Source organism: Achromobacter dolens (genome assembly GCF_902859745.1).
Classification (GTDB): Bacteria; Pseudomonadota; Gammaproteobacteria; order Burkholderiales; family Burkholderiaceae_B; genus Achromobacter; species Achromobacter dolens.
This window is the reverse complement of record NZ_CADIJW010000036.1, coordinates 1-57,671: the sequence shown is the minus strand read 5'-3', so window position 1 is coordinate 57,671 and position 57,671 is coordinate 1. Positions and strand designations below refer to the sequence as shown.

At 66.8% G+C, this 57,671-nt stretch carries 50 protein-coding genes and 1 other RNA gene (1 of these 51 running past the window's edge); 37 read left to right on the top strand and 14 right to left on the bottom strand.

Going from position 1 to position 57,671, the window contains the following annotated elements; translation table 11 throughout:
• From HV783_RS21275 to HV783_RS21245, 7 genes are all read left to right on the top strand, one after another.
• Positions 1-345, top strand: partial view of a DUF4880 domain-containing protein gene (locus HV783_RS21275; RefSeq protein WP_175189827.1) — the end only. It extends 603 nt beyond the left edge of the window; only the last 345 of its 948 coding nucleotides appear in the window; its start codon lies off the left edge, out of view; the stop codon is at positions 343-345.
• Between the two features lie 90 nt (positions 346-435).
• Positions 436-2,937, top strand: a complete 2,502-nt coding sequence (locus HV783_RS21270) for a TonB-dependent siderophore receptor (protein WP_175189826.1) — start codon at positions 436-438, stop codon at positions 2,935-2,937.
• A gap of 148 nt (positions 2,938-3,085) precedes the next feature.
• Positions 3,086-3,718: a DUF4198 domain-containing protein gene (locus HV783_RS21265; protein WP_054501487.1), complete on the top strand. Its 633-nt coding sequence runs from the start codon at positions 3,086-3,088 to the stop codon at positions 3,716-3,718.
• Positions 3,719-3,741: 23 nt separating this feature from the next.
• On the top strand, positions 3,742-4,023 hold the full coding sequence (locus HV783_RS21260; RefSeq protein ID WP_006389389.1) for a DUF3649 domain-containing protein: 282 nt from the start codon (positions 3,742-3,744) through the stop codon (positions 4,021-4,023).
• Complete coding sequence (locus HV783_RS21255; protein ID WP_175189825.1) at positions 4,020-5,729, top strand: PepSY-associated TM helix domain-containing protein; 1,710 nt, start codon at positions 4,020-4,022, stop codon at positions 5,727-5,729. Before HV783_RS21260 ends, HV783_RS21255 begins: the two co-directional genes overlap by 4 nt.
• Positions 5,730-5,735: 6 nt before the next feature.
• Positions 5,736-6,059 carry a DUF3325 domain-containing protein gene (locus HV783_RS21250; RefSeq protein WP_054501485.1) on the top strand — a complete coding sequence of 108 codons (324 nt, stop codon included), beginning with the start codon at positions 5,736-5,738 and terminating at the stop codon, positions 6,057-6,059.
• Between the two features lie 64 nt (positions 6,060-6,123).
• Complete coding sequence (locus HV783_RS21245; RefSeq protein ID WP_054501484.1) at positions 6,124-7,476, top strand: tryptophan--tRNA ligase; 1,353 nt, start codon at positions 6,124-6,126, stop codon at positions 7,474-7,476.
• A 90-nt stretch (positions 7,477-7,566) separates the two neighbouring features.
• Here the strand turns inward: HV783_RS21245 and HV783_RS21240 are convergent, their stop codons facing one another.
• Together HV783_RS21240 and tex are read right to left on the bottom strand one after the other, a co-directional pair.
• Positions 7,567-8,070, bottom strand: a complete 504-nt coding sequence (locus HV783_RS21240) for a hypothetical protein (protein WP_054501483.1) — start codon at positions 8,068-8,070, stop codon at positions 7,567-7,569.
• Positions 8,071-8,394: 324 nt separating this feature from the next.
• The gene (gene tex / locus HV783_RS21235; protein ID WP_144654992.1) at positions 8,395-10,773 is read right to left on the bottom strand and encodes an RNA-binding transcriptional accessory protein Tex; all 2,379 of its coding nucleotides are present in this window, start codon (positions 10,771-10,773) and stop codon (positions 8,395-8,397) included.
• 228 nt (positions 10,774-11,001) lie between these two features.
• Here tex and yoaA point away from each other — a divergent pair, with 228 nt between their 5' ends.
• Complete coding sequence (yoaA, locus tag HV783_RS21230; protein ID WP_054501481.1) at positions 11,002-13,089, top strand: DNA repair helicase YoaA; 2,088 nt, start codon at positions 11,002-11,004, stop codon at positions 13,087-13,089.
• 121 nt (positions 13,090-13,210) lie between these two features.
• Here yoaA and HV783_RS21225 read toward each other — a convergent pair whose 3' ends face one another.
• Positions 13,211-13,999 (bottom strand): outer membrane protein assembly factor BamD, encoded by a 789-nt coding sequence (locus HV783_RS21225; RefSeq protein ID WP_054501480.1) that lies wholly within the window; start codon positions 13,997-13,999, stop codon positions 13,211-13,213.
• Between the two features lie 107 nt (positions 14,000-14,106).
• Between HV783_RS21225 and HV783_RS21220 the strand changes: the two genes are divergently transcribed.
• The 10 genes from HV783_RS21220 (at position 14,107) to HV783_RS21175 (ending at position 23,581) form a co-directional block, all read left to right on the top strand.
• Positions 14,107-15,105: an RluA family pseudouridine synthase gene (locus HV783_RS21220; RefSeq protein ID WP_054501479.1), complete on the top strand. Its 999-nt coding sequence runs from the start codon at positions 14,107-14,109 to the stop codon at positions 15,103-15,105.
• Positions 15,093-15,857, top strand: coding sequence for a peptidoglycan editing factor PgeF (gene pgeF / locus HV783_RS21215; protein ID WP_054501478.1), 765 nt, complete (start codon positions 15,093-15,095; stop codon positions 15,855-15,857). The genes HV783_RS21220 and pgeF overlap by 13 nt, the downstream gene beginning before the upstream one ends.
• Before the next feature lie 123 nt (positions 15,858-15,980).
• Positions 15,981-17,618 carry a class I poly(R)-hydroxyalkanoic acid synthase gene (phaC, locus tag HV783_RS21210; protein WP_054501477.1) on the top strand — a complete coding sequence of 546 codons (1,638 nt, stop codon included), beginning with the start codon at positions 15,981-15,983 and terminating at the stop codon, positions 17,616-17,618.
• Positions 17,619-17,709: 91 nt separating this feature from the next.
• Positions 17,710-18,447 (top strand): 3-ketoacyl-ACP reductase, encoded by a 738-nt coding sequence (locus HV783_RS21205; RefSeq protein WP_054501476.1) that lies wholly within the window; start codon positions 17,710-17,712, stop codon positions 18,445-18,447.
• Positions 18,448-18,566: 119 nt separating this feature from the next.
• On the top strand, positions 18,567-19,136 hold the full coding sequence (phaR, locus tag HV783_RS21200; protein ID WP_006393587.1) for a polyhydroxyalkanoate synthesis repressor PhaR: 570 nt from the start codon (positions 18,567-18,569) through the stop codon (positions 19,134-19,136).
• A gap of 222 nt (positions 19,137-19,358) precedes the next feature.
• A complete protein-coding gene (locus HV783_RS21195) occupies positions 19,359-19,895 on the top strand; it encodes an iron transporter (RefSeq protein ID WP_006393588.1) in 537 nt (178 codons plus the stop codon).
• Between the two features lie 53 nt (positions 19,896-19,948).
• Positions 19,949-20,251 (top strand): cupredoxin domain-containing protein, encoded by a 303-nt coding sequence (locus HV783_RS21190; RefSeq protein WP_054501940.1) that lies wholly within the window; start codon positions 19,949-19,951, stop codon positions 20,249-20,251.
• A 13-nt stretch (positions 20,252-20,264) separates the two neighbouring features.
• The gene (locus HV783_RS21185; protein ID WP_054501475.1) at positions 20,265-21,113 is read left to right on the top strand and encodes an FTR1 family iron permease; all 849 of its coding nucleotides are present in this window, start codon (positions 20,265-20,267) and stop codon (positions 21,111-21,113) included.
• Positions 21,114-21,161: 48 nt separating this feature from the next.
• Positions 21,162-22,559 (top strand): 4Fe-4S binding protein, encoded by a 1,398-nt coding sequence (locus tag HV783_RS21180; protein ID WP_144654994.1) that lies wholly within the window; start codon positions 21,162-21,164, stop codon positions 22,557-22,559.
• A gap of 149 nt (positions 22,560-22,708) precedes the next feature.
• Positions 22,709-23,581, top strand: a complete 873-nt coding sequence (locus HV783_RS21175) for a PhzF family phenazine biosynthesis protein (protein WP_054501473.1) — start codon at positions 22,709-22,711, stop codon at positions 23,579-23,581.
• A 179-nt stretch (positions 23,582-23,760) separates the two neighbouring features.
• Here the strand turns inward: HV783_RS21175 and HV783_RS21170 are convergent, their stop codons facing one another.
• From HV783_RS21170 to cphA (HV783_RS21150), 5 genes are all read right to left on the bottom strand, one after another.
• Complete coding sequence (locus HV783_RS21170) at positions 23,761-24,099, bottom strand: BON domain-containing protein (RefSeq protein WP_024068163.1); 339 nt, start codon at positions 24,097-24,099, stop codon at positions 23,761-23,763.
• An 81-nt stretch (positions 24,100-24,180) separates the two neighbouring features.
• Positions 24,181-24,345: a DUF1328 domain-containing protein gene (locus HV783_RS21165; RefSeq protein ID WP_006389411.1), complete on the bottom strand. Its 165-nt coding sequence runs from the start codon at positions 24,343-24,345 to the stop codon at positions 24,181-24,183.
• A gap of 25 nt (positions 24,346-24,370) precedes the next feature.
• Entirely contained in the window at positions 24,371-24,571 is a 201-nt protein-coding gene (locus tag HV783_RS21160; protein ID WP_006389412.1) for a CsbD family protein, read from the bottom strand.
• A 652-nt stretch (positions 24,572-25,223) separates the two neighbouring features.
• The gene (cphA, locus tag HV783_RS21155) at positions 25,224-27,794 is read right to left on the bottom strand and encodes a cyanophycin synthetase (RefSeq protein WP_054501472.1); all 2,571 of its coding nucleotides are present in this window, start codon (positions 27,792-27,794) and stop codon (positions 25,224-25,226) included.
• Positions 27,795-27,856: 62 nt separating this feature from the next.
• On the bottom strand, positions 27,857-30,472 hold the full coding sequence (cphA, locus tag HV783_RS21150; protein ID WP_175189824.1) for a cyanophycin synthetase: 2,616 nt from the start codon (positions 30,470-30,472) through the stop codon (positions 27,857-27,859).
• A gap of 260 nt (positions 30,473-30,732) precedes the next feature.
• Here cphA (HV783_RS21150) and HV783_RS21145 point away from each other — a divergent pair, with 260 nt between their 5' ends.
• Positions 30,733-33,018, top strand: a complete 2,286-nt coding sequence (locus HV783_RS21145; RefSeq protein ID WP_064527105.1) for a cyanophycin metabolism-associated ABC transporter — start codon at positions 30,733-30,735, stop codon at positions 33,016-33,018.
• A 14-nt stretch (positions 33,019-33,032) separates the two neighbouring features.
• Complete coding sequence (locus HV783_RS21140) at positions 33,033-33,503, top strand: cyanophycin metabolism-associated DUF1854 family protein (protein WP_049072299.1); 471 nt, start codon at positions 33,033-33,035, stop codon at positions 33,501-33,503.
• 4 nt (positions 33,504-33,507) lie between these two features.
• Here the strand turns inward: HV783_RS21140 and HV783_RS21135 are convergent, their stop codons facing one another.
• Positions 33,508-34,647, bottom strand: a complete 1,140-nt coding sequence (locus tag HV783_RS21135) for a GNAT family N-acetyltransferase (RefSeq protein WP_175189823.1) — start codon at positions 34,645-34,647, stop codon at positions 33,508-33,510.
• A gap of 106 nt (positions 34,648-34,753) precedes the next feature.
• Between HV783_RS21135 and HV783_RS21130 the strand changes: the two genes are divergently transcribed.
• The 3 genes from HV783_RS21130 (at position 34,754) to HV783_RS21120 (ending at position 37,423) form a co-directional block, all read left to right on the top strand.
• Complete coding sequence (locus HV783_RS21130) at positions 34,754-35,674, top strand: ferritin-like domain-containing protein (RefSeq protein ID WP_054501467.1); 921 nt, start codon at positions 34,754-34,756, stop codon at positions 35,672-35,674.
• Positions 35,671-36,900: a lytic murein transglycosylase gene (locus tag HV783_RS21125; protein WP_175189822.1), complete on the top strand. Its 1,230-nt coding sequence runs from the start codon at positions 35,671-35,673 to the stop codon at positions 36,898-36,900. Before HV783_RS21130 ends, HV783_RS21125 begins: the two co-directional genes overlap by 4 nt.
• 109 nt (positions 36,901-37,009) lie before the next feature.
• Positions 37,010-37,423, top strand: a complete 414-nt coding sequence (locus HV783_RS21120) for a YidB family protein (RefSeq protein WP_054501465.1) — start codon at positions 37,010-37,012, stop codon at positions 37,421-37,423.
• Between the two features lie 123 nt (positions 37,424-37,546).
• Here the strand turns inward: HV783_RS21120 and ssrA are convergent.
• From ssrA to ompA, 5 genes are all read right to left on the bottom strand, one after another.
• Positions 37,547-37,935, bottom strand: a transfer-messenger RNA (tmRNA) gene (ssrA, locus tag HV783_RS21115).
• A gap of 88 nt (positions 37,936-38,023) precedes the next feature.
• Positions 38,024-39,199 carry an MFS transporter gene (locus HV783_RS21110; protein WP_054501464.1) on the bottom strand — a complete coding sequence of 392 codons (1,176 nt, stop codon included), beginning with the start codon at positions 39,197-39,199 and terminating at the stop codon, positions 38,024-38,026.
• 381 nt (positions 39,200-39,580) lie between these two features.
• Positions 39,581-40,255 (bottom strand): HAD-IA family hydrolase, encoded by a 675-nt coding sequence (locus HV783_RS21105; protein ID WP_175189821.1) that lies wholly within the window; start codon positions 40,253-40,255, stop codon positions 39,581-39,583.
• Complete coding sequence (gene ubiG / locus HV783_RS21100) at positions 40,252-40,980, bottom strand: bifunctional 2-polyprenyl-6-hydroxyphenol methylase/3-demethylubiquinol 3-O-methyltransferase UbiG (RefSeq protein WP_175189820.1); 729 nt, start codon at positions 40,978-40,980, stop codon at positions 40,252-40,254. The genes HV783_RS21105 and ubiG overlap by 4 nt, the downstream gene beginning before the upstream one ends.
• Before the next feature lie 142 nt (positions 40,981-41,122).
• Entirely contained in the window at positions 41,123-41,716 is a 594-nt protein-coding gene (gene ompA, locus HV783_RS21095) for an outer membrane protein OmpA (RefSeq protein ID WP_054429492.1), read from the bottom strand.
• A gap of 413 nt (positions 41,717-42,129) precedes the next feature.
• Between ompA and gyrA the strand changes: the two genes are divergently transcribed.
• From gyrA to HV783_RS21025, 14 genes are all read left to right on the top strand, one after another.
• Positions 42,130-44,787: a DNA gyrase subunit A gene (gene gyrA / locus HV783_RS21090; protein ID WP_049072335.1), complete on the top strand. Its 2,658-nt coding sequence runs from the start codon at positions 42,130-42,132 to the stop codon at positions 44,785-44,787.
• Positions 44,787-45,917 carry a 3-phosphoserine/phosphohydroxythreonine transaminase gene (gene serC / locus HV783_RS21085; RefSeq protein WP_054501461.1) on the top strand — a complete coding sequence of 377 codons (1,131 nt, stop codon included), beginning with the start codon at positions 44,787-44,789 and terminating at the stop codon, positions 45,915-45,917. The genes gyrA and serC overlap by 1 nt, the downstream gene beginning before the upstream one ends.
• The gene (pheA, locus tag HV783_RS21080) at positions 45,910-46,995 is read left to right on the top strand and encodes a prephenate dehydratase (RefSeq protein ID WP_054501460.1); all 1,086 of its coding nucleotides are present in this window, start codon (positions 45,910-45,912) and stop codon (positions 46,993-46,995) included. The genes serC and pheA overlap by 8 nt, the downstream gene beginning before the upstream one ends.
• A 7-nt stretch (positions 46,996-47,002) precedes the next feature.
• Positions 47,003-48,124 (top strand): histidinol-phosphate transaminase, encoded by a 1,122-nt coding sequence (gene hisC, locus HV783_RS21075; RefSeq protein ID WP_175189819.1) that lies wholly within the window; start codon positions 47,003-47,005, stop codon positions 48,122-48,124.
• Positions 48,121-49,023 (top strand): prephenate dehydrogenase, encoded by a 903-nt coding sequence (locus tag HV783_RS21070; RefSeq protein ID WP_054501458.1) that lies wholly within the window; start codon positions 48,121-48,123, stop codon positions 49,021-49,023. The genes hisC and HV783_RS21070 overlap by 4 nt, the downstream gene beginning before the upstream one ends.
• Positions 49,024-49,028: 5 nt before the next feature.
• Positions 49,029-50,351: a 3-phosphoshikimate 1-carboxyvinyltransferase gene (gene aroA / locus HV783_RS21065; protein ID WP_175189818.1), complete on the top strand. Its 1,323-nt coding sequence runs from the start codon at positions 49,029-49,031 to the stop codon at positions 50,349-50,351.
• Positions 50,352-50,381: 30 nt separating this feature from the next.
• Entirely contained in the window at positions 50,382-51,071 is a 690-nt protein-coding gene (cmk, locus tag HV783_RS21060; protein ID WP_175189817.1) for a (d)CMP kinase, read from the top strand.
• A 174-nt stretch (positions 51,072-51,245) separates the two neighbouring features.
• Complete coding sequence (gene rpsA / locus HV783_RS21055; RefSeq protein WP_026382780.1) at positions 51,246-52,958, top strand: 30S ribosomal protein S1; 1,713 nt, start codon at positions 51,246-51,248, stop codon at positions 52,956-52,958.
• A gap of 3 nt (positions 52,959-52,961) precedes the next feature.
• On the top strand, positions 52,962-53,321 hold the full coding sequence (locus HV783_RS21050) for an integration host factor subunit beta (protein ID WP_006388263.1): 360 nt from the start codon (positions 52,962-52,964) through the stop codon (positions 53,319-53,321).
• 191 nt (positions 53,322-53,512) lie between these two features.
• Entirely contained in the window at positions 53,513-53,827 is a 315-nt protein-coding gene (locus tag HV783_RS21045; protein WP_144655001.1) for a lipopolysaccharide assembly protein LapA domain-containing protein, read from the top strand.
• A gap of 61 nt (positions 53,828-53,888) precedes the next feature.
• Positions 53,889-55,106, top strand: coding sequence for a lipopolysaccharide assembly protein LapB (lapB, locus tag HV783_RS21040; protein ID WP_054501455.1), 1,218 nt, complete (start codon positions 53,889-53,891; stop codon positions 55,104-55,106).
• Positions 55,103-56,044 (top strand): D-glycero-beta-D-manno-heptose-7-phosphate kinase, encoded by a 942-nt coding sequence (gene rfaE1, locus HV783_RS21035; protein WP_053085994.1) that lies wholly within the window; start codon positions 55,103-55,105, stop codon positions 56,042-56,044. Before lapB ends, rfaE1 begins: the two co-directional genes overlap by 4 nt.
• A complete protein-coding gene (gene rfaD, locus HV783_RS21030) occupies positions 56,041-57,030 on the top strand; it encodes an ADP-glyceromanno-heptose 6-epimerase (RefSeq protein ID WP_116792628.1) in 990 nt (329 codons plus the stop codon). Before rfaE1 ends, rfaD begins: the two co-directional genes overlap by 4 nt.
• A gap of 195 nt (positions 57,031-57,225) precedes the next feature.
• Positions 57,226-57,671, top strand: a 446-nt coding sequence (locus tag HV783_RS21025) for a ComEA family DNA-binding protein (RefSeq protein ID WP_175189816.1), incomplete at its 3' end; no start/stop codon positions are given.

Here is a 57,671-nt window from a genome sequence, read left to right as displayed (position 1 = left end):
TTGCTGCGCGATGGCGCGTCGACGCAGGCTGCCGAAGCGGGCGAACGCCTGAGCTACGACGACCTGGGCGGGGTCGAGCGGCAGGCGGCCGATCCGGATCGCCTGGCCTGGGTCGACGGTCTGGTGGTGGCCAAGGACTGGCGCCTGGACCATTTCGCCGACTACCTGGCGCGCCAGCGAGTCGGCGTGATCCGGGTGGACCCGGCGGTGGCGGGCCTGCGGCTGTCGGGCGTGTTCCCGCTGGACGACGCCGAGCGCGCGCTCCGGGCGCTGGAGCCGGCGCTGCCCATCGTGGTGACGCGCCACACACAGTACTGGCTGCAGGTCGGGCCACGCGCGGCCTGAGCGTTACAAATTTCCTGATCGATGCATTGCAGGTTTTTCTTCCTGGTACGGAAAGGCAGAGATAGAGACCTACGTACAAGGGAGTTTTTCGTGTCCGCTTCATCTTGCCCGCGCCTGGGCGCATCCTTGACCGCCGGCCGTCTGGCCGTGCTCGCCGCCACTTGCGCCGGCGCCTGGCTGGCCGCCGCGCCCGCCGCCTGGGCGCAAGCCTCGCCCGCCGCGGCCCAGGCGCCGCGCACCTATCAGATCGCCGCTGGCCCGCTGGGCGATGCGCTGACCCAATTCGCGCGCAGCGCGGGCGTGGTGCTGTCGTTCGATCCGGCGCAGGTGCGCGGCTTGCGGTCCGAAGGCCTGAACGGCGCCTATCCGGTGGGCGCCGGCTTCGCCCGCATCCTGGCTGGCAGTGGTCTGCAGGCGCGGGCCCAGGCCGGCAATTCCTGGACGCTGGTGGCGGCGCCCTCCGGCGACACGCTGACGTTGGCGCCGGTGACGGTGTCGGCCAATTCCCTGAGCGCCTTCGCGCCGACCGTGGGCTACGTGGCCGGCGCCAGCGTCAGCGCCACCAAGACCGACACTCCGCTGATCGAGACGCCGCAATCGGTGTCCGTGGTCACGCGCGAGCAGATCGCGGAGCAGGGCGCGCAGACGCTGAACCAGGTGTTGCGCTACACGCCCGGCGTGGCGACCGAAACGCGCGGCGCGACCGCCACGCGGCTGGACCAGTTCAGCGTGCGCGGCTTCTCCGCATCGACCTACCTGGACGGCCTGCGTGTGTTCGGCGGGCGCGATGCCTTGCCGCAGGTGGACGCCTATCGTCTGGAGCGGGTCGACGTGCTGAAAGGGCCGGCCTCGGTGATGTACGGGCAGGGCGGCCCCGGCGGCGTGGTCAACCAGGTCAGCAAGCGGCCGCTGGAAGAAGCGCTGCATGAAGTCGAGCTTCAGGTTGGCAACTACGATTACAGGCGCGCCAACTTCGACTTCGGCGGCCCGCTGGACGCAGAGGGCAAGTACCTGTACCGCCTGGTGGGATCGGGCTACATGTCAGACGGCCAGATCGACCACACCAAGGAGCGCCGCTACTTCGTCTCGCCGGCCTTCACCTGGAAGCCCAACGGCGACACCTCGCTCACCGTGCTGACGAACTTCCAACGCGATCCCGACATGGGGTCGTATGGCGCCGCGCCGCCGATGCGCACGCTGCTGTCAGCGCCGGACGGCATCCGCCTGTCGCCACGCTACTACGACGGCGACGCCAATTTCGAGAAGAGCGACCGCAAGAGCTATTCGCTCGGCTACGTGCTGGACCACCGCTTCAGCGATGCCCTGAAGGCGACGCAGAGCCTGCGCTGGACCCATTCCGACGCCAAATACCGCAGCATCTATGGCGCGTCCAGCCGCTTCTACGGCTACACCGACAGCCGTTACCTGTACCAGCAGCGTGCCGCGATCGCGACCGACGTCGAGGTCGGCGCGCTGACCATCGACAACAACCTGCAGGCGCGCTTCGATACCGGCGCCTTCGGCCACACGGTGCTGCTGGGCTTCGACTACCAGCATGTCAAGACCGACACGCTGTCCGGCTTTGGCAGCGCGCCCGCGCTGAACGTGATGAACCCGGACAACCACCAGGACATCCCGGTGCCGGCGTTCTCCACCGACGCCACCACCAAGCAGTACCAGACCGGCCTGTACTTCCAGGACCAGATCAAGATCGACCGCCTTTCGGTGCTGCTGGGCGGACGCTACGACTGGTCGCGCAACGTCGGCGAGAGCACCGCCATCGCCACCGGCCGCACCACGCCCTCGTCGTTGCGCGCGGAGGCCTTCACCGGCCGTTTCGGCGTGATCTACAACTTCGACAACGGCGTGGCGCCGTACTTCAGCTACTCCGAATCGTTCGAACCGCAGTCGGGCGCGGGCTGGAACAACGCGCCCTTCAAGCCGATCGAGGGCAACCAGTACGAGGTCGGCATCAAGTACCAGCCGCCGGGCAGCGCGACGTTGCTGTCGGTGGCCGCGTTCGACATCCGCCGCGAAAACATGCTGACCACCGATCCGGACCCGACGCATCTGTGCGGCACGTCCAACGCGCGCTGCCAGATCCAGTCCGGTGAATTGCGTACGCAGGGCATCGAGCTGGAAGCCAAGACCGAACCGCTGCGCGGGCTGACACTGATGGCGGGCTATTCGCTGCTCGATAACGCCTATTCCAAGGCCAATCCAAGCACCTCCGGGCTGAACCTGAAGGGCAAGGCGCCGGTGGGCGTGCCCTCGCAGCAGGCTTCGGCCTGGGCCCGCTACCAGTTGCAGGGCGGTGCGCTGGCCGGCCTGGGCGTGGGCGGCGGCGTGCGCTACATCGGGTCGTCGTACGGCGACGAGGCCAACACCATGAAGGTGCCGTCAGTCACGTTGTTCGACCTGATGCTGGACTACGACCTGGGCCGCGTGTCGCCGTCGCTCAAGGGCATGCAGGTGGCGCTGAACGTGCAGAACCTGTTCGACAAGGAATACATCGCTTCTTGCTCGGGCGATTCCTGGTGCTGGTACGGCTACCAGCGCTCGATCAAGGCCAGCCTGCGTTATCGCTGGTAGGCCGGACGGCCCGTTCGCGGCGTAGCCGTGGACGGGCAGGCACGCAAAGCCTCACATCGTAGTGAGAATGGTTATAATTCAGACCCTTGCCGAGAGAGAGCCGTCGCGGGGCGGTTCCAGATCGGCATTCACAACAGGAAGATCGACAATGAAATTCGCAAGGACTTTGGCAGCCATCGCGCTGCTGGGCAGCGCCGGCGCGGCGCAGGCGCACTTCGTCTGGCTCGAGCGGGCCGACCAGGGGGCGGCAAAGGCGTACTTCGGCGAATGGGCGGACGACCTGCGTGAAAAGCGCGACGGCCTGCTGGGCAAGGTCCTGGTGGCGCCGGTGGTGACCGGTGCCGATGGCAAGGCGCTCAAGGCGTCGGCCGAGGGCGCGGATTTCGTCGAGTTCGCCGCCAGCGGCAAGGGCGACGTGCGCCTGTCGCAGCCGATCCAGTTCAAGGACACGCTGATGCAGTACGGCGCCAAGGCCGGCCGCGAAGACACCCAGGGCAAGCTCGACCTGGAACTGGTGCCGGCCGCCGCGGGCAGCAACACCTTCGTGCTGCAGTTCAAGGGCAAGCCGCTGGCCAAGACCGAGGTCACCGTGTTCGGCCCGCCCAAGTGGGAAAAGCGCTTGCGCAGCGACGAGAACGGCCGCATCGAGATCACCACGCCGTGGCCGGGCCAGTACGTGCTGGAAGCCGCCCACGTCGAGGACAAGGCCGGCGAGGCCGATGGCAAGGCCTACGCCAGGATCCGCTACGTTTCCACCCTGACCTTCAACGTGACCAAGTGAAAGCTCCCGCAGCCGGCGCAGGCATGATGCGCTACCGTCTGGCCGTGGCCTCGCGGGCCCTGGCCGCCATCCTCGGCGGCTACGGCCTGGCCTCGGCGGCCGCGGCCTGCCTGGCCGTCTGGCTGCCCATGCAGCGCGCCGACGCCGTCGTCACGGCGCAGATGTCGGCCTTCGTGGTCTACACCTGTGGCGTCATCTGGGTGTTCGCCACCCGCAACGCCTGGCGCGCCTGGGCCGGCATCCTGTTGCCGGCGGCGCTGTTCGGCGGCCTGTTCCTGATCGGTCGCATGGTGGGTGGCGCATGAAACCCAGCACCGGAAAAGCGCAAGGCGAAGAGGGCCTGCGCCAATCCATGTCGTGGCTGCACACCTGGTCGGGCCTGATCTTCGGCTGGGTGCTGTTCGCGATGTTCCTGACCGGCACGCTGTCGTTCTTCCGTCCCGAGATCACCCGCTGGATGCAGCCCGAGATCCAGGCGCAGGCCGCGCCCACGCTCGAATCCGTGGCCATGGCGCAGCGCTACCTGGCCGAGCACGCGCCCGACGCCAAGCGCTGGTTCATCACGCCGCCAACCGATCGCGAACCGCTGATCCAGCTGCTGTACCAGGTGCCCAAGCCCAAGCCGGGCGAACGCGGCTTCGTGCGCGCCAAGCTTGATCCGCGGACCGGGCTGGCCGTCAGCGGGCGCGAAACGCGCGGCGGCGACTTCTTCTACCGCTTCCATTTCGAACTCGAGATGGCGTTCCCGTGGGGACGCTGGCTTGCCAGCATCGCCGGCATGTTCATGCTGGTGGCCATCATCAGCGGCATCATCACGCACAAGAAGATCTTCGCCGACTTCTTCACCTTCCGCCCCAAGAAGGGCGGCCAGCGGGCCTGGATGGACGGCCACAATGCGCTGTCGGTGCTGGGGTTGCCGTTTCACCTGATGATCACCTTCAGCGGCCTGGTGCTGTTCATGGCCATGCTGATGCCCGCCGGTATCATGGCGGTCTATGAAAACCCGCGGCAATATTCGGATGACGTGTTCGCGGCATTCAAGGTCACGCCGCCGCGCAACGAGGCGGCGCCCCTGACGGCGCTCGCACCGTTGGTGGAGCAGGCGCAGCAGCGCTGGCATGGCCGCGTGGGCCGCGTCACGGTCAACAATCCCGGCGATGCCGGCGCCACGGTCACCGTCACCCGCGATGCGGCCGATGGCGTGTCCTACGGCCGCCTGGCGCCCTACATGCGATTCGATGGCGTCAGCGGCGCCTACCAGGAAGGGCAGGACGAACTGAGCCCCACCGTGCGCACCGCCGGCGTGGTCGTCGGCCTGCACCTGGGCCTGTTCGCCGAGCCGCTGCTGCGCTGGTTCTATTTCCTGGTCAGCCTGGCGGGCACGGGCATGGTCGGTTCCGGCCTGGTGCTATGGATCGCCAAGCGCCGCCAGAAGGCGCGCCCCGGTGCGCGCGAGGCCTTCTCGCTGCGCCTGGTGGACGGTTTGAATGCCGGCACCATCGCCGGCCTGTTCATCGCGGTCGCCGCGTTCTTCTGGGCCAACCGGCTGTTGCCGGCCGAGCTCCCGGGTCGCCAGTTGTGGGAAGTGCGCGCGTTCTTCGCCGCCTGGGGCCTGTCGCTGGCATACGCGTTCCTGTTCCCGAAGCGCAAGTGGGTGGATCTGCTGAGACTGGCCGCTGTTTCGCTGGCGCTGGTGCCGGTGGTCAATGCCTTGACCACTTCGCGTCACCTTGGCGTGTCGCTGGCGGCGGGCGACTGGGTCATGGCGGGATTCGACCTGACCTGCCTGGCGGGCGCGTTGCTGCTGGGCTGGATAGCGCGCAAGGCTGCCCGGGCGCGCAAGGCGCCGGCCAGGGGCGCTGCCAAGACGCCCGTCCGTGCTCGCGCCGCCACGGCCGCTGAAGCGTCCGCGCCCGCCGCGGCGCAAGTGCAGGCCCGGACCCGTCCCGCCGAGTCATCCGTCCCGACGCCGCCGCATTCCCCTTCCGAAGCCGCCTATGAATCGAGGTGATACGCCATGACGCTCGCCGCCTTCTGCCTGGCCTATGCGGGGTTCTCCGCCCTGTGCCTGGGCATGGACCGTCACTACGAAGACCTGTTCGACCGCGCTTTGCCACGCCGCCATCGCGTGCCGTTGCGGGTCTTCGGCTGGCTGGCGCTGGCCCTGTCGCTGTGCGCCTCGGCCGCAGTCTGGGGCTGGAGCTATGGCACGGTCGAATGGATCGGCATCCTCAGCATCGCCGGCCTGCTGCTGATCTGGTTCCTGACCTTCCGGCCGCGCGCCGCGCTGACGGCCGGCGGGGTGTGCGCGCTGGCCGCGCCGCTGCTGGCCGTCCTGTAACCACGGCGTCGCCCGCGCGGCACGTTACACTGGGCGTTTCACCAAGCAAACGCCTGCATCGTCCATGAACACCCGCGTCCTTACTGGCATCACCACCTCCGGTACCCCCCACCTCGGCAACTACGCTGGCGCGATCCGCCCGGCGGTCCAGGCGAGCACGCAACCGGGCGTCGACGCGTTTTTCTTCCTGGCCGATTACCACGCCCTGATCAAGTGCGACGACCCGGCCCGCGTGGCCCGTTCGCGGCTTGAAATCGCCGCCACCTGGCTGGCGGTCGGGCTCGATCCCGAGCGCGTGACCTTCTACCGCCAGTCGGACATCCCGGAGATCCCCGAGCTGAGCTGGCTGCTGACCTGCGTCACGGCCAAGGGCCTGATGAACCGCGCGCACGCCTACAAGGCCTCGGTCGACCAGAACGTGGCCAAGGGTGTGGATCCCGATGACGGCGTGACCATGGGCCTGTTCTCGTATCCGGTGCTGATGGCGGCGGACATCGTCATGTTCAACGCCAACAAGGTGCCGGTGGGCCGCGACCAGATCCAGCACCTGGAAATGGCGCGCGACATCGCCCAGCGCTTCAACCACCTGTACGGCCGCGAATACTTCACGCTGCCCGAGGTCGCCATCGAAGAGGACGTGGCCACGTTGCCGGGCCTGGACGGCCGCAAGATGTCCAAGAGCTACAACAACACCATTCCGCTGTTCGAGGGCGGCGCCAAGGCGCTGCGCGCCTCGATCATGCGCATCGTCACCGACTCGCGCGAACCGGGCGAACCCAAGGACGCCGAAGGCTCGCACCTGTACACCATCTACCGCGCCTTCGCCACGCACGAACAGGCCGCGGCCTTCCGCAAGCAACTCGAGGAAGGCCTGGGCTGGGGCGAGGCCAAGCAGGCGCTCTACGATCACCTGGAGAACCTGCTGGCGCCGATGCGCGAGCGTTACTTCGACCTGATGGCCAACCCCGGCCGCATCGAGGACGTGCTGCAGGCCGGCGCCGCCAAGGCGCGCAAGCTGGCGGTGCCGATGATGCGCGAGCTGCGCGAGGCCGTGGGCCTGCGCAACCTGAACGCGCAGGCGCCGGGCAAGGACGCGCCGGCCAGGAAGGAAAAAGGCAAGGGCGCGCGTTTCGTCAGTTTCCGTGACGAGGACGGCGGCTTCCGTTTCCGCTTCCTGGCCGCCGATGGCGAGGAGCTGCTGTTGTCGCAACGCTTTGCCGATCCGAAGCAAGCCGGCGCGCTGATGCGCCGCCTGCAGGCGGAGTCTCCCGAGGCTCTGTTGCAAGCCACGGCTGAGGGCCTGACTGCGGTACTGGACGGCGTCACCGTGGCGACGGCGCCGGCCGGCGCCGTCGGCGACGCCCAGGCGCAATTGGCGAAGACGCGCGACGCGTTGCGCTCGATGGCTCAGGAATAACGCCGCGCAGGCGGCAAGACAAGGGCGGCGCCATTGCGCCGCCCTTGTCGTTTTTGTTCTCCAGGAAAGGCTTGCCGCGCGTCGCCGCCGCTAGCGCGCGTTGGCGGAAACGATGCGGCCGTCGCGCACCTGGAATCGTTGCGCGCTGCCCTGGCCCGCGATTTCCAGCATGTCGCCTTCGGAATAGCCTGTCACGTTGGGGCAGTCGAGCCACTCGGGGTTGATGAACGGAAAATACTTGAGCGTGCCGCTGCCCTGGCTGACGAAATCGAACGTGGTGTTGGCCACGACTTCCGGATCCCATTGGCTGGCATCGAAGGTCAGCGCACAGCCGGCGCCGATGCGGTAGGTGATGCTGGCGCCCATGCTGGCGAATCCCAGCGCGCCCACGTGCAGTTGCGCGCCGTTGGCCAGCTCGATGACCCGGTTGCCCAGGCGTTCCAGCGTGATGTGTTTGAAGGTGACTTCGGCGCCATCCACGGTCAGGTGGGCATATTGGCCGAGAGTGACCTCGTTGTAGGCGCCGCTCGGGCTGGCTTCCTTCTTGGTGATGATTGCCGTTTCGTTGGCGGCAAGCGTAATTGTGTTGCGCATGGCGGGACGGATCTCCGGTGTCTCTGGTATGGCGCTGTTTTTCTTGTGCTTCGACCTGATAGACGTTTGCGCCGCAGCTCGCCTGATCATGGGTTTGCTTCCGCCGTGCGTGCCCGATCCGCCGGCTTATTATTTAGACACAATTCGATATTTTCTCTTATTTTTGTTGCGTCCGGCTTGAGACAACGCAAGGAGGGGCGGACTTTGAGGGAAAGTCCTTAGTTGAATGACAACCGTGAATGACAACCGGCGCATGTGCGCCGGTTGGTGAGACTTGGGCAGGCCGCCTGGCCGGCTCCTGCGGGGAGCGGCCAGGGGAGGGGCTCAACGCTTGAGCTTGGCGAATGCGTCGGCCATGGCGCTGTTCATTGCGCCGCTGCCGCCGGCGTTGCCGCGGCCGCCGTCGCCCTGCGGGCGGCGGCCGCCACGATCGCCGCCCTTGGGGGCGTCAGCGCCGCGCCGGGCGGGCACGGCGGCGTCGTTCATGCGCATGGTCAGGGCCACGCGCTTGCGCGCCACGTCCACTTCCAGCACCTTCACGCTGACGGTCTGGCCCACGCGCACCACGTCGCGCGGATCCTTCACGAACTTCTCGGCCAGCGCCGAGATGTGGACCAGCCCGTCCTGGTGCACGCCGATGTCGACGAACGCGCCGAAGTTGGCGACGTTGGTCACCACGCCTTCGAGCACCATGCCGGGGTACAGGTCGTTGAGCGTCTCGACGCCTTCCTTGAACTGGGCGGTCTTGAACTCGGGACGCGGATCGCGGCCGGGCTTTTCCAGTTCGGCGAAGATGTCGCGCACCGTCGGCAGCCCGAAGCGCTCGTCCGTGAAATCAGAGGGCGACACGCCCTTGAGCGCGTCGCGCTGGCCGATGATCTGCTTCACCTCGGCCTTGATCTTGGCCACGATGCGCTCGACCACCGGATACGCCTCCGGGTGCACCGACGAGGCATCCAGCGGATTGTCGCCGTTGGGAATGCGCAGGAAGCCCGCGGCCTGCTCGAAAGCCTTGTCGCCGAAGCGCGGCACCTTGCGCAGTTGTTCGCGGGTGGGGAAGGCGCCGTTCTCGTCGCGCCAGGCCACGATGTTCTTGGCCAGCAGCGAGTTCAGGCCCGACACGCGCGCCAGCAGCGCGGCGGAGGCCGTGTTGACGTCCACGCCGACCGCGTTCACGCAGTCCTCGACCACCGCGTCCAGCGAACGCGCCAGTTCGCGCTGGTTGACGTCGTGCTGGTATTGGCCGACGCCGATGGCCTTGGGATCGATCTTGACCAGCTCGGCCAGCGGATCCTGCAGGCGGCGCGCGATCGACACGGCACCGCGCAACGTCACGTCGAGATCAGGGAATTCCTGCGCGGCGGTTTCCGATGCCGAGTACACCGAGGCGCCGGCCTCGGATACCACCACACGCGTGACCTTCAGGTCGGGGAAGCGTTCCTGCATGTCGCCTACCAGCTTCTCGCTTTCGCGCGATGCCGTGCCGTTGCCGATCGCGATCAGGTCGACCTTGTGGCGCGCGACCAGCGCGGCCAGGGTGTTGATGGTGCCCTCGCGGTCGCGGCGCGGCTCGAACGGGTAGACAGTGGTGGTGTCGACCACCTTGCCGGTACGGTCGATCACGGCCACCTTGCAACCGGTGCGGATGCCAGGGTCCAGGCCCAGCACGGCCTTGGGGCCGGCCGGCGCGGCCAGCAGCAGGTCTTTCAGGTTGGCGGCGAACACGCGGATGGCCTCGGCCTCGGCGGTCTCGCGCAGGCGGCCGATCAGTTCGCTTTCGAAAGCCGTCACCAGCTTGACGCGCCAGGTCCAGCGGCAGACTTCGCCCAGCCAGCGCGCGCGCGGCGAGGCGTCGAGGGCGAACAGGCCATTGCCCAGCTTCAGGAAGCTGGCGATGCGCGCCACGCAGGGATGCGGGGTTTGCGCTTCGAGTTCTGCTTCCAGTCCCAGGCGGATTTCCAGCACGCCTTGCTGGCGGCCGCGCAACAGCGCCAGGATGCGATGGGACGGCAGCGTGCGCAGCGGCTCGTTGAAGTCGAACCAGTCGCGGAAGTTGGCGCCTTCGGTTTCCTTGCCGTCGACCATCTTGGAATACAGATAGCCGGTGGACCAGAGGTGCTCGCGCATGTCGGCCAGCAGGTCGGCGTTCTCGGCGTAGCGCTCGGCCAGGATGTCGCGGGCGCCGTCCAGCGCCGCCTTGGCGTCGTTGATCGAGGCTTCGGGATTCAGGTACTGCGCGGCCAGCGCGGCCGGGTCGCAGGCCGGGTCGGCCAGGATGGCGTCGGCCAGCGGCTCCAGGCCGGCCTCGCGGGCGATCTGGGCGCGCGTGCGGCGCTTGGGCTTGTACGGCGCGTACAAGTCTTCCAGGCGCTGCTTGGTGTCGGCGCTGGCGATTTCCTGCTGCAGTTCGGGCGTCAGCTTGCCTTGCTGCGAGATCGATTCGAGGATCGCGCCGCGGCGTTCTTCGAGTTCGCGCAGGTAGCCCAGGCGCACTTCCAGGTTGCGCAGGACGGTGTCATCCAGGCCGCCGGTGGCTTCCTTGCGGTAGCGCGCGATGAACGGCACGGTGGCGCCGTCGTCAAGCAGTTCCACCGCCGCGGCGATCTGGGAGGCGCGTGCGCCGAGCTCGGTGGCGAGCTGGGCAACGATGCGGGCATTGTCGACGCCGGCGGCGACGTTCGTGATAACGGAAGTTTCAGACATCTCGATACGACGGCAAAAAAGGAAAAACAAGGGGCGGATTGTGCCATAAGCCGTTGTTACAGAACGTGCCAGGGTGGACACATCCGTCCCCATGGGACGGGACGTTTGCGACGCGTTGGGCGGAAAAGCGCAGCGCCAGCGGGTATCATTTGGTCCTTTCCCACCCATTCTGGGTCTGGCGCCCCGACCGTCCACCGGCACGGTCGCCTTCGACGCCAGGCTGTATCCATGCTGGACCTGGACATCTCCGAATTCTTCGCCGAGGACGGCCCGCTCGCGTCGGCCTTGCCCGGCTACAAGCCGCGCCCTTCCCAAGTGGAACTGGCCCAGGCCATCGGCCAGGCCATCCAGGACCGCGCCACGCTGGTGGCCGAGGCCGGCACCGGCATCGGCAAGACCTGGGCGTATCTTGTACCCGCCTTCATCCAGGGCGGCAAGGTGCTGATTTCCACCGGTACCCGCACGCTGCAGGACCAACTGTTCACGCGCGACCTGCCGCGGGTACGGGCGGCGCTGGCGGCTCCGGTGACGGCCGCGCTGCTCAAGGGGCGCGGCAACTACGTCTGTCACTACCATCTTGATCGCCTGCAGGGCGACGAACGCGCCTTGAAGTCGCGCACCGAAATCCAGCAACTGCGCCAGATCCAGGTGTTCGCCGGCATTTCCAAGACCGGCGACCGCGGCGACCTGGCCCAGGTGCCCGAAGACGCCGACATCTGGCAGCGTGTCACCTCGACCCGCGAGAACTGCCTGGGCCAGGAATGCCCGCGCATCCGCGACTGTTTCGTGGTCAAGGCTCGCCGTCAGGCGCAGGAAGCCGACGTGGTGGTGGTCAACCACGCCCTGTTCATGGCCGACCTGGTGCTGCGCGAAGAGGGCGTCACCGACCTGCTGCCCGAGGCCGACACCGTCATCTTCGACGAAGCGCACCAGTTGCCCGACACGGCCACCCGCTTCCTTGGCAGCAGCGTGTCGACGCACCAGTTGCTGGATTTCGGCCGCGCGCTCGAAGCCGCCGGCCTGGCCTATGCGCGCGAAGCCACCAAATGGAGCGACGTCGCGCGGCACCTGGAAACCGCCACGCGCGAATTGCGCCTGGTCTGTGCGCCGCTCGAGCGTCTGCCGGGCCGCAAGGCCACGTTCGAGGCCATTCCCAACGCCGATGAGTTCGATGCCGCGTTCGCGGTGTTGCGCGAGGCGGTGGACATCGCCACCAACGCGCTGGGTTCGGTCGCCGAGCGCCATCCCGACCTGGTGGCCGCCGCCCGCAGCGGCGCTGAAATCGCCGTGCGCCTCAAGCGCTGGGCCACGCCGGGCCGCGACGGCGCCGGCTTCGACGACGAGGGCTGGGGCCGCGACGACCAGGCGCCGGCATCGGCCCCGCAACCGGCGCTGGGCGATGGCCTGTCCACGCCTGCCGCGATCCTCGAAGGCGCGGCCGCGGCGGTGGAATGGACCGGCCCGGCGGTGCGCTGGGTCGAGCATGGCCAACACCATGTGCGGCTGCATTCGGCGCCGCTGTCGGTGGCGCAGGCATTCTCCAAATACCGCAAGCCGGGCCAGGCCTGGATCATGACTTCGGCCACATTGTCGGTGAATGGCGAGTTCACGCACTTCACCGGCCAACTGGGCCTGGATCGCGCCCGCACCGGCAAGTGGGAATCGCCCTTCGATTATCCCGAGCAGGCGCTGCTGTTCGTGCCGCGCGGCATGCCCGAGCCGCAATCGCCGCAGTTCCTGGACCGCTTCGTGCAGACGCTGCTGCCGCTGCTGGAAGCCAGCCCGGGCGGCACGCTGGTGTTGTGCACCACGCTGCGCGCCGTGGACAAGGTCGCCAACCTGCTGGCCGACGCCTTCGACGACGCCGGCCACGACTGGCCGCTGCTCAAGCAGGGCGAGGGCACGCGCCGCGACCTGCTGGACCGTTTCTGCAAGCTGACGCACCCGGTGCTGGTGGGCAGCGCCAGCTTCTGGGAGGGCATCGACCTGCCGGGCGACGTGCTGACGCTGGTGGCGATCGACAAGCTGCCGTTCGCTCCACCGGACGATCCGGTGATCGAGGCGCGGCTGCGGGCCTGTCGCGCCCACGGCGGCAATCCGTTCTCGGAATACCAGTTGCCCGAGGCCGCGATCTCGCTCAAGCAGGGCGCTGGCCGCCTGATCCGCACGGAATCGGACTGGGGCGTACTGATGGTGGGCGATGCCCGCCTGGTCGAGAAGCCCTATGGCAAGCGCCTGTGGCGCGGCTTGCCGCCATTCGCGCGGACGCGCGAACTGGAAGAGGTGCTGGCTTTCTACCGCCGCAAGCAGGAATAGGGCGGGCTGGCCAGGCAGAAGCGGACCGTCCTGACTCGCACCGCGCGAATAGGACCCAAGGACGTCGCCGGACAAAAAAAAGCCCCTCGAGAGATCGAGGGGCTTCCCATACTGTCGGTGTTCAGTTGAACGGATTCCACCAGCTCTTGTCGGCCTTCAGGCCCTTGTCCTTGAACGAGCTGTTGGGAAAGTTCTTGTCGAGCACGCGCTGCGCGTCGTTTTTCAGTTCGGTCATGCCGAGCTTGTCGTAGGACTGCACCATCAGGTAGAGCGCTTCCTCGGTGGCGGGGGCGCCCTCGAAGTCGGTGATGACGGTCTGCGCGCGGTTGGCGGCGGCGATGTAGGCGCCGCGCTCGTAGTAGTAGCGGGCCACGTGTACTTCGTTCATGGCGATGGTGTTGACCAGCCAGGCCACCCGCTTGATGGCATCCGGGGTGTACTTGCTGTCCGGGTAGCGCTTGATCAGGTCATTGAACGCGTCATACGAGGCGCGCAGGCCCTTGGGGTCGCGTTCGGCCGGATCCTGGCCGGTGATGTTGCTCATGAAGGCGCTGGCCGGCGTGAAGTTGATCAGGCCCTTCAGGTACAGCGCGTAGTCGGTGCCGGGATGGTTGGGGTAGAGCTGCTGGAAGCGGTCGATCGCGGCCAGCGCCTGTTCGTTTTCGCCATCCTTCCAGTTGACGTAGGCCAGCTCGAGCAGGGCCTGCTGGGCGTAGACGCCGAAGGGATAGCGGCTCTCGATGGCGGTCAGGCGCTCGCGCGCTTCTTTCCAGCCGCCCGAGGAGATTTCGGCCTTGGCGTCGGCGTAGAGCTGCTCGGCGCTCCAGTTCGTGGTCTTGTCGTACTTGCTGTTGGTCGAACCGCAACCGGCGATCGCGATGACGGCAAATAGCGCGATAACCACGCGCAAAACCGACCCGCTTCGGGAGGCGGGGTTCAAGGGAGCTGCGGAGTGGTGAATCACGAGAATCGTATCCTTGGTGTTAGCATGGCAGGCTGATTATATGATTTGTCTCCATGTCCGATACAGCCATCAGCGCAGATCTCGTTTCCGACGATGAGCTCCTGAGCCTTTCCGGCGAAAACCCGCGCGGCGAACCGCAATTTGTAACGGTGCCCGCGGGCACCCGCGCCGACCGGCTGGACAAGGTGCTGGCCGGACTGTTGACGGACCATTCCCGCAGCCGGCTGCAGGGCTGGATCGAGGCCGGCAACGTCCACGTCAACGGCGCGCCCGGCAAGGTCCGCCAGACGGTGGGGCCGGGCGACGAAATCACGGTCTGGGCCCAGCCGGCTCCCGAGACGCTGGCTTTCGCCCCCGAACCCATCGATTTCCCCGTGGTCGATGAAAGCGCCGACTGGATCGTGGTGAACAAACCCGCCGGCCTAGTGGTGCACCCCGGCGCCGGCAACTGGAGCGGCACGCTGCTCAACGGCCTGCTGCATCGCTATCCCGAACTGGCGCAGGTGGCCCGCGCCGGTATCGTTCACCGGCTGGACAAGGACACTTCGGGGCTGATGGTGGTGGCGCGCAATGAAATCGCGCAGACCCATCTGGTGCGCCAGTTGCAGGCGCGCAGCATGGGGCGTGAATACGTCGCCCTGGCGCACGGCTGGCTGGTCCGCGCCGGCAAGGTGGACCGCCCGATCGGCCGCGACCCGCGCGTGCCGGTGCGCATGAGCGTCGAGCGGCCCGTGGCGCCGAAACCCGCCATCACCCACTATGCCCCCGCGCGGTGCGGCCAGGTCGATCCCGGCGGCCGCGTCACCGAGGTGGTGTGCCGCCTGGAAACCGGCCGCACCCACCAGATCCGGGTGCACCTTGCCAGCCTCGGGCATCCGCTGCTGGCGGATGCGATCTACGGCGGCAAGAACATCGCGGGCGCGCAGCGGCAGATGCTGCACGCCCGCGCCCTGCATTTCGATGATCCGGGCGGTCGCGGCGAGGTTCAGTTCGCCGCCCCCGTGCCGGCGGACATGACCCTGGTCCAGGAAGCGATCGCATGGAACGCGTGATTGAAGGCTTGCCCGTGGTGACCGGCCCGGCGTGGGCCGGCGTCAACTATTTCTGCACCACCCGCGCCGGCGGCGTGGGCGTGGCGCCGCACGACACCTTCAACCTGGGCCGCCGCGCCGGAGACGATCCCGATACCGTGGCCGAGAACCGCCGCCGCTTGCGCGCGGCGCTTCCGGCCGAGCCGCTGTGGCTGCGGCAGGTGCATGGCAGCGACGTGGTCGACGCCGACGCCGCCGACCTGCCCGACGAGCCGGCGCTGGACGCCAGCGTCACCGCGCGCCCGGGCCGCGTGCTGGCCGTAATGGTGGCGGACTGTCTGCCGGTGGTCATCGCCGACGCCGACGGCAGCGTCCTGGGCGCGGCCCACGCTGGCTGGCGCGGCCTGTCCGGCGGCGTATTGGAAAACACCCTGGCCGCCATGCGCGCCAAGGCCCCGGCCGCTACCGCCTGGCGCGCCTGGGTCGGCCCGGGCATCGGGCCGGAAGCCTTCGAGGTCGGTCGCGACGTGCTGGACGCCTTCCTGGCGGACGATCCCGCCACGGAAACCTACTTCCGGCCGCGTCCGGGCGTTTCGGGCAAATGGCTGGCCGACCTGGCCGGCCTGGCCGAATTCCGCCTGCGCCGGGCCGGCGTACAGGATGTCACGCTGAGCGGCCTGTGCACCGTGGCGGACGCCGGACGCTTCTTTTCCTACCGTCGCGACAGCGAGACCGGCAGGATGGCTTTGCTGGCCTGGCTCGACCCGGTCTGATCCAGCGCAAAGCGGCCGCGCCCGCGGGCGGCTAGGCTTGCTGGCCTCATTGAATACCCGCATTGACAGTGCTGAACCCGACATGCAACATCAATCGGGAAGTCTCGATAACAAGGTGTCGAAGTGAATGCCAATCTCTCCGCCTCAGGGCCCCTTCCGGTGAGCGTGGCTCCGGACGTCCTGGCCGATATCCAGGCTGAATTCTCGCGCGAATGGCAGCGCCTGTGCGACGACGCCCGTCGCGGCGCGCTGGCTCCGCCGGCCGACCGGCGTTTCGCTGGCCAGGCCTGGGCCGCCAATGGCCAGCACCTGCTGATGGCCCATACCTATCTGCTGTCGGCCCGCGCCATGTCGCGCATGGTCGATGCCGCGCAGGTCAGCGAGCCGATGCGCGACCGGCTGCGTTTTTCGATCATGCAGTGGGTAGACGCGCTGTCTCCCTCGAACTTCCTGGCCCTGAACCCCGACGCCCAGCAGTCCATCGTCGAAAGCGCCGGCCGCGCCCTGAACGAGGGCCTGGCCAATCTGCTGGGCGACGTCAAGAAAGGCCGCATCACCCAGACCGACGAGACGCAGTTCGAGATCGGCCGCAACGTGGCGGTGACGCCCGGCGAAGTGGTGTTCGAGAACCGGCTGTTCCAGCTGATCCAGTATGCCCCCGCCACGGCCACGGTGCACGAGGTGCCGCTGGTGATCGTGCCGCCGAACATCAACAAGTTCTACATCCTCGACCTGCAGCCCGATAACTCGTTCGTGCGCCATGCGGTCGAACGGGGTTTCACCGTTTTCCTGATCTCCTGGCGCAACCCGCTGGCCAGCGATACCGACGGCGTCGATCGCGCCACCTGGTCCGACTATCTCGACGACGCGGTGCTGCAGGCGCTGCGCGTGGCCAGCGACATCACGCGCCAGCCGCAGGTCAACGCCCTCGGTTTCTGCGTCGGCGGCACCATGCTGGCCTCGGCGCTGGCGTTGGCCGAGGCGCGCGGCGAACATCCCGTCGCGGCGTTGACGCTGCTGACCTCGCTGCTCGATTTCCATGACACCGGCATCCTGAGCGTGTTCGTCGACGAGACCCACGCCTTGCTGCGCGACCACCAATTGGGCGCCGGCGGACTGATGCCGGGCCGCGACCTGGCCACCACCTTTTCGTTCCTGCGGCCAAATGAGCTGGTCTGGAACTACGTGGTCGGCAACTATCTCAAGGGCCAGAAGCCGCCGGCCTTCGATCTGCTGTTCTGGAACGGCGACAGCACCAACCTGCCGGGGCCGTTCTTTTCCTGGTACTTCCGCAACACGTATCTCGAGAACAATCTCAAGGTGCCGGGCCGCGCCCAGGCGGCGGGGCTGCCACTGGACCTCACGCGACTGTCGATGCCGGCGTATATTTTCGGTTCGCGCGAAGATCACATCGTGCCGTGGGTCTCGGCCTATGCCTCGACCCAGGTGCTGCGCGGTCCGCAGCGTTTCGTGCTGGGCGCGTCGGGCCACATCGCCGGGGTGGTCAACCCGCCGGCCAAGAAGCGCCGCAGCTATTGGGTGGCCGAAGGCGCCGGCGCCGAGGGCCGCCCCCTGCCGGGCGATCCCAACGCCTGGCTGGCGCAGGCGCAGGAAAAACCAGGAAGCTGGTGGCCCGACTGGGCGGACTGGCTGGCCGGGCATTCCGGCAAGCAGGTCAAGGCTCGGGCAAAATCAGGTAACGCCAGATACCGGCCGATCGAGCCGGCGCCTGGCAGGTATGTGAAGGTCAGGGCCACCTGAAACCGCGCTTGCGGTGGGTCCCGGGCCAATAAGAAGTAGAAGAAGTAGAAGTCAATCAACGAGGCGTCCGTCGCACACAGGAGGAAGTCCAATGAGCGGAAAACTGGCTTACGTTACAGGCGGGATGGGCGGGATCGGCACCTCTATTTGCCAGCGCCTGGCCAAAGAGGGCTTTCGCGTCGTGGCAGGCTGCGGCCCGAGCCGCAATTACCAGCAATGGCTGGATGAGCAGGCGGCGCAGGGATATACCTTCCATGCTTCCGTCGGCAATGTGTCCGACTGGGATTCCACCGTCGCCGCCTTCGAGCGCGTCACGGCGGAACTTGGCCAGGTCGATGTGCTGGTCAACAACGCGGGCATCACCCGCGATGGCCTGTTCCGGAAAATGACCGCCGACGATTGGCGCGCGGTCATCGACACCAACCTGAACAGCCTCTTCAACGTGACCAAGCAGGTCATCGATGGCATGGTCGAGCGGCAGTGGGGGCGCATCATCAACATCAGCTCGGTGAACGGCCAGAAGGGCCAGTTCGGCCAGACCAACTACTCCACGGCCAAGGCCGGCATCCATGGCTTCACCATGGCGCTGGCCCAGGAAGTCGCGAGCAAGGGCGTCACCGTCAACACCATCTCGCCCGGCTACATCGGGACCGACATGGTGCGCGCCATCCGCCCCGACGTGCTCGAGAAGATCGTCGCCACCATCCCGGTGCGTCGCCTCGGCACGCCCGAAGAAATCGCCTCGATGACGGCATGGCTGGCTTCCGATGAATCCGGCTTTTCCACCGGCGCGGACTTCTCGCTCAACGGCGGCCTGCACATGGGCTGACGCATCGCGGGCTGCCCTCGGGCGGCCGTTCCAGGCCGCGGCGCTTCGGGGAGAAGGCGCCGCGGCATTACACTTCACCCTATTCGAAGTCTTAGAGATCGCCCGATCCGGGGACAACCATGACGCAAGCACAAACCGGCGCCAGCCTGCGCCTGATTAAAAAGTACCCCAACCGTCGCCTGTACGACACCCGGACCAGCACCTACATCACCTTGGCGGATGTCAAGCAACTGGTCCTGGCCAACGAAGAATTCCAGGTTGTCGACGCCAAGAGCGCCGAGGACCTCACCCGCAGCATCCTGCTGCAGATCATCCTCGAAGAGGAGAGCGGCGGCATGCCCATGTTCTCGTCGAACATGCTGTCGCAGATCATCCGTTTCTACGGCCACGCGATGCAGGGCATCATGGGTTCCTACCTGGAAAAGAACATCCAGGCCTTCATGGAAATCCAGCAGCGCATGGCCGAGCAGTCCAAGGGGCTGTACGGCAGCCAGTTCGGCCCCGAGGCCTGGACCCAGTTCATGAACGTGCAGACGCCGATGCTGCAGAACATGATGAACAACTACATCGACCAGAGCAAAAACCTGTTCGTCCAGATGCAGGACCAGATGCAAGACCAGACCCGGGCCATGTTCTCGAACTTCCCGTTCACGCCGGGCGGTTCGCAAGGCGGCGGCCGCAAGCCGTAGCGGATCCTCCGGACTCGCGGCCTGGCCGCGGTCGAGAAAACCAGCCAGCCGGCGGCGCGATTGCCCGCCGGCTTTCTTTTGGCTTGACGGCACGCAAGCATCCTCTTGTTTCGGACCATTCCGATTCAGGGTGATGTCAGATTTTTTCGTTACATTAATGCAAACGGTTCTTGTTTATGTTTTGAACACCGTCGTTTCAATCGAGCTTTGAGGATGACCCACATGATGAAGAAAGCCTTGGCGCTGGCCATTGTCGCTTTGAGCGTGTCCGCCGCCCAAGCGGCCGAATACCCCATCGGCAAGCCCGTTGAAAAAGGCGGCATGGAAATCGGCGCGGTCTACCTGCAGCCGATCGAAATGGACCCGCCGGGCATGATGCGTCCCGCCAAGGATTCCGACGTCCACCTGGAAGCCGATATCCACGCCACCGCCGGCAACCCCACCGGATTCCCGGAAGGCGAGTGGATGCCCTACCTGGTCGTGAACTACGAGATCCAGAAGGTCGGCAGCCAGAACGTGCAAAAGGGTGAGCTCATGCCCATGGTGGCCAACGATGGCCCGCACTACGGCGAGAACATCAAGCTCGAAGGCCCGGGCAAGTACAAGCTCAAGTACACCATCCTGCCGCCGACGGCCAACAAGATGAACCACTTCGGTCGTCACATCGACAAGGAAACCGGGGTGGGCGACTGGTTCAAGCCGATCGAACTCGAATACGACTTCGTCTACGCCGGCACCGGCAAGAAGGGCGGTTACTGATCGTGCGTCGCCTGTCTCGCGTCATCTGCGTGCTGCTGGTTGGCCTGGCTGGCATGGCCGGCATGGCGCCCGCGCAGGCGGACGAACTGCCTACCTTCACGTTGACGTTCAAGCCCAATGGCACCTTTGAGCCGGCCACGCTGGAAGTGCCGGCCGGCCGCTTCAAGATCGAACTGATCAACGAAAGCAACGAGCCGGTGGAATTCGAGAGCATTCCGCTGCGCAAGGAGAAGGTGCTCGGCCCCGGGGTCAAGTCGTTCGTGGTCATCACCATCTCGCGCCCCGGCGAGTATCCGTTCTTCGATGATTTTCACCAGGCGGTCAAAGGCACCCTGATCGTCAAGCCCAAGGAATAGGCGGCCGCACCACATGGAACAGGTTCTTTTCATCGTCTGGCGCGAAAGCGTCGAAGCCATGCTGGTGGTGGGCATTCTGTACACTTGGCTGCGCGCGACGCCGGAAGGCAAGCGCGGACTGAAGTATCTGTGGGGTGGCGTTGGCGCGGGGCTGGCCCTGGCAATCGCGCTGGCGCTGGTGCTGCTGGGCGTATCGTCGTGGCTCAGCGACGAAGGCCAGGAATGGTTCCAGGCAATCATGTCGCTGGCGGCCTGCGTGCTGGTGGTGCAGATGGTCGTGTGGATGAAGAAGCACGGTCGCACCCTCAAGAGCGAGCTCGAAAGCGGCGCCCGCTCCTCGGTGGCCCACGACAACTGGTGGGGCCTGTTCGTCCTGGTGGCCATCGCGGTGGCCCGCGAAGGCAGCGAAACCGTGGTGTTCCTGTACGGCACCGTTGCGGCGGGCGATGGCGGCAGCGACATGCTGATGCTGGCGCTGGCCGGGGTGGCCGGTTTCTTGGTGGCGCTGCTGACCTTCTGGCTGCTGCAACTGGGTGGCAAGCTCATCACCTGGCGTCGTTTTTTCCGCGTGACCGAAATCCTGTTGCTCTTGCTGGCCGGCTCGTTGCTGGTGGGCGGCCTGGATCACCTGATTTCGCTGGACGTGCTGCCGACCCTCGTCGACCCGGTCTGGGACAGCTCGTGGCTGTTGAGCGACAGCACCGGCGTTGGCAAGATTCTGGCTGATTTCGCGGGCTATCGCGCCTTGCCCGCCCTGATTTCGGTACTGTTGTGGGTTGCGTACTGGATCGTGGTGTGGACGTTGCTGCGCTGGGTGGGCGGCAAGTCCGCGCCGGTCGCGGTCACCCGCGCCGCCTCTTGAGCGCCGATTCCAACGTGTCTATCGGACTGAATTAATGAAGGTTTGACCATGGCAGCTGCACTCGGGAGGGCAACCTCCCGTATCGCCGACTTTCTTCGAGACCATGCCCCTCTGTTGCGCAAGCTGCAGTGGGGCATTGTTGCGATATACGCGTTCCTGCTGATCGTGCCGGCCATCATGCCGCTGCCGGACAATTCGGCCTCGGTATTCAACAACCTGACCATCGTGGCGCAGTTCGCCTTCTGGGGCGTGTGGTGGCCGTTCGTGCTGATCTCCATGCCGATCCTGGGACGCGCCTGGTGCGGCTGGTTCTGTCCGGAGGGCATGCTCACCGAATGGGCCAGCGAACGCGGCCAGGGGCATGCCATTCCCAAGTGGATGCGCTGGGGCGGCTGGCCCTTCGTGGCCTTCGCGCTCACCACCATCTACGGCCAATTGGTCAGCGTCTACCAGTATCCGCTGGCGGTGCTGGCGGTGCTGGGCGGTTCGACGGTGGCGGCGATGATCGTCGGTTGGCGCTATGGCCGCAGCAAACGGGTCTGGTGCAAGTACCTCTGTCCGGTCAACGGCGTCTTCAACCTGCTGGCGAAGCTGGCGCCGTGGCACTTCAAGGTCGACGAGGAAAAGTGGCGCCATCCGGTCATCCGGATCGAACCCATCAACTGTGCGCCGCTGGTGCCTTTGCGTCACATGAAGGGTGCCGGCGATTGCCACGTGTGCGGCCGGTGCAGCGGCTATCGCGGCGCCATTGCGCTGACGCCGCGCTCGCCCGAGGAAGAGGTCGTCAGCGTCACCGATGGCGAACCGTGGCAGACCGCGCTGCTGTGCTTCGGCCTGATGGGCATTGCCATGGGCGCCTTCCTCTGGAGCGCCAGCCCCTGGTACGTGAGCGCCAAGCAGTGGGCCGCGACCTGGCTGGTCGAGCATGACATCATGTGGCCGCTGATGGACAACGCGCCGTGGTTCATCCTGACCCACTATCCGGAAGTGAACGACAGCTTCTCCTGGCTCGACGGCGCCGGCATCATGATGTTCGTGGTGGGCGCGACGATCTGCATCGGCGGCGCCAGCTTCCTGTCGCTGTGGATCGCCGACCGGTTGGCGCCGGCGGCGCCAGCGGAGGGACAGCCCGCGGGCGGCTGGTTCCGCCCCGGATTGCACAAGTTGGCGCAGGGCCTGATTCCCTCGGCCGGCATCGGCGTGTTCCTGGGCTTGTCGGCCACCACCATCAACCTGCTCAAGCACGAGGGCGTGCGCGCCGCGTGGGCGGCGCCGGTGCGCTTTACGCTGCTGACGCTGGCCGTGCTGTGGACCCTGCGCCTGTTCGCGCGGTTGCTCAACCAGCGCCCGGTAAGCCTGGCGCGCAAGGGCGCGGCGTGGCTGGTGCTGGCCGCCGGCCTGGCGCCGTTCTGCTGGGCCTGGGTGCTGTTCTTCGCCATCTGGTGACAGTGGCAGGGATGCGATGCGGCCGTTGGGGGGCCGGTGCCGGGGGCCGGCGCGACATTATCCCGGCTGCGGGAGCGTCCCTTGGCCCGGCGTGGTGCGATAAAGTAGAGGGTCTATTTTCCTCCTCACGGCAACCTTCCCTCCAGCCCATGGCCACCTACGCATTCCGTCTTCTCAACGTCTTCGCCTCCAGCACCTTCACCGGCAATCCCCTCTGTGTATTCGAAGACGCGCGTGGCATGGACGACGCCACCATGCGCGAGCTGGCGGCGCAGTTCAATCTTTCCGAAACCACTTTCATCCTGCCGTCCGACGTGGCCGATGCGCGGGTGCGCATTTTCACACCTGGCTTCGAGATGGGTTTCGCGGGCCATCCGACCATCGGCACGTCGCAAGTGGTGCGCGACCTGCTCAAGCGCGGCGATGCGTTGACGCTGGAATTCAAGGCCGGTGTCGTGCCGGTCACCGCGCAGGGTGACGCCTGGACTTTCACGGCGCCTTGCCCGAATGGCGTGCGCACGGCGGCGCCGACGCTGCCGGCCGCTGATATTGCCGCACTGATGGGGCTGGACCTGGATGACCTGGCGGATGATCCCCTCTGGGTGGATACGGGCGCGGACCAGCTACTGGTGCCGCTCAAGAACGTCGACGCGTTGCGGCGCGCGAATCCGGATGCCTCGCGGCTGGATCGCTGGCAGGCCAACAGCCTGGGGCGCAAGGTCTGCTATCTGTTCGCCTTCGACCCGAATCGCCAGCAGGACGGGCGCGATGTCGTGGTGACGCGTTATTTCTACGCCAAGCCCGGCGGCGGGGTGCAGGAAGATGCCGGGACCGGATCGGCCTGCGCCAACCTGGGCGGCTGGCTGCGGCATCGGCAGCATGCGCTGCCCGCCAGTTTCCTGGTGGAGCAGGGCGACCAGATGGGCCGTCCTTGCCGGTTGCTGCTGGATGTGCAGGCCGATGGCCGCATCCAGGTGGGCGGCCGCGCGCTGGAGATCGGGCGCGGCACGGTGGACGTCTGAGTGTGCGCGCGGGTCCGGCATGACGGGGCTGTGCCTGTCAGGCGGGCCGGGGTGCTGCTGGCGGCAAAGCGGTCCGGTGCGGACTCTGGACTGTCGGCTTCCCGCGCGCAATGAAAAACGGCGCCTGTGTGTGAGCACAGGCGCCGTTTTTCATTGCATGGCCATCAAGGCCCGGCGGGTTACTTCTTGTTCTTGGCCGGGTCGACCTTGATGTTGTTCATCACCTGCTTCACGCCTTCGACGCCGCGGGCGACGGTGGCGGCGTGGTCGGCTTCGGCGGCGGTGCCGACGGTGCCGGTCAGCTTGGCCACGCCATCGGTGGTTTCAACGGCGATGTCCAGCGCGCTCAGTTGCTTGTCGGCCACAAAGGCGGCCTTGACCTTGGTGGTCACGGTCGCGTCGGAGGCGTATTCGCCCACGGATTGCTTGGGCTTGCCGTCATTGGCGGCAAAGGCCATGGAAGTGAAGACAGCGCCCGTACCCAGTGCGGCGGCGGCGATCAGCTTGCGAAATTCCATAGTTGTGCTCCTTGTGTATGTGGTTTTCAGCGCGTTCAGGACGCAACGGCTAAGCGAAAGTTCTTTGGGTGCGATGTTCTTCTATTTCTTGCGGAATGCGCCGCCCAGAATGGACAGCAGCGCCAATACCAGGAAGACAAAGAACAGGATCTTGGCGATGCCCGCGGCGCCGGCGGCGATGCCGCCGAAGCCCAGGACCGCCGCGATGATCGCAATGACGAAGAAAACTACGGCGTAGTGCAACATGTCGGCTTCTCCTGGAGGTACGGGATCAGGGGTTGCGATCAAAGAAATCGCGCACTTCCTTTTCCGCCTGTTCCTTGGTCTTGCCGTAGCGCTCCTGGATCAGGCCAGCGAGGCGTTCGGCGTTGCCTTCGGTGCGGGTCAGCTCGTCGTCGGTGAGTTCACCCCAGGCCGCCTTGGCCTTACCGGTCAGTTGCTTCCACTTGCCAGCGATGATGTCGTTGTTCATGGTGACCTCTCTTCGTTAGTGGCGAACGCAGCGGCTTATGGCCGATAAGCTCTGTATTCGCGGTTGAGTTGGGCACTGATCAGCTTGGATTCAAGGTACAGGGCGGCGACGAGGGCTGTCAAAGGGGCGCTGTGGGTAAATGTAACGGCCGGGGACGGGGCAAACCGTGCGTCTTATGACGGTCAGGTAGCGCAGGCGTACCAGAGCGGGAGTTACATCTGAGCAACCTATTGAGCCCTTTTGAGCGGGGCTGGTAACGGGACCTGTACGGCCGATTCGCATAAAAGCGGTGGCGCGTGATGCCTCGCGACGGGTCACCGACGCTGGCCCCATGCCCGCTGGATCGGTATAGTCGGGGCAGGCTCCGCGGCCGGTTCCGAGACCGGCGCGGTCTGGCGACATCACTCACGAGAGGGCACGCATGACCCGACGATTCCTTGGCACGATTCTGCTGGCGCTGGCCACGATGGCCGCGCTGGGATGCGCCCATGTGACGGACCACTATCAGGCCGCGGCGCCCGTCTCGGCGCCGCACGGCTAGGGCCAGGGCTACGATCGGGCGCCAGGTCCGGTGGGGCGGCGACCCGCCGCGGCCATCCAAAAGAAACGGGGCGCTTTCGCGCCCCGTCTTCATGCGATTTCCGGATCGGGATCAGCTTTCGCGGATGCGTTGGGCGATGTGTTCCAGCGCCTCTTCCACCTGGTCCACGAGGATCAGGCAAAGGTCGCCCGCCTGCAGGCGAGCTAGCGCCGTGTCGATCGCCAGGAACTCGCCGTGAATCTCCTCGATGTGGCGGGCGCGGCTGGCGTTGACCAGGCCTTGCTGCAGTAGGGCCAGCACTTCGCCGTCGGCGCGGCCGCGTTGGCATTGGTCCTGATACAGCAGCACGTCGTCGAAGGCTTCCCCGAGGATCTCGGTCTGCATGCGGATGTCTTCGTCACGGCGGTCGCCGGCGCCGCTGATGACCACCGCGCGGCGCTTGGCGGGCATTGCATCGACCGCGCGTACCAGCGCCTGGATCGCATCAGGGTTGTGGCCGTAGTCGGCAATCACGGTGGCGCCGCGATAGTCGAACACGTTGAAGCGGCCGGGCGCGGTCTGGGCGTCGTTGACAAAGGTGGCCAGGCCGCGGCGGATGATGCTCCAGTCTAGATTCAGCGCCCAGGCCGCGGCGATCGAGGCCATGGCGTTCTCGACCTGGAACACGATGGTGCCGTTGCGCGTGAGCGGGATCTCGGCCAGCGGGAAACGGGTTTCCTCGCTGCCCTGGGCCGCGACGATCGCGTCGCCGTCGCGGTACACCACGCGCAGGCCCTGGGCCCGGTGCGTCGACATGATCGGGTGGTTGCGGTCTTCGGCGAAGTAAGTAATGGAGCCGGGGCAACTGGAGGCCATCTCCGCCACGATGGGGTCGGCCGCGTTTAGCACGGCGGTGCCGCTCGGATGCACATGCTGCACGATCACGCGCTTGACCACGGCCAGGTCCTCGACGGTGCTGATGTACCCCAGGCCGAGGTGGTCGCCCATGCCGATGTTGGTGACGATCGCGACGTTGCAGCGATCGAAGGCGAGGCCCTCGCGCAGGATGCCGCCCCGCGCGGTTTCGAACACCGCGGCATCGACGTCCGGATGCATCAGCACGCTGCGGGCGCTGCGCGGGCCGCTGCAGTCGCCGGTGTCGATGCGCAGGTTGTCGACGTAGACGCCGTCGGAGTTGGTCATGCCGACGCGGTTGCCGGCCACGCCGAGGATATGGGCGGTCAGGCGCACCGTGGTGGTCTTGCCGTTGGTGCCGGCCACCGCCACCAGCGGGATGCGGCCATCCTCGCCATCGGCGAACATATTGGCGATGATGGCTTCGCCCACCGCGCGGCCCTTGCCGAACGAGGGATTCAGGTGCATGCGCAGGCCGGGCGCGGCGTTGACTTCGACCACGCCGCCGTTCTGCTCTTCGAGCGGGTAGTGCACGCTTTCGGCCACTACGTCGACGCCGCAGATGTCCAGGCCGATCATGCGCGCGGCCGAAACGGCGCGCGCCGCCATCTCCGGATGGACCTCGTCCGTGACGTCCGTTGCCGATCCGCCCGTGCTCAGGTTGGCGTTATTGCGCAGGAAGATCAGGGTGCCCGGCGCCGGCACGGAGTCGGCGTCGAAGCCCTGCTTTTTCAGCGTCGCGAGCGCGATGTCATCGAAGCGGATCTTGGTCAGCGAAGTGGCATGGCCATCGCCACGCAGCGGGTCGGCGTTGACTTGCTCGACCAGTTGGCGGATGGTGTGCACGCCGTCGCCGGTGACCTGCGGCGGATCGCGGCGCGAGGCCGCGACCAGCGCGCCGCCCACCACCAGCAGGCGGAAGTCGTGACCGGGGATGTAGCGTTCGACGATGACTTCGGAACTGATTTCCTCGGCCACTTCAAAAGCCTGGATCACGCGTTCACGCGTCTCGATATTGACCGCCACCCCGCGGCCCTGGCTGCCGTCGCGCGGCTTGACCACCACCGGGCCGCCCAGCTCCTGGGCCGCGGCCCAGGCGTCTTCGGCGGTGGTGACCGAGCGGCCCAGCGGCACAGGCACGCCGGCGGCGTCCAACAGCATCTTGGTCAGGTCCTTGTCCTGCGCGATCGATTCGGAGATGGCGCTGGTCAGGTCGGTCTCGGCGGCCTGGATGCGGCGCTGCTTGCTGCCCCAGCCAAACTGCACCATGCTGCCTTGCGTCAGGCGACGGTACGGAATGTTGCGGGCGGTGGCGGCGTTGACGATGGAGCCGGTACTGGGACCGAGGCGCACGTCCTCGTCCAGCTCGCGCAGGCGCTTGAGGGCGTCGGCCAGGTCGAACGGCGTGTCGTCCAGCGCGGCCTGCACCAGTTGCTGCGCCAGGTCCATGGCGAGGCGGCCGACTTCTTCCTCGCTGTATTCCACCACGACCTGGAACACGCCGGGTTCGGTGGTGGGCGAGGCGCGGCCGAACGTGACCGGGCAGCCGGCGTAGGCCTGCAGCGTCAGCGAGACGATCTGCAGCACGTGCGCGATCGAGACCGCGCCCTGGTGGCCTTCGGGGCGCAGCAGGCCAGTCTGCGGCAGGCGCGCGCGCAGGCGGGCTTCGAAGTCGGGCAGGTTGTCGATCGAGCATTCGGCGTCGGCGCACGACACGATGGCCTCGATCGCCGTGTTCTTGCTCCACAGGTTGGGGCCGCGCAGCGCTCGGATACGGGAAACTTCCATGGCAGGTATTCCTGTCTAGCTTGCGCGCGCCGCGGCGGGCCGCCGCGGCGCGCGCGATGATGTCAGTGTTGCTGGATCCAGCGGCGGACGAGATCGATGGTGGGGCCGGAGAAGGCTTCGTCGGATTGCAGCAGCACGAAGTCGCCCGCCGCAATGCCGGCGAGCTGGCTCTCGATGGCCCTGCCGTGATCCGGCTCGTCCAGGATCTGCTTGACGCGGCTGCCTTGCTCCAGCCCCTGGCGCAGCAGCGCGCGGGCCTGGCCGGCGGGGCGCTTGCTGGTGACAGTGGTGTCGTCATACAGCACCACGCGGTCGAACGCATCGCCCAGCAGCTTGCCTTGCTCGATCAGGTCCACGTCGCGGCGGTCGGCGCCAGCCGAATAGACGGCGGCGCGGGTGGTCGCTGGGAACTGGTCGATGGCCGTGATGAGGGGGCGCAACGCGGAGGCGTTGTGGACGTCGTCCACCACCACGGTGCTGCCGTTGCGCTCGAACAGGGTGAACTGCCAGGGCGCGTCGGCCTGGTCGATGTCGAAGGTCTCGATGCCGGCGCGGATGAGTTCGACCGGGATGTCCAGCGCCCACGCGGCGCCGACGGCTGCCAGCACGTTCTCGACCTGGAAGGCGACGCGGCCGCCATGGGTCAGCGGGATCGCGGCGACGTCGGCCAGGCGCTCTTCGTGCGCGCCTTGCGCCAGCACGATGGCGCCGTCGCGCACGAACACCGCGCGGCCCTCCTGTTGCAGGTGGGCGGTGATGGCGGGCAGGGCGGGATCGATGCCGAAGAAGATCACGGCGCCGTCGGACAGCTCCGCCATTTCCACCACGCGCGGATCGCGCGCGTTGAGCACGGCGGCGCCGGTCGGCAGCACCACGTCGACCTGGGTGCGGAACACATTGAACATGCGCTCCGTTTCGTTGATGTCGAAGTCGCCGAGATGGTCCGCGTCGTCGATGTTGGTGACCACGCCGACCTGGCAGCGGTCATACGCCAGGCCCTGGCCGAGGATCACGCCGCTGTCGTTCTCGATGACGGCGGCGTCGACGTTGCGGTTCATCAGCACGCGGGTGCCGGACGCGAAATCGGCGCGGTCGCCCTTTTGCACCAGGCGGCGGTCGAGGTACAGGCCTTCGCTGCAGGCCAGGCCGGTGCGCTTGCCCGACAGGTGCAAGAGGCGCGCGATCAGGCGCGCGACCACGGTCTTGCCGTTGGTGCCGGTGACGCCGACGATGGGAATGCGGCCGGCATCGCCTTCGGGGAACAGGTGCTCGACGATGGCGTGGCCGACCGGGCGCGGGGCGCCGTCGGCCGGCTTCAGATGCATCAGGAGACCCGGGCCGGCGTTGACTTCGACGATGGCGCCGCGCTGCTCGTCGAGCGGGCGCGAGATGTCCTCGGCCACCAGGTCGACGCCGGCGATGTCCAGGCCGACCACGCGGGCCGCCAGGGTCACGGTAGCGGCGACGCTGGGGTGCACGCGGTCGGTGACGTCGAAGGCGACGTTGCCGCTGCGCTGCACCAGCACGCGCTGGCCGTCGGCCGGCACGCTGTCTTCGGACAGGCCCTGGCGGGCGATTTCGAGGCGCGCGGCCGAATCCAGCCGCACCGGATTGAGCGGGTGGTTTTCGGTGCGGCCGCGGCGCGGGTCGGTGTTGATCTGGTTGTCGATGAGTTCGGTGATGGTGGATTTGCCGTCGCCGGTGACCCAGGCCGGCTCGCCGGCCGCGGCGGCCACCATGCGGTTGCCGACCACCAGCAGGCGGTGTTCGTTGCCGAGCACGAAGCGCTCGACGATGACGCCGCTGCCCTCGTCGACGGCGACGCGGTAGGCGGAAACCACTTCCTCGCGCGTGTTCAGGTTGGTGAACACGCCGCGGCCGTGGTTACCGTCATACGGCTTGACCACCACCGGCAGGCCGATGTCCTCGGCGGCCGACCAGGCGTCGTCCTCGCTGTCGACCAGGCGACCCTCCGGCACCGGCACGCCGCAGGTCGAGAGCAGTTCCTTGGTCAGGTCCTTGTCGCGCGAAATGCCTTCGGCGATGGCGCTGGTGCGGTCGGTCTCGGCCGTCCAGATACGGCGCTGGCGCGAGCCGTAGCCGAATTGCACCAGGTTGCCTTCGAACAGGCGGATGTAGGGGATGTCGCGGTCGTCGGCGGCATCGACGATGCAGGCGGTGCTGGGGCCCAGGCAGTGCTTGTCGACCAGCCGGCGCAGGCGCGCCACGGCGGCGTCGACGTCGAACGGACGGTCTTCGATGGCGGCCATGACCAGATCGCGGCCTTCGTTCAGGGCGGTGCGGGTGACCTGTTCCTGCCAGGCGCGCACGACGACCTTGTAGACGCCGCGGGTGGAGGTTTCACGGGCCTTGCCGAAGCCGCCGCGCAGGCCGGCCAGGTTCTGCAGCTCAAGGGTGACATGTTCGAGAATGTGGCCGGGCCAGGTGCCTTCCTTGACGCGGGACAGGAAGCCGCCCCGCACGCCCGGGCTGCAGCGGTGCTCGATCAGGGTCGGCAGCCACGCGGTCAGGCGCTCGTAGAAGCCGGGGATCGTGTTGGAGGGATAGTCCTCCAGTTCGCCGATATCCACCCACGCCTCGAGTACCGGACGGTACGTCCAAATGTTCGGGCCGCGCAAAGCCACGACATCGAGAAATTCAATGTCTTTCTTTTTCATGTTTTAATTTACTTGAGAAGCAGGTTGGCACGCGCGGACGCCCCTATGCAAGACCGCGAATTTATTGGGGTTGCGCCTTAAGAATAATGCCAACGAGTGGGGGATCCCAGATATTCCTAATTAGAAAAATCGGCTGATACTATACGACGCCTTCAAAGGCGTGAACTCGTTGTGTTGTAAGGAAGGGACACGTTGCCAACCCGGGGTTGGCATGCCGTCGCCGCCTTGTAGGGCAGAGTCCTGGCCCGGTATGCGTTCTAATGAAAAAAACACACCTGCTTTCCGGCCTAGCCGAAGCCTTTCCTGCCCGCTGGCGGGATGACATCCGCGCGGAACTGGCGCAGGATGAGACCCTGCTGGCCTGGCTTGAAATAGACCTGGACCAGCGGCTGAAGTTCCAGCCCGGCCTGGTCGCCGTCACCGATCGCCGCCTGATCGCCCGCAATGCGGCCGATACCGGCTGGGAATCCTGGGCGTACGGCCCTCAACTGTCCCTGAATCTTTCCGACCACGCTGGCGCGGCCGTGCTGGAACTGCACGACGACACCGCGCGCCTGGGCATCTGGCGCTTCACGCTGGCCTGCAATCCGGCCGCGCTGCGGCTGCTGGGCCAGTTCGAGGCCCAACAGGCAATCCGCCTGTCCGGCCAGCCACAAGCCGAGGCGGGCGAACGCCAGTGCACGATCTGCAACAACGCCATCCCGGCTGGGCAGGACGAGTGTCCGGTCTGCAACCAGGAGCAGGCGGCGCCCTCGACCACCTGGGCGCTGCTGCGCCTGTGGCGCTTCGCGCGGCCGTATCGCGGGCCCTTGCTGGCCGGTTTCCTGCTGACCCTGCTGGGCACCGCGGCGACCCTGGTGCCGCCGTACCTGACCATGCCGCTGATGGACGACGTGCTGATTCCGTTCCAGAACGGCGCGCCCATCGATTACAGCAAGGTCCGCCTGTACCTGGGCGGGCTGCTCGGTTCCGCCATCCTGGCGTGGGGCCTGGGCTGGGCGCGGACCTACATCCTGGCCTGGGTCAGCGAGCGCATTGGCGCCGACCTGCGTACCACCACCTATGAGCACCTGCAGCAGTTGTCGCTGGAGTATTTCGGCGGCAAGCGCACCGGCGACCTGATTTCCCGCATCGGCAGCGAGACCGACCGCATCTGCGTGTTCCTGTCGCTGCACCTGCTGGACTTCGCCAACGACATCCTGATGATCACCATGACCGCGGTGATCCTGGTGTCGATCAATCCGTGGCTGGCGCTGGTCACGCTGGTGCCGCTGCCGTTCATCATCTGGATGATCCACGCGGTTCGCGACCGCCTGCGCCATGGCTTCGAGAAGGTCGATCGCATCTGGTCGGAGATCACCAACGTGCTGGCCGATACCATTCCCGGCATCCGCGTGGTCAAGGCCTTTGCCCAGGAGAAGCGCGAAGTGGCGCGTTTCCGCGAGGCCAACAACCGCAACCTGGAAGTGAACGACCGGGTCAACACCACCTGGTCGCTGTTCTCGCCCACCGTCACGCTGCTGACCGAGGTCGGGCTGCTGGTGGTGTGGATCTTCGGCATCTGGCAGGTCTCGCAGAAGCAGATCACGGTGGGGGTGCTGGCGGCGTTCCTGGCGTACATCGGGCGCTTCTACACCCGCCTGGATTCGATGAGCCGTATCGTGTCCGTGACGCAGAAGGCGGCCGCCGGCGCCAAGCGCATCTTCGACATCCTGGATCACGTCTCGAGCGTGCCGGAACCGCAGAACCCGGCCAAGCTGCCGCAGGTCAACGGCCGCATCGAGTTGCGCGACGTCGGTTTCCGCTACGGCAACCGCCAGGTCATCCGCGGCCTGGACCTGAGCATCGCGCCCGGCGAGATGATCGGCCTGGTCGGGCACAGCGGCTCGGGCAAGAGCACCCTGATCAACCTGATCTGCCGCTTTTACGACGTTTCGGAAGGCGCGATCCTGGTGGACGGCGCCGACATCCGTTCGGTGCGGGTGGCCGACTACCGCCGCAACATCGGGCTGGTGCTGCAGGAGCCCTTCCTGTTCTTCGGCACCATCGCCGAGAACATCGCCTACGGCAAGCCGGACGCTACCCGCGACGAGATCGTGGCGGCGGCCCGCGCCGCCCATGCCCATGAATTCATCCTGCGCTTGCCGCATGGCTACGATTCGCTGGTCGGCGAGCGCGGCCAGGCGCTGTCCGGCGGCGAGCGCCAGCGCATCTCGATCGCGCGCGCGCTGCTGATCGACCCGCGCATCCTGATCCTGGACGAAGCGACCTCGTCGGTCGACACCACCACCGAGAAGGAAATCCAGAAGGCGCTCGACAACCTGGTGCGCGGCCGCACCACCATCGCCATCGCCCATCGCCTGAGCACCTTGCGCAAGGCTGATCGGCTGGTGGTGCTGGACCGTGGCCAGATCGTGGAGCAGGGCCCGCACGAGGAACTGATGGCGCGTGAAGGCGCCTACTACCGGCTGTATCAGGCGCAGGCGCGCCAGAACGAGGCCGATGCACAGTCCTCCGGCGGCGAAGACATGGCCGCCGTGGCCTGAGCGAGATAACCGTCATGACGCTTCCCGTTTTTCAACTGCGACGCAATGCGTTCGGGCGTTTGGTGTTCCAGGGCGCCGACGGCGTCGCGCACGAAGGCGTGATTCCGGTGCGGGCCTTTCCGATCAGCGAGGCCGATCGCGGGCTGTCGCTGGTGACCGGAGAAGGCCGCGAGCTGCTGTGGATCGAAAGGCTGGCCGACGTGCCCGCCGCCGAGCGCGCGCTGATCGAAGAGGAACTGGCCGGGCGTGAATTCATGCCCGAGATCCGCAAGCTCGCCAGCGTGTCGACCTTCGCCACGCCCAGCGTCTGGAAGGTGGAGACCGACCGCGGGGCCACCAGCTTCACGTTGCGGGGCGAGGAGGACATCCGCCGCTTGAGCCCGCAGACGCTGCTGATCGCCGACAGCCACGGCATCTTCTATCTGGTGCGCGACATCCTGTCGCTCGATAAGCACAGCCGCAAGCTGCTGGATCGCTTCCTCTGACCGCTCAGTCCGGGGCCGCGCGCTTGAACGGCGTGTGGGTCTCGAGCTCGCCCAGGTAGTCATCCACCGCGGCGGTTTCCTCATCCAGAAATTGCTGGATCGCAGCCGCGAAACGCGGGTCGGCGACCCAGTGCGCCGACCAGGTGGGCGTGGGCAGCAGCCCGCGCGCCATCTTGTGTTCCCCTTGCGCGCCGCCCTCGAATCGCGCCATGCCGTGGGCGATGCAGTAAGCGATGGCCTGCAGATAGCAGGTCTCGAAATGCAGCCCCGGCACGTATTCCGTCGCCCCCCAATAGCGCCCGTACAGCGTGTCGCCGCCCGCCAGGTTCAGGGCCGCCGCCACCGGCTGGCCGTCGCGCTCGGCCAGGATGAGCACGAAGGCGTTGGGCTGGTCACGGTAGGCGCGCAGGAAGAATTCGCGGCTCAGGTACGGCGGGTTGCCGTGGTTGAAGTAGGTATGGCAATAGCACTGATAGAAGAAGTCGAGGTCGGCGGCGTCGATCTGCGCGCCGCGTAGCCAGCGGAACGTCAGCCCGGCCTGCGCCACCTTTTTGCGGTCCTGGCGGATCTTCTTGCGCTTGTCGTGGCTCATCGTGGCCAGGAAGGCGTCGAAATCGGAGTAGCCAGGATTGGTCCAGTGGAACTGCACGCTTTCGCGCACCATGAAGCCGGCCTCGCGCAGGGCTCGCAGGTCCGCGGTGGCCGGAAACAGCAGGTGCAGCGACGACACCTGGATCTCTTCGGCAAAGGCGACCAGCCCGCGCACCAGCGTGTCGCGGTCTTCGTCGCTGCCGGCCAGCAGGCGCGGGCCCGAGACCGGGGTGAACGGCACGGCCGCCAGCAGCTTGGGGTAGTAGCGCAGGCCGTGACGCTCGAAGGCGTCGGCCCAGGCGTAGTCGAACACGTACTCGCCGCGCGAATGCGATTTCAGGTAGAGCGGCACCGCGCCCGCCAGCGCGTCGTCGCGCCACAGCATCAGATAATGGGGCGACCAACCGGTGCGCGGCGCGGCACAGCCGGAATCGTGCAGCGCGTGCAGGAACGCATGCCGCAGGAACGGCTGGTCCCCGGCCAACGCATCCCATTGGCGGGCGTCGATGCGCGACAGGTCGGTCTCGATGGTCAGGCGTAGCGGCGAATCCATGAACGAATGATAAAGTCTTCAGTGGCGCATGGCGCACGGCGCGGGATGACCGCGCATGGTTATTGTCTTGCGGGCGGCGTTGTTCCGTCCCGCACCGGAAATCTTCATGGACAGCAATTCGATCCTTCCCGTGAACGGGAGCGATCCGCACGAACCCGGCACGCCCTGTCTGCGTGCCCAGGCCCTGCAGGCGCTGGCCGCCACCGGCTGGGCCGACAAGCTGGCGCGGGTGCGCGCCATCGGCGAAGATGCCCCGCTCGATAGCGTGCGGCGCTACGCGACGCCGGATGGATTGCCCGGGCGGCCCGCCGCGCCGGTGCTGGTGGCGCCGTCCGAGGTGCCGCAGCGTTCCATGGCGACGCTGGAGGGCCGCGCGGCGCTGCTGCACGCGCTGGCGCACATCGAATTCAACGCTGTGAACCTGGCGCTGGACATCCTCTGGCGTTTCGCCGGCATGCCGGATGCGTTCTACCGCGACTGGCTGCGCGTGGCGCGCGAAGAGGCTGCGCATTTCGACCTGCTCAATCAGCGGCTTGCCGACCTGGGCCATGCCTATGGCGACTTTCCTGGCCACAACGGCTTGTGGGAGATGGCCGAACGCACTTGCGGCGACCTGCTGGCGCGCCTGGCGCTGGTGCCGCGCACGCTGGAGGCGCGCGGCCTGGATGCGTCGCCGCTGATCCGCAACAAGCTGGCCGGCGCCGGCGATGCGCGGAGCGCGGCCATCGTCGACATCATCCTGCGCGACGAGATCGGCCACGTAGCCATCGGCAACTATTGGTACAAGCGGCTGTGCGCCGAGCAGGGCAGGGAGCCGGTCGCCTGCTATGCCGAGCTGGCCAGCCGCTACAACGCGCCGCGGCTGCGTGGCCCTTTCAACATGGAAGCGCGCCGCGCGGCGGGTTTCGACGAGGCCGAACTGGCCGCCTTGCTCGACAAACGCGCCGTCATGGGCGAAGCCGAAGACAGCCAGCGCCGCCCCGACGGCGGCGCGGCCAACGCATCCGCAGGAGCGCTTTCTCGATGACCTTTCGTCGCGCCATTCCCCTGGCCGCCATGCTGGCGTTGTCCGCGCCCGCCGCGCACGCCGCCGACACCTTCGCCGCTTGCCTGGCCGGATTGCGCGCCCCCGCCGCAAAGGCGGGCGTGTCGGGCGCCACGTTCGACCGGCATACCGCCAGCCTGTCGCCCGACATGGCGGTGATCGGCCTGCTGGATGCGCAGCCGGAATTCAAGACGCCGATCTGGGACTACATGGCGGCGCTGGTCGACGACGAGCGCGTCGCCGACGGCAAGGCCGGCATCGAGCGCTGGCGTGCCGAACTGGACCGCGCCGCGGCGCGCTACGGCGTGGACCCGGCCACCATCGCGGCCGTATGGGGCGTGGAGAGCAATTATGGCCGCACCCTGGGCGGACGGCCGCTTCTGACCTCGTTGTCGACGCTGTCCTGCTTCGGGCGCCGCCAGGCGTACTTCCGCGGCGAGTTCTTCGCCGCGCTCAAGATCGTGCAGGACGAGCGTATCGACCCGGACAAGCTCAAGGGTTCCTGGGCGGGGGCGTTCGGCCAGACCCAGTTCATGCCGTCGACCTATCTGCGGTTGGCCGTCGACTTTGACGGCGACGGCCGCCGCGACCTCATCGACAGCGTGCCCGACGCGCTCGCCTCCACGGCCAACTTCCTCAAGCGCGCCGGCTGGAACAGCGGCCTGGACTGGGGCTACGAGGTGATCCTGCCCGCTGGCGCGAACATCGCCGGCGCGGGACGCAAGAACAAGCGTCCGCTGTCGTTCTGGCGCGGCCAGGGCCTGACCCGCGCTGACGGCAAGCCGTTGCCCGGGGGCGATACGCCCGTCGGGCTGCTGTTGCCGGCCGGACCGAAGGGGCCGGCGTTCCTGCTGACCCGTAATTTCGATGCGCTGTATTCCTACAACGCCGCCGAAAGCTATGCGCTGGCGATTGCGCACCTCTCCGACCGCCTGCGTGGCGGCGGCCCGCTGGCGCAGGCCTGGCCGACCGATGATCCGGGGCTGTCGCGCGCCGAGCGGCGGGAATTGCAGCGGCTGCTGATCGCCCGCGGCTATGAGCTGGGCGAACCCGATGGCATGATCGGCGAGCGCACCCGCGAAGCCCTGCGCGCGGCGCAGCGCGAACTCGGCCTGCCTGCCGACGGCCGCGCCGGTCAGAAGGCGCTGAAAGCCCTCAAGGCCTCCCAGGCTCCCCTGGCCTCGCCAGCCCCGCGCGGCGCGGGCTGAGGGCCGGAACGACAAGCTTTGCAAAGATCGCCGGTTGCCGGCCTTTGGATGACCACATCGGCGCCGCCACGGGCCTATACTGGATTTCCGATTTTCCTGGAGAACGGCGATGAGTCTATTGGATACCTTGGCCTCGATGGCCGGCGGCGGCCAGCAAGGAGGTTCCGCCTCGCTGCTGCCCGCCCTGATCGAACAACTGAGCAAATACCCGGGCGGACTTTCCGGCCTGATCGCCAGCTTCCAGCAGGGCGGCCTGGGCGAGATCGTCGCGTCCTGGATCGGCAAGGGCCAGAACTTGCCGGTCAGCGCCGACCAGCTCGGCCAGGTGCTGGACCCGGGCGTGGTCAACGAACTGGCCGCCAAGACCGGCCAGGACACCGGCTCGGTGCTGGGCTCGCTGTCGTCGCTGCTGCCGCAACTGATTGACAAGGCCACTCCCGAAGGCGCTGTGCAACCCGGCCAGTCGCTCAATCCCGCCGACCTGCTGGCGTCGCTGTCGGGGCTGTTCGGCAATCGCGGCTGAATCCCGGCATGAGCCTGAACGCGGTGCGCGGCAGCACGCGTTGTTGACTCCCGCCGGTGGCGGCCGCTGCAAAAAAAATGGCCGACCCGTGAAGGTCGGCCATTTGGCGCTATGGCGGAAATTTGGTGGAGCCGGGGGGAATTGAACCCCCGTCCGCAAGCCCTCCGCAACCAGTTCTACATGCGTAGTCGATCTATTTGGTTTTAACCCTGGACTTAGCCAACCGACAGGCCGGACCAGAGCGATTCACGTAATTTAAATTTGAACCGTGTGACCCCAGTTCAAACCGATTCCTTGTGAATGTCGCTGCTGCGGTTCGAGGGTTGCCCCCCTAGGAAGTTGCCTTCCTCCGCCTGACCCAAGGACAGATCAGTGCAGCGGCTCACCGCTTAAGCGGCGAGAGCGAAACGCTCGTCGTTGGCGTTTGTAGTGTTCCAGTGGTTTAACGAGCGTACTGGTGCTCGGCATGCCCTGAGTTGTTTCGCGACCCACGTCGAATCCGGATCGGCCCCAAGAACTTCTATTGTACTGGTAAACGCGATAGCCCGCTGCGTTTCCGCGACCGCCCGCCCGGACGTGGCGCGAATACCGCAATGTGGCCTAGGCGTTGGCGCAGGCTGCCTTGCCGGCAGGACGGGCGCGCGAGGCCGCCATGAGCACGAACGCCAGGGCGACGGATACCGCGACGATGACCGCAGCCGCCCAGCCGAGCGAGGCCAGGCCGTACTGGTCGATTACGTGGCCGCCGACCACGGCGCCCAGTCCGATGCCGATGTTGGCGCCCGAAATGTTGAGCGACGCGGCGAAGGCGGGCGCTTCCGGCGCCGACTTCATCAGGCGCACGTGGCAGACGATGAACAGCGCCGCCTGGGCGATGCCCCAGATCGTCAGCGCTACGGCCAGCAGGCCGTGCGATTGCATCACCGGCGCCACGAAGGCCAGGCCGACCGCCATCAGCGACGAGAACAGCGCGGTGGCGCCCAACGGGCTACGGTCGACCATGCGCCCGCCCAGGGTGTTGCCGATCAGGCCAACGGCGCCGAACGCCATCATGGTCCAGCCGACGATCTGGCCATTGAAGCCGGCCAGGCGCTCCAGCATGTCCGCCAGGTAGGTGTAGGCGGTGAACATGCCCGTGAACACCAGCAACGACAGCAGCACGTGGCCCACCACGATCGGGTTGCGCAGGATGCGCAGTTGCGTCACCAGTTTCACGTTTTCGGCGCGGATGCGGGTGCTGGGGAAGGCCAGCAGCAGCAGCAGGGCCTTGGCGAACGCCACCGCCGAGAGCACGCCGAAGGCCGCGCGCCAGCCGAAGGCGTCGGAGATCAGCACGCCGATGGGAATGCCGAACACCGTCGCCGCGACGATGCCGAACGCCACCATCGAGATGGCGCGGCCGGCGCGGGCGGGGCCCACCAGTTCCACCGCGGTGGCGCTGGCCAGCGACCAGAACACCGGCAATGCCAGCGCCGGCACGAAACGGGCGACGGCCATGACCCAGATGTTCGGCGCTGCCGCCGCCAGGGCGTTGGACAGGCCGAACAGCGCCAGCACGCTGATGAACAGTCGTTTGCGCTCGATGTTGGCCATCAGCGCGGTCAGCAGGGGGCCGGTGGCAGCCACCGTGAAGGCGAAAAGTGTCACCAGCAGACCGGCCTGGGAAACCGTGACATCCAGATCGCGGGCCAGGCTGGGCAACAGGCCGACGATCAGGAATTCGGTGGTCAGGATGGTGAAACCGGCGGCCGAAAGTAGCAGGATGGGTAAAAGCATGGGCAATTCCAGGTGCGCACGAAGCCGTGAGGCAACGCGCGGTGGACGGATGGATGGTCTAAAAGGTCTAGGTTGCGCGCCGGGGAGACGTCGGCGCGCGGGCGCATGAGGGTGGCAAACCGTCGATGCGTAACGAGAGTCGCCGTGCGGGCTTCGCCGCGCGGCGCCCGGCTTTGGCCGGGAAAGGCAATCGGGAGGCACCCGCATTGCCTTGCATTGAAGACACTTTAATTCACCGGCGGCCGGGGATAAACCCTTTTCAGTCGGATAAATTGTTCGGTCAGGCCAACTAATCCGGCCGTGCCGATGTCATCCTGGCCCGCATGCCGCCAGGCTGGGCGGCGATGCGGGACATGGGAGATCAGCGAGGATGACGGCGCCTTAACGCAGATCGCGCGGCAGCAGCGGCTCGATTGCCGCCCACAGCTCGGCCGGGGTGTTGGCGCAGGTCTCGGCTTCCCAGGTGCTGATGTTGTCTTCTTCGCCGACGTATCCATAGGCGGCGGCGACCGCCGGCATCCCGGCCGCGTGCGCCGCCTGGATGTCGCGCAGGTCGTCGCCGACGTAGACGCAGCGGTCGGTGGCGAAACCGGCCTCGCGCGCGGCATGCTGCAGCGGCAGGGGATGCGGCTTGGCGTGGGCGGTGGTGTCGCCGCAGACCAGCACGGCGCTGTCGCGGGTCAGGTTCAGGTGTTCGACGATCGGCAGGGTCAGGTAGGTAACCTTGTTGGTCACGATGCCCCAAGACAGGCCGCGCTGGCGGATATCGGCCAGCAGCGCCTCGATGCCCGGGAACAGCTTGCTGTAGACGGTGGAGCTGGCGGCGTAGTCTTCGAGGAATTGCAGGCGGGTCGGCTCGTATTCTTCATCGCCCGGCTTCAGCCCCAGCGCCACGCGCAGCAGGCCGCGCGCGCCCTGTGACGCGACCGGGCGCAGCGTTTCGTAGGGCAGGGGTTCCAGTCCCCGGCGGGTGCGCTGCTGGTTGGCGGCGGCGGCCAGGTCGGGGGCGGTGTCGGCCAGCGTGCCGTCGAAATCAAACAGGATCAGGGCACTCATTTGCGGGTAGCCATCAGGTAGTTGACCGAGGTGTCGGACGTCAGCGAATAGATCTGCGTGATCGGGTTGTATTCCATGCCGCGCATGCCCACCGGTTCCAGGCCGGCGCCGCGGGCGGCTGATGCCAGTTCGCTCGGCTTGATGAACATATCGTAGGTGTGGGTGCCGCGCGGCAGCAGGCGCAGCACGTATTCGGCGCCGATGATGGCGAACAGGAACGACTTCGGATTGCGGTTCAGGGTCGAGAAGAACACCCAGCCGCCCGGCCTGGTCAGCGTCGCGCAGGCGCGCACAATGGAGGCCGGGTCCGGCACGTGTTCCAGCATTTCCATGCAGGTGACCACGTCGAATTGGCCCGGCTGCTCGGCCGCCAGTTGTTCCACCGGCACCTTGCGGTACTCGACCTTCACGCCCGATTCGAGGCCGTGGAGCTTGGCGATCTTGAGCGATTTGTCGGCCAGGTCGATGCCGGTGACCTCGGCGCCCGCGCGGGCCATGGCTTCCGACAGGATGCCGCCGCCGCAGCCGACGTCCAGCACCGTCTTGCCCGCCAGGCTGCCCACGCTTTCCTGGATCCATTCCAGACGCAGGGGGTTGATGGCGTGCAGGGGCTTGAATTCGCTTTCGGGGTCCCACCAGCGGCTGGCCAGCGCGGCGAACTTGTCCAGTTCGGCCTGGTCTGCGTTGATGGTGGCTTGGGCGGAATCGTGGGTTTGGGTGCTCATGGGTGGTCCAGCATAAGACGGCTCTATATATAGAGGGTCGGCGGCGCCCGCGGGCGCCGGAGCGTTTGCACCGGATTGGTGCAAGCCGGGCGAAAAAAAGGGCCTCGCGATGCGAGGCCCTTTATTGTAGCTAGTCCGGCAATTACTTGCGGCTACCCACGATTTCGATTTCAACGCGACGGTTCTGGGCGCGGCCTTCCTTCGTCTTGTTGGAAGCGATCGGGTTCTTCTTACCCTTGCCTTCCGTGTAGATACGGTTCGGATCGATGCCCTTGCTGACCAGGTAGGCCTTGACCGAAGCGGCACGGCGCTCGGACAGCTTCTGGTTGTAGGCGTCCGTACCGATCGAGTCGGTGTGGCCGACGGCGATGATGGTTTCCAGCTCGATACCGCGAGCTTGCTGGGCGACTTGGTCCAGCAGTTGACGGCCTTCGGGCTTCAGGGTCGACTTGTCGAAGTCGAAGAACGTGTCAGCGTTGAACACGACCTTGGCCGCCATCGGGGCCGGCTTCGCCTTCTGTTGTGCAACCGGAACGCCGTCGCAGCCGGGGATGCCGGTGGCCGGGGTCCAGAACGCATCGCGCCAGCACAGTTCGTTCGTACCGTTCTTCCAAACGTTACCGAACGGATTGCGCCAGTTGTCCACCGTCTGGGGATAGGTCTGGGCCGAGGCTACACCCGAGGCCGTGACGGCGGCGAAGGCGAGCGCCAGAGCGAATTTGGAGGGTTTGTTCATGTTTCTCCTCGTTGAGCTTGAAGCTGGATAAGTGACTCGCAGCGAACCCCCGCCGCATATCAGGAAAACGGGGCCAGTATAGCAACGCCAAGAGCTGGTTCAAAGGAATAGCTACTGGGTTTCCTGCGTGCTGGAAACAATCTTAAGGCATTTGGGGGGCTTTGGCTTCCCTGGACAGCCGCATTGGTGCTGGATATGACGTTTTCCGCGCTCCATCCGTTTGCCATGTTGGTTTTTGACAACAGGCTCGCGGGACCTTGGCGAACGCACCGGTGCCGCTTGCCGCCGACATCCGGTTGCGGGGCCGCGCCGATGGCCGCTCGGGGCCCTTGGGGCCGCGATCCCAATCGAATGATAGAATTTCCTGTTTACCCGGCCCGGGTTCCTCCTTACACGATTCTGTCGTTATATATATGGATTCCTTTGCCAAGGAGACGCTTCCGGTATCGCTGGAAGAAGAGATGCGCCGCAGTTACCTCGATTACGCGATGAGCGTGATCGTCGGGCGGGCGCTACCGGATGTGCGGGACGGGCTCAAGCCCGTCCACCGGCGCGTGCTCTACGCGATGCACGAGCTCAACAACGACTGGAACCGCGCCTATAAGAAGTCCGCGCGTATCGTCGGGGACGTCATCGGTAAGTACCATCCCCACGGCGACCAGTCCGTCTACGACACCATCGTCCGCATGGCGCAGGATTTCTCCATGCGCTACATGCTGGTCGACGGCCAGGGCAACTTCGGTTCCATCGACGGCGACAACGCCGCGGCGATGCGTTACACCGAAATCCGCCTGGCCAAGATCGCCCACGAGCTGCTGGCGGACATCGACCAGGAAACGGTCGACTTCGGTCCCAACTACGATGGCAGCGAGCAAGAACCCCTGCTGCTGCCCTCGCGCCTGCCGAACCTGCTGGTCAACGGCAGCTCGGGCATCGCCGTCGGCATGGCCACCAACATTCCGCCCCACAACCTCCAGGAAGTGGTCGACGGTTGCCTTTACTGCCTGCGCAATCCGGCGTGCTCGGTCGATGAACTCATGGAGATCATCCCGGCGCCGGACTTCCCCACGGGCGGCGTCATCTATGGCATGTCCGGGGTGCGCGAAGGCTACCGCACCGGCCGCGGCCGCGTCATCATGCGCGCCAAGACCCACTTCGAGGACATGGAGAAGGGCAACCGCCAGGCCATCGTGGTCGACGCGATCCCTTACCAGGTCAACAAGAAGACGCTGCAGGAACGCATCGCCGAGCTGGTCAACGACAAGAAGATCGAAGGTATCTCCGACATCCGCGACGAGTCCGACAAGGACGGCATGCGCCTGGTGATCGAGCTCAAGCGCGGCGAAGTGCCCGAGGTAGTGCTGAACAACCTCTACAAGAACACGCAACTGCAGGACACCTTCGGGATGAACCTGGTGGCGCTGGTCGACGGCCAGCCCCGCCTGCTCAACCTGAAGCAGATGATCGACTACTTCCTGCAGCATCGCCGCGAAGTGGTCACCCGCCGCACCGTGTTCCAGTTGCGCAAGGCCCGCGAGCGCGGCCACGTGCTGGAAGGCCTGGCCGTGGCGCTGGCCAACATCGACGACTTCATCGCCATCATCAAGGCCGCCCCGACGCCTCCCGTCGCGCGCCAGGAACTGATGGCCAAGTCGTGGGATTCCTCGCTGGTGCGCGAAATGCTGTCGCGCGCCGACGGCGACACGCCGGGCGGCCGCGCGGCCTTCCGTCCGGACGACCTGGGCGCCGAGTTCGGCCTGCAGGGCGACGGCCTGTACCGCCTGAGCGACACCCAGGCCCAGGAAATCCTGAACATGCGCCTGCAGCGCCTGACCGGCCTGGAGCAGGACAAGATCGTCGGCGAATACAAGGACGTCATGTCCGCCATCGCCGACCTGCTGGACATCCTGGCCCGTCCCGAGCGCATCACCACCATCATCGGCGAGGAACTGCAGGCCATCAAGGCCGAGTTCTCCACCGGCGCCAAGGACACGCGCCGTTCGGAAATCGAGCTGAACGCGACCGAACTCGACACCGAAGACCTGATCACGCCCACCGACATGGTCGTGACGCTGTCGCACGGCGGCTACATCAAGAGCCAGCCGCTGTCCGAGTACCGCTCGCAGAAGCGCGGAGGCCGCGGCAAGCAGGCCACGGCGATGAAGGAAAACGACTGGATCGACCAGTTGTTCATCGCCAACACCCATGACTTCCTGCTGTGCTTCTCGAACCGCGGCCGGGTCTACTGGCTCAAGGTCTGGGAAGTGCCGCAAGGCACGCGCAACTCGCGCGGCAAGCCGATCGTCAACATGTTCCCGCTGGCCGAAGGCGAGAAGATCACGGTGGTGCTGCCGGTCAAGGAATTCAGCGAAGACCACTACGTCTTCATGGCGACCTCGCGCGGCACGGTCAAGAAGACCCCGCTGTCCGACTTCTCCAACCCGCGCAAGGCCGGCATCATCGCGGTCGACCTGGACGATGGCGACTACCTGATCGGCGCCGATCTCACTGACGGCAAGCACGACGTCATGCTGTTCTCGGACGCCGGCAAGGCCGTGCGCTTCGACGAGAACGACGTGCGCCCGATGGGCCGCAATGCCCGCGGCGTGCGCGGCATGATGCTCGAGGACACGCAGAACGTGATCGCGCTGCTGGTGGCCGGAGACGAAACGCAGAGCGTGCTGACGGCCACCGAAAACGGCTACGGCAAGCGCACCCCGATCACCGAATACACGCGCCACGGCCGTGGCACCAAGGGCATGATCGCCATCCAGACCAGCTCGCGCAACGGCAAGGTGGTCGGCGCCGTGCTGGTGATGCCTTCGGATGAAATCATGCTGATCACCACCGGCGGCGTGCTGGTGCGTACCCGCGTCGCGGAAATCCGCGAAATGGGCCGCGCCACGCAAGGCGTCACCCTCATCAACGTCGACGACGGCAGTTCGCTGTCCGGCGTGCGCCGCGTGGTCGAGAGCGACGCGGACGATGACAGCGAAGACCTGGACGATGGCCAGGAAGAGGGCAACGGCGACGCCGCTGCAACGGATTCGACGGAACCTACGGAGCAATAATGGCCCGCCCCTGGAACTTCTCGGCAGGCCCCTCGGCCTTGCCCGAGGTGGTGCTGCAGCAAGCCGCTGCGGAAATGCTGGACTGGCACGGCAGTGGCATGTCCGTGATGGAAATGAGCCATCGCGGCAAGCACTTCGTGCAGATCTGCGACGAAGCGGAAAGCGACCTGCGCGATCTGCTCGGCCTGTCTCCCGACTACGCGGTGATGTTCATGCAGGGCGGAGGTTCCGGGGAGAACGCCATCGTTCCTATGAATCTCATGGGACGGCGCGGCACGCCGGCGGCCGACTTCGTCGTGACCGGCCACTGGTCGTCGCGTTCCCACAAGGAAGCCGGCCGCTACGGTGACGCGCAGGTCGCGGCCACCAGCGGTCAGGCGATACAGTTGGACGGCCGCGAGCAGGCGCCGTTCACCTGGGTGCCGCCGGTCGACACCTGGAAGGTACGCAAGGATTCAGCGTACCTGCACCTGTGCAGCAACGAGACCATCGGCGGCGTCGAGTTCCTGGATTGGCCCGACACGGCCGCGCTCGGCGCGCCCGACGTGCCGCTGGTGATCGACGCTTCCTCGCATTTCCTGTCGCGTCCGATGGACGTCAGCCGCTGCGGCATGATGTACGCCGGCGCCCAGAAGAACGCCGGCCCGGCCGGCGTGACCATGGCCATCTGCCGCCGCGACCTGATCGGCCACGCGCTGCCGATCTGCCCGTCGGCGTTCGACTACGCCAACGTGGCCGCCGAGCATTCGCGCTACAACACGCCGCCGACCTTCGCGATCTACATCGCCGGGCTGGTGTTCAAGTGGGTCAAGGCCAATGGCGGCGTGGCCGGCATGGAAGCGGCCAACAAGGCCAAGGCCGAACTGCTGTACGGCTACCTTGATAGCACCAGCTTCTATCGCAATCCGATCCACGCCCCCGTGCGCTCGCGCATGAACGTGCCGTTCGTGCTGCGCGACGAATCGCTCAACGACGCCTTCCTGCAAGGCGCCGACGCGGCCGGCCTGACCCAGCTCAAGGGCCACAAGAGCGTGGGCGGCATGCGCGCCTCGATCTACAACGCCGTGCCGCTGGCCGCCGTGGCCGCGCTGGTCGAGTACCTGAAGGAATTCGAGCGCCGCTATGGATGACGATCTGCAGCGCAAGCTGCGCCCCTTGCGCGACCGCATCGACGCGCTCGATGCGCAAATCCTGGATTTGCTGTCGCAGCGCGCCCGCGCCGCGCAGGAGGTGGGCGAGGTCAAGCACGCCGCGCACGCCGACGGTCCGGTGCTGCGTCCCGAACGTGAAGCCGAAGTGATCCGGCGCCTGCAGCAACTCAATCCCGGTCCGTTTCCGGCGGCCGGCGTGGCCTCGGTCTGGACCGAGATCATTTCGGCCTGTCGCGGCCTGGAGCGCGGCATGACCGTCGCCTACCTCGGGCCGCAGGGCTCGTTTTCCGAGCAGGCCGCGCTGGAGCATTTTGGCCACGCCGTGCAGAAGCTTCCCTGCGTGTCGTTCGACGAAGTCTTCCGCGCCGTCGAGGCGGGGCAGGCCGACGTCGGCATGGTGCCGGTCGAGAACTCGACCGAGGGCGCGGTCAACCGCAGCCTGGACCTGCTGCTGAACACGCCGCTGCGCATCCTGGGCGAGCGTTCGCTGGTCATCCGCCATTGCCTGATGTCGCAGTCCGGCAACATGGACGGCATCAAGACGATTTCCGCGCATCCGCAGGCGCTGGCCCAGTGCCAGGGCTGGCTGACACGCAATTACCCGGACCTGGAACGCGTGGCCGCGGCCAGCAATTCCGAGGCCGCGCGCGTGGCCGCGTCCGACCCGACCATCGCCGCCATCGCCGGCGAGGTGGCGGCGCCGGCCTGGAACCTGCAGGTCGTCAGCGCCGGCATCCAGGACGATCCGCACAATCGCACGCGCTTCCTGGCCATCGGCAACATCGAGCCGCTGGTCAGCGGCAAGGACAAGACCAGCCTGATCCTGGCGGTGCCGAATCGCGCGGGCGCGGTCTACGAGATGCTGGCGCCGCTGGCGGCCAACGGCGTGTCGATGACGCGCTTCGAATCCCGCCCGGCCCGCACCGGCGAGTGGGAATACTATTTCTACGTCGATGTCCTGGGACATCGCAACGATCCGAATGTCGCGCTCGCCCTGGATACCCTGCGGGCGCAGGTTGCCTACCTGAAAGTGCTGGGTTCCTACCCGGCGCCGTGAGTCCTCCATGACCAACACTTCCAAGCCTCTCGCCGCTCCCGCGCACGTCAGCGCCATCGCGCCTTACCAGGCAGGCAAGCCCATCGAGGAACTGGCCCGCGAATTCGGGCTGGATCCGGCCGGGATCGTCAAGCTGGCCTCCAATGAGAACCCGCTGGGCATGCCGCAGTCGGCGCGCGCCGCCATGCTGGCCGCCGCCGAGTCGCTGGCGCGCTATCCGGACCCCAACGGCTTCGACCTGAAGGCCGCGCTGGCCGCGCGCTACGAAGTGCCGATGAACTGGATCACGCTGGGCAACGGCTCCAACGACATCCTGGAAATCGCCGCGCTGGCATTGCTGGAGCCGGGTACGTCGGCGGTCTACGCGCAGCATTCGTTCGCGGTCTATCGCCTGGCCACGCAGGCCCGCGGTGCGCGCCACATCGTGGTGCCGGCCAAGGACTACGGCCATGACCTGAACGCCATGTTCGACGCCATCGCCGACGACACGCGCCTCCTGTTCATCGCCAACCCCAACAACCCCACCGGCACCTTCGTACCGGGCGAGCTGGTGGCCGCGTTCCTGGAGCGCGTCCACGCCGCCCATGGCGACCGCGTCACGGTGGTGCTGGACGAGGCCTACAACGAATACCTCGAGCCGCAATTCCGTTTCGACAGCACCGCGCTGGTGCGCCGCTATCCCAACCTGATTGTCTCGCGCACCTTCTCCAAGGCCTACGGCCTGGCCGGCCTGCGCGTGGGCTTCGCGGTGGCGCAGCCGACCCTGACCGACCTGCTCAACCGCGTGCGCCAGCCGTTCAACGTCAACACGCTGGCGCAGGCCGCCGCCGTGGCTGCGCTGGGCGATGCCGCCTACCTGGAACAGGCGTACACGTCCAACAAGGCCGGCAAGGCGCAGTTGTGCGAAGCCTTCGACCGCCTCAAGCTGCGCTACGTGCCCAGCTACGGCAACTTCGTGCTGGTGCACGTGGGCGATGCGCCGCGCATCAATCTGGCGCTGCTCAAGCGCGGCGTGATCGTGCGCCCCGTGGCTGGCGACGGCCTGCCCGAGTGGCTGCGCGTGTCCATCGGCCTGCCGCAGGAAAACGCCCGCTTCATCGACGCGCTGACCGCCATCCTGTCCGAATGAACGGCGCTTCCTCCAAGCCGAATCAGGGGGCCGCTGGCCCCCTGATTCCTGTGTTGGCCGTCGTCGGCGTGGGCCTGATTGGCGGTTCCTTCGCCGCGGCCTTGCGCCGGGCGGGGCAGGTGGGACGGGTGCTGGGCGTGGGCCGCAATGCCGCGTCGCTGGCGCGCGCGGTGGAGCTGGGCCTGATCGACGAGGCTGTCAGCGCCGAAGAGGCCGCCGCCCGCGCCGACCTGGTGTTCCTGGCCACGCCCGTGGGCGGCCTGCAGGACATGCTGGCGCGCATGCTGCCGCACCTGCGTGACGCGACGCTGCTGACCGACGGCGGCAGCACCAAGGCCGAGGTGGTCGATGCCGCCCGCCTGGCGCTGGGCGCGCGCATCGGCCAGTTCGTGCCGGGCCATCCCATCGCCGGCGCCGAGCGCAGCGGCCCCGATGCCGCCGATGCCGGCCTGTACCAGGGGCGTTGCGTCATCCTGACGCCGCTGGCCGAGAATAGTGCCGCCGCCATCGCCCTGGTGCGCGATGCGTGGCTGGCTTGTGGCGCGCAAGTCATCGACATGGACGCCGGCGCGCACGATCGGGTGCTGGCGTCGGTCAGCCACCTGCCGCACCTGCTGTCGTCCGTGTACATGGAGCAGGTCGCCACCGCCGAGGACGCCGCCACGCGGCTGGCGCTGGCGGGCAGCGGCTTCCGCGACTTCACCCGCATCGCGGCGGGTTCGCCCGAGATGTGGCGCGATATCTTTCTATCCAACCGCGACGCCATGCTGGCGGAGCTGGCGGCCGTGCGCGCCGTGCTGGACCGCGCCGAGCGCGCGATCGATGGCGGCGACGGCGCGGCCTTGCTGGCATTGCTGGACACGGCGGCGCAGGCGCGCCGCAACTGGCGCAAGGAGTAATCGACATGGGCGCGTTGCCTTTCCTGGATCTGCCGCGCGTGCGGCGCGCGCAGGGCGTCATGGCCTTGCCCGGCTCCAAGAGCATTTCCAACCGCGTGTTGCTGCTGGCAGCCATCGCCGAGGGCGAGACCGCCATCACGGGGCTGCTGGATTCGGATGACACCCGCGTGATGCTGGCTGCCCTGCGGCAGTTGGGCGTGGCGGTGTCCGAGCTGGCCGAGGGCCGCGTCACCGTGCGCGGCGTGAGCCGCTTTCCGGTCGACAGCGCCGACCTGTTCATGGGCAACGCCGGCACCGCCATCCGGCCGCTGACGGCGGCCTTGGCGCTGATGGGCGGCGACTACCGCCTGTCCGGCGTGCCGCGCATGCACGAGCGTCCCATTGGCGACCTGGTCGATGCGCTCAAGGCGCTCGGCGCCCGCATCGACTTCCTGGGGCAGCCTGGCTACCCGCCGCTGCATATCGGCCGCGGCGAGATCGCGACGCCGGCCGTGACGCAGGTGCAAGGTTCGGTCTCCAGCCAGTTCCTGACCGCCTTGCTGATGGCCGCGCCGCTGCAGGCCGGCCAGAGCGGCCAGCCGGTGGTGATCGAGGTGCTGGGTGAACTGATCTCCAAGCCCTACATCGAGATCACCCTGAACCTCATGGCGCGTTTCGGCGTGACCGTGCAGCGCGACGGCTGGAGCCGCTTCACCATCGCCGGCGGCGCCCGCTACCGCAGCCCGGGCCGGATCGCGGTCGAGGGCGATGCCTCCACCGCGTCGTATTTCCTGGCGCTGGGCGCCATCGGCGGCGGTCCGCTGCGGGTGACCGGCGTGGGCGCCGACAGCATCCAGGGCGACGTCAAATTCGCCGACACGCTGGCGGCCATGGGCGCCAGCGTGACCTACGGCGACGGCTGGATCGAAGTGACCGGCGTGCGCGTGGCCGAGGGCGGTCGCCTGAAGGCCTTTGACACCGATTTCAACCTGATTCCCGACGCCGCCATGACGGCCGCCGCGCTGGCGCTGTACGCCGATGGCCCCTGCCGCCTGCGCAACATCGGCAGTTGGCGCGTCAAGGAGACCGACCGCATCCACGCCATGCAGACCGAGCTGGAAAAGCTGGGCGCACGGGTGGAATCGGGGCCGGATTGGCTGAGCGTGACGCCACCCGCCGAGGGGGGCTGGCGCGATGCGCACATCGGCACCTGGGACGACCACCGCATGGCGATGTGCTTTTCGCTGGCCGCGTTCGGCCCGGCGGCGGTGCGCATTCTGGATCCGGGTTGCGTCAGCAAGACGTTCCCGGGTTACTTTGATGTCTACGCCGGCCTGGTGTCGGCGTAGCGACCACGGGCTCCGGCCCATTTTCCCTACATGACTTCGACTGATCCGATCGTGACTTCCGCTGCTCCCGTCATCACCATCGACGGCCCGACCGCCTCGGGCAAGGGCACCGTCGCCCACCGCGTCGCCAAGGCGCTGGGCTGGGCGGTGCTCGACAGCGGCGCGCTCTACCGGCTGACCGCCCTGGCTGCGATCAACCGGGGCGTCGACGCGGCCGACGAGCCCGCCGTGGCCCGCGTGGCCGAGACGCTGGACGTTCGTTTCGACGGCCCTCATGTCTACCTGGAAGGCGCCGATGTCGGCCATGAGATCCGCCGCGAGGCTGTTGGCAATTTCGCTTCGCGCGTGGCCGCGTTCCCCGGCGTGCGGCAGGCACTGCTCGAGCGCCAGCGCGCCTTTCGCCTGCCTCCCGGGCTGGTGGCGGACGGCCGCGACATGGGCACGGTGGTGTTCCCTGATGCGTCCCTGAAGGTGTTCCTGGTGGCCGACGTGGTCGCACGGGCTGAGCGGCGGCGTAAGCAGTTGATCGAAAAGGGAATTTCTGCTAATCTAGATGGCCTTTTGCGGGACATGCGTGAGCGGGATGCCCGCGACACGCAACGCGCCACGGCGCCGCTTGCTCCCGCAGCGGATGCACACGTGCTGGATTCGTCGAATCTGACGATTGCGGAAACCGTGCAGGCAATACTGGATCTCTGGCAGGCCCGCCCGACCGACTGATCGGGCAGCCCCCCGCCAATCGTTTTTTTTATCGGCCCTGTCCTGGCCAGGCGACACCCCCACGGGACACCCCGCAAGGGCAAACCGGCAGGCAGGTATTTTGACTCCACTGTGGCGGGCAATCCGCTGCGGTGTGTTTTTAACGGCCATTTCGGCCCAATGGATTTCAACCCCATGTCTTCCGTTTCCACTACCGCCACCGGCGGCGAAAGCTTCGCCGACCTTTTCGCCCAGAGCCTCAAGAGCCAGGACATGAAGTCCGGCGAGGTCATCAGCGCCGAAGTCGTGCGCGTCGACCACAACTTCGTCGTCGTCAACGCCGGCCTGAAGTCCGAAGCGCTGATCCCCCTGGAAGAGTTCCTGAATGACCAGGGCGAGCTCGAAGTGCAACCCGGCGATTTCGTCTCGGTGGCCATCGATTCCCTGGAAAACGGCTACGGCGACACCATCCTGTCGCGTGACCGCGCCAAGCGCCTGTCGGCCTGGCTGCAACTGGAAAAGGCCCTGGAAAACGGCGAGCTGGTCACCGGCACCATCACCGGCAAGGTCAAGGGCGGCCTGACCGTCATGACCAACGGCATCCGCGCGTTCCTGCCGGGTTCGCTGGTGGACCTGCGTCCGGTCAAGGACACCACCCCGTACGAAGGCAAGACCCTCGAATTCAAGGTCATCAAGCTCGACCGCAAGCGCAACAACGTCGTGCTGTCGCGTCGCCAAGTGCTGGAAGCCAGCATGGGCGAAGAGCGCCAGAAGCTGCTCGAAACCCTGCACGAAGGTGCGGTGGTCAAGGGCGTGGTCAAGAACATCACCGACTACGGCGCGTTCGTGGACCTGGGCGGCATCGACGGCCTGCTGCACATCACCGACATGGCCTGGCGCCGTGTGCGTCACCCGTCCGAAGTCCTGCAAGTGGGTCAGGAAGTCGAAGCCAAGGTCCTCAAGTTCGACCAGGAAAAGAGCCGCGTCTCGCTGGGCGTCAAGCAACTGGGCGAAGATCCGTGGGTGGGCCTGGCTCGCCGCTACCCGCAAGGCACCCGCCTGTTCGGCAAGGTCACCAACCTGACCGACTACGGCGCGTTCGTTGAAGTCGAAGCCGGCATCGAAGGCCTGGTGCACGTCTCCGAAATGGACTGGACCAACAAGAACGTCGATCCGCGCAAGGTCGTGACCCTGGGCGAAGAAGTCGAAGTCATGGTCCTGGAAATCGACGAAGACCGTCGTCGCATCTCGCTGGGCATGAAGCAGTGCCGCCAGAACCCGTGGGAAGAGTTCGCCACCAACTTCAAGCGTGGTGACAAGGTCCGCGGCGCCATCAAGTCGATCACCGACTTCGGCGTGTTCGTCGGCCTGCCCGGCGGCATCGATGGCCTGGTTCACCTGTCCGACCTGTCGTGGACGGAAACCGGCGAAGAAGCCGTGCGCAACTTCAAGAAGGGCGACGAGATCGAAGCCGTGGTCCTGGGCATCGATACCGACAAGGAACGCATCTCGCTGGGCATCAAGCAGCTAGAAGGCGACCCCTTCAACAATTTCGTTGCCACGTTCGACAAGGGCGCCGTGGTTCCGGGCACCATCAAGTCGGTCGAAGCCAAGGGCGCCGTCGTGACGTTGTCCGTGGACGTCGAAGGCTACCTGCGCGCTTCCGAGATCTCCTCGGGCCGCGTCGAAGATGCCACCACCGTGCTGACCGCCGGCGAGAACATCGAAGCCATGATCGTCAACATCGACCGCAAGACGCGTTCGATCCAACTGTCGATCAAGGCCCGCGACAACGCCGAAACCGCCGAAACGATCCAGCGCATGTCCGACGCCAGCGCTTCGTCCGGCACCACCAACCTCGGCGCGCTGCTGAAGGCCAAGCTGGACCAACAGCGCAACGACGGTTAATTCGTGACCAAGTCGGAGCTGATCGCCGCCTTGGCGGCCCGCTATCCTCAGCTGGCCGCCCGCGACACCGATTACGCGGTCAAGACCGTGCTCGATGCGATGACCCAGGCCCTGGCCTCGGGCCAACGCATCGAAATCCGCGGTTTTGGCAGCTTCTCGCTGTCGCAGCGGTCTCCCCGCATCGGCCGCAACCCGAAATCCGGCGAACAAGTGCTGGTGCCTGGTAAACAGGTGCCGCATTTCAAGGCGGGCAAGGAATTGCGCGAGCGGGTGGACTTGGTCGGCGGCAACGACGAGGACGCTCAATCCTCTGGATCGAGCGAACCGATGCCGTCCATGGCTGGCTTGCACGCCATGCATTGACGGCACGGCCAGCAGGCCGCCTTCGGGCGGATCGGACCGCGAGCAAAGCCCCTTGAGCAATCAAGGGGCTTTGTTTTTGGGCTTCCCGCCAGCAGGCTTGGCGACCATCGAAGGCGCGCCTTTGATGGTCGATACACGAGGTGTGGAGGTCGCTTACAATTGACCCTCTCGAATTCTTAGGAGCATGCGTCATGCGCTACCTTGTCTGGGCCCTGCGATTGCTCGTGTTCGTGGCGGTATTGATGTTCGCGTTGAAGAACACCGATCCCGTCGCCGTGAAGTTCTATGCCGATTACGTGGTGCAGGACGTGCCGCTGATCGTCGTCATGCTGGTGGTGTTCGTGGTCGGCGCCCTGTTCGGCCTGCTGCTGACCGTGCCCGCCGCCATGCGCCGCCGCCGCGAGGCCATCCGCCTGCGCCGCGAACTCGACCGCGTGCAGGCCGCCGCGGCCGGCACCACGCCGGCCGTGCCGCCGGAAGCCGTCGCCCCGATGTCGCCGCTGTGACGGCGCCGCGCCATCCGCAGGCCTTTCTTTTCCGCATTGAATCTACGCAAGAGCCCGCATAGTGGATTTTGAACCTTGGTGGTTGATATTCGTGCCGGTGTTGTTCGCGCTGGGCTGGTTGGCCGCGCGCTTCGACATCCGGCAGATGCTGCGGGAGACCCGCAGCCTGCCCGATTCGTATTTCCGGGGCCTGAACTTCCTGCTCAATGAGCAGCCCGACCGCGCCATCGACGCGTTCGTCGAGGTGGCCAAGCTCGATCCCGAGACGACCGAACTGCACTTCGCGCTGGGCAGCCTGTTCCGCCGCCGCGGTGAAATGGAGCGCGCCATCCGCGTGCACCAGAGCCTGCTGAACCGTTCCGACCTGCCCGCCGCCGAGCGCGAGCACGCCCAGCATGAACTGGCGCAGGATTTCCTCAAGGCCGGCATGCTCGACCGCGCCGAAAGCGGCTTCGAGCAGCTCAAGGACACCCGCTATGCCTTGCCGGCGCTGCGCTCGCTGATCCGCATCTACGAATCCGAGCACGACTGGCCGCGCGCCATCGAGGCCGTCAAGACGCTGCATGGCCTGGTCGACGAGCCGGTGCCGCAGATCGTGCATTACTACTGCGAGCAGGCCGCGACCGCGCTGGCCGCCAAGCCGCCCAATGTCGATGCCGCGCACGCCGCCCTGGATGCCGCCGATCACGCCCTGTCGACCGCGGATGCCGGCATGTCGAGCAAGGGCGCCATGGTGCGCACCGCGATGCTGCGCGCGCGCCTGGCGCTGATCGAGCAGGATCCCAAGCGCGAGCGCCTGTACCTGGAGTCGGTCATGACCGACGCCCCCGAGTACGCCGGCCTGGTGGCCGAGCAGTTGCTGGCCAACTACCGCGCCGCGGGCCAGGCCGAGGCCGGGCTGGAGTTGCTGCAGCGCCAGTACGCCCGCCATGCCTCGCTCGACCTGTTCAATGTCGTGTTCCGCGAGCTGCGCGTGCAGCAAGGCTCGGCGCCGGCCTGGGCGTTCGCCCGCGGCGCGCTGCGCAGCCATCCCTCGCTGCTCGGCCTGGACCGGCTGCTGGAGGCCGAACTGGCCAACGCGGAAGGCGCCACCGAACAGGGCCCCGTGCCCGGGGCCGACCTCACGCTGCTGCGCAGCCTGATCCACAAGCATACGCAACGACTGGACCGCTACGCGTGCCGGAGCTGCGGTTTTCAAGCGCGCCGTTTCTACTGGCAATGTCCTGGCTGCAATGCCTGGGAAACCTACGCGCCGCGTCGTCTGGAAGAACTTGAATGAGCCAATTTCCCGCCGAATCCATTTCGCATAGCCGCGTGCTCGTGGTGGGCGATGTCATGCTGGACCGTTACTGGTTTGGCGAGGTGGAGCGTATTTCGCCCGAGGCGCCGGTGCCGGTGGTGCGCGTCGCGCGCCGCGAGGACCGCCTGGGCGGCGCCGCCAACGTGGCGCGCAACGTCGCCGCGCTGGGCGGCCATGTCACGCTGGTGGGCGTGCTGGGCGAGGACGAGGCAGGCGACAGCGTGCGCCGCCTGGCCGCCGAGGCCGGCATCCAGGCCGACCTGATCACCGACCTGAGCCTGCACACCACGCTGAAGATGCGCGTGCTGGGCCGCCAGCAGCAGTTGCTGCGCGTCGACTTCGAGCAGCATCCGGCGCCGGAAGCGCTCGACAGCATCGATGCCGCCCTGGCGCGTCACCTGGCCAATCACGACATCGTGGTGCTGTCCGACTACGCCAAGGGCGTGCTGACGCGAGTCGAGTCGCTGATCGCGCTGGCCCGCAGCGCGGGCATTCCGGTGCTGGTCGACCCCAAGGGTGATGACTATTCGCGCTATCGCGGCGCCACGCTGGTCACGCCCAACCGTTCCGAAATGCAGCAGGCCGTCGGCCGCTGGAATTCCGAATCCGAACTGACCGATCGGGCGCAACGCCTGCGCGCCGATCTGGACCTGGAAGCCTTGCTGGTGACGCGTTCCGAGCAGGGCATGACTTTGTTTACCGACACGGGCCGCGAGCACATCGACGCGCAGGCGCATGAGGTGTTCGATGTGTCCGGCGCGGGCGATACCGTGTTGGCGACGCTGGCCGTCTCGCGCGCCATCGGCCTGCCGTGGGCGGATGCCATGGGCTGGGCCAACCGGGCCGGCGGCATCGCCGTGGGCAAGCTGGGCACGTCCGTCGTCACCGCCGCCGAACTGGCAGGAGAACTCTCATGATCGTCGTTACCGGAGCCGCGGGCTTCATTGGCAGCAACCTGGTTCGCGGCCTCAATCGTCGTGGCATCGAAGACATCATCGCGGTCGATGACCTGACCGAGGGCGACAAGTTCGTCAATCTCGTGGACTGCAAGATCGCCGACTACCTGGACAAGGACGACTTTCGCCGCCGCGTCGCCGATGGCAGCCTGCCGCAGATCCGCGCCGTTCTGCATCAGGGCGCCTGCTCGGACACCACCGAGCGCAACGGCCGCTACATGCTCGACAACAACTACCGCGTCACGCTGGAATTGTTCGAATTCTGTCAGGCGCGCCGCATTCCTTTCCTGTATGCCTCGTCGGCCGCTGTCTACGGCGGTTCGTCGATCTACGTGGAAGATCCGGCCAACGAAGGCCCTCTGAATGTCTACGGCTATTCCAAACTGCTGTTCGACCAGGTGCTGCGCAAGCGCATGGACTCCCTGACCGCCCAGGTTGTCGGCTTGCGCTACTTCAACGTCTACGGTCCGCACGAGCAGCACAAGGGCCGCATGGCCTCGGTGGCCTTCCACAACATGAACCAGTTCCTGGAACACGGCCATGTGCGCCTGTTCGCCGGCTGGGACGGCTATGTGGACGGCGGCCAGAGCCGCGACTTCATCTCGGTCGAGGACGTGGTGGCGGTCAATCTGCACTTCCTGGACCATCCGGAGCAGTCGGGCGTGTTCAATTGCGGCACGGGCCGGGCCCAGCCGTTCAACGACGTCGCCGCGGCGGTGGTGAATACGCTGCGCGCCGAACGCGGCGAGGCGCAGTTGACGCTGGCCCAGTTGGTCGAGCTGGACCTGATTCGTTACATCCCGTTCCCGGATGACCTCAAGGGCCGTTACCAGAGCTACACCCAGGCCGACGTCAGCCGCCTGCGCGCGGCGGGCTTTACCGCCCCCATGCGCGACGTGCAGACCGGCGTGGCCGAGTATGTGCGCTACTGGCGCGCGCGCAAGTAGGCCGATACGGCCGCCGCCGGCCTGTGGCCGTGCCGACTTGAAACAGAGCCGCCTTCCGAGGCGGCTTTTTTTGGCCTACGCAGTTGCCGAGGTGGATCAATCCATGCACAGCGCAACCGCCGGGCGCGGCGCGCGGGCCATGATCCGGAGGTGGCGCGGCAACCGTTGCGCCACGCCTTTTCCGGAGACCTGTCCATGAATCCCTTCCTCCATTCCACCGTTGCCCGCCGCCTGCCCGCGCTGCCGTGGCGCCGTCAACGACCCGTCGCCGCGCGGCGCGGTACGCCGGTGTTGCGCCAGGCGCTGGGTGCGGCCCTGCTGGTCGTCGGCGTGGCGCACGCGCCGGCGCAGGCGCTGGATCTGAACGATGCCACCGTGCAGCAGCTCGAGGGCATCCGCGGCATCGGGCCGCGCACGGCGCAGATCATCGTCAGCGAACGCGACCGCGCCGGCAAGTATGAATCGCTGCAGGACCTGGCCGACCGGGTACGCGGCATCAGCCAGAAGAAGGCGGAGGCCCTGGGGGCCGCCGGCCTGACGGTTGGCGCGGCCGGCGCCGAGCCGAAGGGCGCGGGCGCGAAACCGGCGGTCCCGGCGTCGGCCCGGTCCGCGGCAGGGGCGGGCGCCGCCAAGGGCGCCCC

Coding starts and splice junctions, on each gene's coding strand:
- HV783_RS21045 (WP_144655001.1), top strand. CDS start 53,513: ATGCGCTACCTTGTCTGGGCCCTGCGATTGCTCGTGTTCGTGGCGGTA.
- HV783_RS21245 (WP_054501484.1), top strand. CDS start 6,124: ATGAACACCCGCGTCCTTACTGGCATCACCACCTCCGGTACCCCCCAC.
- gyrA (WP_049072335.1), top strand. CDS start 42,130: ATGGATTCCTTTGCCAAGGAGACGCTTCCGGTATCGCTGGAAGAAGAG.
- tex (WP_144654992.1), bottom strand. CDS start 10,773: ATGTCTGAAACTTCCGTTATCACGAACGTCGCCGCCGGCGTCGACAAT.
- HV783_RS21255 (WP_175189825.1), top strand. CDS start 4,020: ATGAAACCCAGCACCGGAAAAGCGCAAGGCGAAGAGGGCCTGCGCCAA.
- HV783_RS21185 (WP_054501475.1), top strand. CDS start 20,265: ATGGAACAGGTTCTTTTCATCGTCTGGCGCGAAAGCGTCGAAGCCATG.
- HV783_RS21105 (WP_175189821.1), bottom strand. CDS start 40,255: ATGAGTGCCCTGATCCTGTTTGATTTCGACGGCACGCTGGCCGACACC.
- serC (WP_054501461.1), top strand. CDS start 44,787: ATGGCCCGCCCCTGGAACTTCTCGGCAGGCCCCTCGGCCTTGCCCGAG.
- rpsA (WP_026382780.1), top strand. CDS start 51,246: ATGTCTTCCGTTTCCACTACCGCCACCGGCGGCGAAAGCTTCGCCGAC.
- HV783_RS21260 (WP_006389389.1), top strand. CDS start 3,742: ATGATGCGCTACCGTCTGGCCGTGGCCTCGCGGGCCCTGGCCGCCATC.
- HV783_RS21125 (WP_175189822.1), top strand. CDS start 35,671: ATGACCTTTCGTCGCGCCATTCCCCTGGCCGCCATGCTGGCGTTGTCC.
- cphA (WP_054501472.1), bottom strand. CDS start 27,794: ATGGAAGTTTCCCGTATCCGAGCGCTGCGCGGCCCCAACCTGTGGAGC.
- HV783_RS21160 (WP_006389412.1), bottom strand. CDS start 24,571: ATGAACAACGACATCATCGCTGGCAAGTGGAAGCAACTGACCGGTAAG.
- rfaD (WP_116792628.1), top strand. CDS start 56,041: ATGATCGTCGTTACCGGAGCCGCGGGCTTCATTGGCAGCAACCTGGTT.
- HV783_RS21190 (WP_054501940.1), top strand. CDS start 19,949: ATGGCCGGCATGGCGCCCGCGCAGGCGGACGAACTGCCTACCTTCACG.
- ompA (WP_054429492.1), bottom strand. CDS start 41,716: ATGAACAAACCCTCCAAATTCGCTCTGGCGCTCGCCTTCGCCGCCGTC.
- HV783_RS21120 (WP_054501465.1), top strand. CDS start 37,010: ATGAGTCTATTGGATACCTTGGCCTCGATGGCCGGCGGCGGCCAGCAA.
- hisC (WP_175189819.1), top strand. CDS start 47,003: ATGACCAACACTTCCAAGCCTCTCGCCGCTCCCGCGCACGTCAGCGCC.
- HV783_RS21165 (WP_006389411.1), bottom strand. CDS start 24,345: ATGTTGCACTACGCCGTAGTTTTCTTCGTCATTGCGATCATCGCGGCG.
- HV783_RS21135 (WP_175189823.1), bottom strand. CDS start 34,647: ATGGATTCGCCGCTACGCCTGACCATCGAGACCGACCTGTCGCGCATC.
- HV783_RS21145 (WP_064527105.1), top strand. CDS start 30,733: ATGAAAAAAACACACCTGCTTTCCGGCCTAGCCGAAGCCTTTCCTGCC.
- HV783_RS21170 (WP_024068163.1), bottom strand. CDS start 24,099: ATGGAATTTCGCAAGCTGATCGCCGCCGCCGCACTGGGTACGGGCGCT.
- HV783_RS21070 (WP_054501458.1), top strand. CDS start 48,121: ATGAACGGCGCTTCCTCCAAGCCGAATCAGGGGGCCGCTGGCCCCCTG.
- cmk (WP_175189817.1), top strand. CDS start 50,382: ATGACTTCGACTGATCCGATCGTGACTTCCGCTGCTCCCGTCATCACC.
- phaR (WP_006393587.1), top strand. CDS start 18,567: ATGACGCAAGCACAAACCGGCGCCAGCCTGCGCCTGATTAAAAAGTAC.
- pgeF (WP_054501478.1), top strand. CDS start 15,093: ATGGAACGCGTGATTGAAGGCTTGCCCGTGGTGACCGGCCCGGCGTGG.
- ubiG (WP_175189820.1), bottom strand. CDS start 40,980: ATGAGCACCCAAACCCACGATTCCGCCCAAGCCACCATCAACGCAGAC.
- HV783_RS21195 (WP_006393588.1), top strand. CDS start 19,359: ATGATGAAGAAAGCCTTGGCGCTGGCCATTGTCGCTTTGAGCGTGTCC.
- HV783_RS21240 (WP_054501483.1), bottom strand. CDS start 8,070: ATGCGCAACACAATTACGCTTGCCGCCAACGAAACGGCAATCATCACC.
- HV783_RS21180 (WP_144654994.1), top strand. CDS start 21,162: ATGGCAGCTGCACTCGGGAGGGCAACCTCCCGTATCGCCGACTTTCTT.
- HV783_RS21140 (WP_049072299.1), top strand. CDS start 33,033: ATGACGCTTCCCGTTTTTCAACTGCGACGCAATGCGTTCGGGCGTTTG.
- rfaE1 (WP_053085994.1), top strand. CDS start 55,103: ATGAGCCAATTTCCCGCCGAATCCATTTCGCATAGCCGCGTGCTCGTG.
- HV783_RS21250 (WP_054501485.1), top strand. CDS start 5,736: ATGACGCTCGCCGCCTTCTGCCTGGCCTATGCGGGGTTCTCCGCCCTG.
- HV783_RS21205 (WP_054501476.1), top strand. CDS start 17,710: ATGAGCGGAAAACTGGCTTACGTTACAGGCGGGATGGGCGGGATCGGC.
- HV783_RS21175 (WP_054501473.1), top strand. CDS start 22,709: ATGGCCACCTACGCATTCCGTCTTCTCAACGTCTTCGCCTCCAGCACC.
- cphA (WP_175189824.1), bottom strand. CDS start 30,472: ATGAAAAAGAAAGACATTGAATTTCTCGATGTCGTGGCTTTGCGCGGC.
- HV783_RS21110 (WP_054501464.1), bottom strand. CDS start 39,199: ATGCTTTTACCCATCCTGCTACTTTCGGCCGCCGGTTTCACCATCCTG.
- HV783_RS21220 (WP_054501479.1), top strand. CDS start 14,107: ATGTCCGATACAGCCATCAGCGCAGATCTCGTTTCCGACGATGAGCTC.
- HV783_RS21130 (WP_054501467.1), top strand. CDS start 34,754: ATGGACAGCAATTCGATCCTTCCCGTGAACGGGAGCGATCCGCACGAA.
- yoaA (WP_054501481.1), top strand. CDS start 11,002: ATGCTGGACCTGGACATCTCCGAATTCTTCGCCGAGGACGGCCCGCTC.
- aroA (WP_175189818.1), top strand. CDS start 49,029: ATGGGCGCGTTGCCTTTCCTGGATCTGCCGCGCGTGCGGCGCGCGCAG.
- HV783_RS21265 (WP_054501487.1), top strand. CDS start 3,086: ATGAAATTCGCAAGGACTTTGGCAGCCATCGCGCTGCTGGGCAGCGCC.
- pheA (WP_054501460.1), top strand. CDS start 45,910: ATGGATGACGATCTGCAGCGCAAGCTGCGCCCCTTGCGCGACCGCATC.